At 71.7% G+C, this 56,255-nt stretch carries 53 protein-coding genes, 1 tRNA gene and 2 pseudogenes (1 of these 56 running past the window's edge); 22 read left to right on the top strand and 34 right to left on the bottom strand.

The genetic code is table 11. The features are described from left to right. On the bottom strand, nt 1-189 hold the beginning of the coding sequence (locus tag ABZ934_RS26645; protein WP_361317893.1) for an ATP-binding protein. Its footprint begins 252 nt before the window's first position; 189 of the gene's 441 nt are visible here — the first part of the coding sequence; the start codon lies at nt 187-189; its stop codon lies beyond the left edge, outside the window. Nucleotides 190-361: 172 nt separating this feature from the next. Further along, complete coding sequence (gene bldG / locus ABZ934_RS26640; RefSeq protein ID WP_030028781.1) at nt 362-703, bottom strand: anti-sigma factor antagonist BldG; 342 nt, start codon at nt 701-703, stop codon at nt 362-364. A gap of 81 nt (nt 704-784) precedes the next feature. On the opposite strand from bldG, the pseudogene ABZ934_RS26635 reads away from it, so the two are divergent. After that, a pseudogene (locus ABZ934_RS26635) lies at nt 785-3,306 on the top strand (DEAD/DEAH box helicase). Here the strand turns inward: ABZ934_RS26635 and ABZ934_RS26630 are convergent. From ABZ934_RS26630 to ssd, 7 genes are read right to left on the bottom strand one after another with little or no spacing between them, the layout of a single operon-like run. Then, on the bottom strand, nt 3,203-3,775 hold the full coding sequence (locus ABZ934_RS26630; RefSeq protein ID WP_361317891.1) for an Rv3654c family TadE-like protein: 573 nt from the start codon (nt 3,773-3,775) through the stop codon (nt 3,203-3,205). The pseudogene ABZ934_RS26635 and the gene ABZ934_RS26630 sit on opposite strands and share 104 nt — an antisense overlap. Then, nucleotides 3,772-4,149: a TadE family type IV pilus minor pilin gene (locus tag ABZ934_RS26625; protein ID WP_361317889.1), complete on the bottom strand. Its 378-nt coding sequence runs from the start codon at nt 4,147-4,149 to the stop codon at nt 3,772-3,774. The genes ABZ934_RS26630 and ABZ934_RS26625 overlap by 4 nt, the downstream gene beginning before the upstream one ends. Continuing rightward, nucleotides 4,136-4,333 (bottom strand): DUF4244 domain-containing protein, encoded by a 198-nt coding sequence (locus tag ABZ934_RS26620; RefSeq protein WP_361317887.1) that lies wholly within the window; start codon nt 4,331-4,333, stop codon nt 4,136-4,138. Before ABZ934_RS26620 ends, ABZ934_RS26625 begins: the two co-directional genes overlap by 14 nt. 48 nt (nt 4,334-4,381) lie before the next feature. Continuing rightward, a complete protein-coding gene (locus ABZ934_RS26615; RefSeq protein ID WP_361317885.1) occupies nt 4,382-5,125 on the bottom strand; it encodes a type II secretion system F family protein in 744 nt (247 codons plus the stop codon). A 29-nt stretch (nt 5,126-5,154) separates the two neighbouring features. Continuing rightward, the gene (locus ABZ934_RS26610) at nt 5,155-6,033 is read right to left on the bottom strand and encodes a type II secretion system F family protein (RefSeq protein ID WP_361317883.1); all 879 of its coding nucleotides are present in this window, start codon (nt 6,031-6,033) and stop codon (nt 5,155-5,157) included. Between the two features lie 20 nt (nt 6,034-6,053). Next, entirely contained in the window at nt 6,054-7,202 is a 1,149-nt protein-coding gene (locus ABZ934_RS26605; RefSeq protein ID WP_361317881.1) for a TadA family conjugal transfer-associated ATPase, read from the bottom strand. Beyond that, nucleotides 7,199-8,446: a septum site-determining protein Ssd gene (gene ssd, locus ABZ934_RS26600; RefSeq protein ID WP_361317879.1), complete on the bottom strand. Its 1,248-nt coding sequence runs from the start codon at nt 8,444-8,446 to the stop codon at nt 7,199-7,201. Before ssd ends, ABZ934_RS26605 begins: the two co-directional genes overlap by 4 nt. Before the next feature lie 509 nt (nt 8,447-8,955). Here ssd and ABZ934_RS26595 point away from each other — a divergent pair. Then, nucleotides 8,956-9,816: an HAD-IB family hydrolase gene (locus ABZ934_RS26595; protein ID WP_361317877.1), complete on the top strand. Its 861-nt coding sequence runs from the start codon at nt 8,956-8,958 to the stop codon at nt 9,814-9,816. Between the two features lie 518 nt (nt 9,817-10,334). On the opposite strand, the gene ABZ934_RS26590 is transcribed toward ABZ934_RS26595, so the two are convergent. Next, complete coding sequence (locus ABZ934_RS26590) at nt 10,335-11,213, bottom strand: oxidoreductase (protein WP_361317876.1); 879 nt, start codon at nt 11,211-11,213, stop codon at nt 10,335-10,337. Between the two features lie 109 nt (nt 11,214-11,322). Here ABZ934_RS26590 and ABZ934_RS26585 point away from each other — a divergent pair, with 109 nt between their 5' ends. Continuing rightward, the gene (locus tag ABZ934_RS26585; RefSeq protein ID WP_361317875.1) at nt 11,323-12,360 is read left to right on the top strand and encodes an ATP-binding protein; all 1,038 of its coding nucleotides are present in this window, start codon (nt 11,323-11,325) and stop codon (nt 12,358-12,360) included. Here the strand turns inward: ABZ934_RS26585 and ABZ934_RS26580 are convergent. Beyond that, nucleotides 12,314-13,624, bottom strand: a complete 1,311-nt coding sequence (locus ABZ934_RS26580) for a hypothetical protein (protein ID WP_361317874.1) — start codon at nt 13,622-13,624, stop codon at nt 12,314-12,316. The genes ABZ934_RS26585 and ABZ934_RS26580 overlap by 47 nt on opposite strands. A 230-nt stretch (nt 13,625-13,854) precedes the next feature. Here ABZ934_RS26580 and ABZ934_RS26575 point away from each other — a divergent pair, with 230 nt between their 5' ends. The 6 genes from ABZ934_RS26575 (at nt 13,855) to ABZ934_RS26550 (ending at nt 21,930) form a co-directional block, all read left to right on the top strand. Beyond that, nucleotides 13,855-16,266 carry a SulP family inorganic anion transporter gene (locus ABZ934_RS26575; protein WP_361317872.1) on the top strand — a complete coding sequence of 804 codons (2,412 nt, stop codon included), beginning with the start codon at nt 13,855-13,857 and terminating at the stop codon, nt 16,264-16,266. Nucleotides 16,267-16,465: 199 nt separating this feature from the next. Then, nucleotides 16,466-18,463, top strand: coding sequence for an acetate--CoA ligase (acs, locus tag ABZ934_RS26570; RefSeq protein WP_361317870.1), 1,998 nt, complete (start codon nt 16,466-16,468; stop codon nt 18,461-18,463). Nucleotides 18,464-18,688: 225 nt separating this feature from the next. Next, nucleotides 18,689-20,125, top strand: a complete 1,437-nt coding sequence (nhaA, locus tag ABZ934_RS26565) for a Na+/H+ antiporter NhaA (protein WP_361317868.1) — start codon at nt 18,689-18,691, stop codon at nt 20,123-20,125. 51 nt (nt 20,126-20,176) lie between these two features. Continuing rightward, nucleotides 20,177-20,635, top strand: a complete 459-nt coding sequence (locus tag ABZ934_RS26560) for a phage holin family protein (protein WP_361317866.1) — start codon at nt 20,177-20,179, stop codon at nt 20,633-20,635. After that, nucleotides 20,632-21,591, top strand: a complete 960-nt coding sequence (locus tag ABZ934_RS26555; RefSeq protein ID WP_361317864.1) for an alpha/beta hydrolase — start codon at nt 20,632-20,634, stop codon at nt 21,589-21,591. The genes ABZ934_RS26560 and ABZ934_RS26555 overlap by 4 nt, the downstream gene beginning before the upstream one ends. A gap of 165 nt (nt 21,592-21,756) precedes the next feature. Continuing rightward, on the top strand, nt 21,757-21,930 hold the full coding sequence (locus ABZ934_RS26550; RefSeq protein ID WP_361317862.1) for a hypothetical protein: 174 nt from the start codon (nt 21,757-21,759) through the stop codon (nt 21,928-21,930). 41 nt (nt 21,931-21,971) lie between these two features. Here ABZ934_RS26550 and ABZ934_RS26545 read toward each other — a convergent pair whose 3' ends face one another. From ABZ934_RS26545 to nth, 3 genes are all read right to left on the bottom strand, one after another. After that, entirely contained in the window at nt 21,972-23,174 is a 1,203-nt protein-coding gene (locus tag ABZ934_RS26545) for a MarP family serine protease (RefSeq protein WP_361317860.1), read from the bottom strand. A gap of 13 nt (nt 23,175-23,187) precedes the next feature. Then, nucleotides 23,188-23,850: a CoA pyrophosphatase gene (locus ABZ934_RS26540; RefSeq protein ID WP_361317951.1), complete on the bottom strand. Its 663-nt coding sequence runs from the start codon at nt 23,848-23,850 to the stop codon at nt 23,188-23,190. 221 nt (nt 23,851-24,071) lie between these two features. Then, on the bottom strand, nt 24,072-25,058 hold the full coding sequence (gene nth / locus ABZ934_RS26535; protein WP_361317949.1) for an endonuclease III: 987 nt from the start codon (nt 25,056-25,058) through the stop codon (nt 24,072-24,074). A 210-nt stretch (nt 25,059-25,268) separates the two neighbouring features. On the opposite strand from nth, the gene ABZ934_RS26530 reads away from it, so the two are divergent. After that, entirely contained in the window at nt 25,269-25,943 is a 675-nt protein-coding gene (locus tag ABZ934_RS26530; protein WP_003981529.1) for a Crp/Fnr family transcriptional regulator, read from the top strand. Between the two features lie 224 nt (nt 25,944-26,167). Here ABZ934_RS26530 and ABZ934_RS26525 read toward each other — a convergent pair whose 3' ends face one another. The 5 genes from ABZ934_RS26525 to ABZ934_RS26505 form a co-directional block, all read right to left on the bottom strand. Continuing rightward, a complete protein-coding gene (locus ABZ934_RS26525) occupies nt 26,168-26,467 on the bottom strand; it encodes a hypothetical protein (protein ID WP_361317858.1) in 300 nt (99 codons plus the stop codon). After that, nucleotides 26,464-27,309: an MBL fold metallo-hydrolase gene (locus ABZ934_RS26520; protein WP_361317856.1), complete on the bottom strand. Its 846-nt coding sequence runs from the start codon at nt 27,307-27,309 to the stop codon at nt 26,464-26,466. The genes ABZ934_RS26525 and ABZ934_RS26520 overlap by 4 nt, the downstream gene beginning before the upstream one ends. Then, complete coding sequence (locus tag ABZ934_RS26515) at nt 27,306-28,235, bottom strand: NUDIX hydrolase (RefSeq protein ID WP_361317854.1); 930 nt, start codon at nt 28,233-28,235, stop codon at nt 27,306-27,308. Before ABZ934_RS26515 ends, ABZ934_RS26520 begins: the two co-directional genes overlap by 4 nt. 333 nt (nt 28,236-28,568) lie before the next feature. Then, nucleotides 28,569-29,042 (bottom strand): RidA family protein, encoded by a 474-nt coding sequence (locus tag ABZ934_RS26510; protein ID WP_361317852.1) that lies wholly within the window; start codon nt 29,040-29,042, stop codon nt 28,569-28,571. Then, nucleotides 29,039-29,203, bottom strand: a complete 165-nt coding sequence (locus ABZ934_RS26505) for a DUF4177 domain-containing protein (protein WP_136216794.1) — start codon at nt 29,201-29,203, stop codon at nt 29,039-29,041. Before ABZ934_RS26505 ends, ABZ934_RS26510 begins: the two co-directional genes overlap by 4 nt. Before the next feature lie 98 nt (nt 29,204-29,301). On the opposite strand from ABZ934_RS26505, the gene ABZ934_RS26500 reads away from it, so the two are divergent. Then, nucleotides 29,302-30,288: an ArsA-related P-loop ATPase gene (locus tag ABZ934_RS26500; protein WP_361317850.1), complete on the top strand. Its 987-nt coding sequence runs from the start codon at nt 29,302-29,304 to the stop codon at nt 30,286-30,288. A 101-nt stretch (nt 30,289-30,389) separates the two neighbouring features. Further along, nucleotides 30,390-31,637 (top strand): ArsA family ATPase, encoded by a 1,248-nt coding sequence (locus ABZ934_RS26495; protein WP_361317947.1) that lies wholly within the window; start codon nt 30,390-30,392, stop codon nt 31,635-31,637. Between the two features lie 26 nt (nt 31,638-31,663). Here the strand turns inward: ABZ934_RS26495 and ABZ934_RS26490 are convergent, their stop codons facing one another. Then, nucleotides 31,664-32,014 carry a WhiB family transcriptional regulator gene (locus tag ABZ934_RS26490; protein WP_053676911.1) on the bottom strand — a complete coding sequence of 117 codons (351 nt, stop codon included), beginning with the start codon at nt 32,012-32,014 and terminating at the stop codon, nt 31,664-31,666. Nucleotides 32,015-32,410: 396 nt separating this feature from the next. Here ABZ934_RS26490 and ABZ934_RS26485 point away from each other — a divergent pair, with 396 nt between their 5' ends. After that, nucleotides 32,411-34,705 carry a transglycosylase domain-containing protein gene (locus tag ABZ934_RS26485; RefSeq protein WP_361317848.1) on the top strand — a complete coding sequence of 765 codons (2,295 nt, stop codon included), beginning with the start codon at nt 32,411-32,413 and terminating at the stop codon, nt 34,703-34,705. A 90-nt stretch (nt 34,706-34,795) separates the two neighbouring features. Here ABZ934_RS26485 and ABZ934_RS26480 read toward each other — a convergent pair whose 3' ends face one another. Beyond that, complete coding sequence (locus tag ABZ934_RS26480) at nt 34,796-35,257, bottom strand: GatB/YqeY domain-containing protein (RefSeq protein ID WP_361317846.1); 462 nt, start codon at nt 35,255-35,257, stop codon at nt 34,796-34,798. Nucleotides 35,258-35,336: 79 nt separating this feature from the next. Between ABZ934_RS26480 and ABZ934_RS26475 the strand changes: the two genes are divergently transcribed. The 3 genes from ABZ934_RS26475 (at nt 35,337) to ABZ934_RS26465 (ending at nt 38,692) form a co-directional block, all read left to right on the top strand. After that, nucleotides 35,337-36,281, top strand: a complete 945-nt coding sequence (locus ABZ934_RS26475) for a metallophosphoesterase (RefSeq protein ID WP_361317844.1) — start codon at nt 35,337-35,339, stop codon at nt 36,279-36,281. A 111-nt stretch (nt 36,282-36,392) separates the two neighbouring features. Beyond that, nucleotides 36,393-36,466 (top strand) — tRNA-Pro (locus tag ABZ934_RS26470). Nucleotides 36,467-36,736: 270 nt separating this feature from the next. Continuing rightward, nucleotides 36,737-38,692: a hypothetical protein gene (locus tag ABZ934_RS26465; protein ID WP_361317842.1), complete on the top strand. Its 1,956-nt coding sequence runs from the start codon at nt 36,737-36,739 to the stop codon at nt 38,690-38,692. A gap of 61 nt (nt 38,693-38,753) precedes the next feature. Here ABZ934_RS26465 and ABZ934_RS26460 read toward each other — a convergent pair whose 3' ends face one another. After that, nucleotides 38,754-39,278, bottom strand: a complete 525-nt coding sequence (locus ABZ934_RS26460) for a DUF5956 family protein (protein WP_361317840.1) — start codon at nt 39,276-39,278, stop codon at nt 38,754-38,756. A gap of 252 nt (nt 39,279-39,530) precedes the next feature. Here ABZ934_RS26460 and ABZ934_RS26455 point away from each other — a divergent pair. Further along, nucleotides 39,531-40,043 (top strand): annotated as a pseudogene (locus ABZ934_RS26455) (TetR-like C-terminal domain-containing protein); the annotation flags it as partial. 78 nt (nt 40,044-40,121) lie between these two features. Here ABZ934_RS26455 and ABZ934_RS26450 read toward each other — a convergent pair. Next, the gene (locus tag ABZ934_RS26450; RefSeq protein ID WP_361317838.1) at nt 40,122-40,712 is read right to left on the bottom strand and encodes an HD domain-containing protein; all 591 of its coding nucleotides are present in this window, start codon (nt 40,710-40,712) and stop codon (nt 40,122-40,124) included. A gap of 37 nt (nt 40,713-40,749) precedes the next feature. Continuing rightward, nucleotides 40,750-42,051: a cytosine deaminase gene (gene codA / locus ABZ934_RS26445; RefSeq protein ID WP_361317836.1), complete on the bottom strand. Its 1,302-nt coding sequence runs from the start codon at nt 42,049-42,051 to the stop codon at nt 40,750-40,752. Nucleotides 42,052-42,144: 93 nt separating this feature from the next. On the opposite strand from codA, the gene ABZ934_RS26440 reads away from it, so the two are divergent. Both ABZ934_RS26440 and ABZ934_RS26435 read left to right on the top strand, forming a co-directional pair. Then, nucleotides 42,145-43,962, top strand: a complete 1,818-nt coding sequence (locus ABZ934_RS26440; protein ID WP_361317834.1) for a prolyl oligopeptidase family serine peptidase — start codon at nt 42,145-42,147, stop codon at nt 43,960-43,962. Nucleotides 43,963-44,004: 42 nt separating this feature from the next. Further along, nucleotides 44,005-44,805, top strand: coding sequence for an SURF1 family protein (locus ABZ934_RS26435; protein WP_361317832.1), 801 nt, complete (start codon nt 44,005-44,007; stop codon nt 44,803-44,805). On the opposite strand, the gene ABZ934_RS26430 is transcribed toward ABZ934_RS26435, so the two are convergent. From ABZ934_RS26430 to ABZ934_RS26400, 7 genes are all read right to left on the bottom strand, one after another. Continuing rightward, nucleotides 44,774-45,877, bottom strand: a complete 1,104-nt coding sequence (locus ABZ934_RS26430) for a hypothetical protein (protein ID WP_361317830.1) — start codon at nt 45,875-45,877, stop codon at nt 44,774-44,776. The two genes, ABZ934_RS26435 and ABZ934_RS26430, sit on opposite strands and share 32 nt — an antisense overlap. After that, nucleotides 45,874-46,617, bottom strand: a complete 744-nt coding sequence (locus ABZ934_RS26425) for a SigE family RNA polymerase sigma factor (protein WP_361317828.1) — start codon at nt 46,615-46,617, stop codon at nt 45,874-45,876. Before ABZ934_RS26425 ends, ABZ934_RS26430 begins: the two co-directional genes overlap by 4 nt. A gap of 173 nt (nt 46,618-46,790) precedes the next feature. Next, nucleotides 46,791-47,867 (bottom strand): aspartate-semialdehyde dehydrogenase, encoded by a 1,077-nt coding sequence (locus ABZ934_RS26420; protein WP_361317826.1) that lies wholly within the window; start codon nt 47,865-47,867, stop codon nt 46,791-46,793. After that, nucleotides 47,864-49,138, bottom strand: a complete 1,275-nt coding sequence (locus tag ABZ934_RS26415; protein WP_361317824.1) for an aspartate kinase — start codon at nt 49,136-49,138, stop codon at nt 47,864-47,866. Before ABZ934_RS26415 ends, ABZ934_RS26420 begins: the two co-directional genes overlap by 4 nt. A gap of 150 nt (nt 49,139-49,288) precedes the next feature. Then, the gene (locus ABZ934_RS26410; RefSeq protein WP_361317822.1) at nt 49,289-49,936 is read right to left on the bottom strand and encodes a DUF5063 domain-containing protein; all 648 of its coding nucleotides are present in this window, start codon (nt 49,934-49,936) and stop codon (nt 49,289-49,291) included. Then, nucleotides 49,929-50,528 carry a recombination mediator RecR gene (recR, locus tag ABZ934_RS26405; protein WP_361317820.1) on the bottom strand — a complete coding sequence of 200 codons (600 nt, stop codon included), beginning with the start codon at nt 50,526-50,528 and terminating at the stop codon, nt 49,929-49,931. The genes ABZ934_RS26410 and recR overlap by 8 nt, the downstream gene beginning before the upstream one ends. A gap of 46 nt (nt 50,529-50,574) precedes the next feature. After that, the gene (locus ABZ934_RS26400; protein WP_361317818.1) at nt 50,575-50,916 is read right to left on the bottom strand and encodes a YbaB/EbfC family nucleoid-associated protein; all 342 of its coding nucleotides are present in this window, start codon (nt 50,914-50,916) and stop codon (nt 50,575-50,577) included. Between the two features lie 263 nt (nt 50,917-51,179). Here ABZ934_RS26400 and ABZ934_RS26395 point away from each other — a divergent pair, with 263 nt between their 5' ends. Beyond that, nucleotides 51,180-51,905: an SLATT domain-containing protein gene (locus tag ABZ934_RS26395; protein WP_361317816.1), complete on the top strand. Its 726-nt coding sequence runs from the start codon at nt 51,180-51,182 to the stop codon at nt 51,903-51,905. Between the two features lie 29 nt (nt 51,906-51,934). Here the strand turns inward: ABZ934_RS26395 and ABZ934_RS26390 are convergent, their stop codons facing one another. From ABZ934_RS26390 to ABZ934_RS26380, 3 genes are all read right to left on the bottom strand, one after another. Next, nucleotides 51,935-52,585 carry a hypothetical protein gene (locus ABZ934_RS26390; protein WP_361317814.1) on the bottom strand — a complete coding sequence of 217 codons (651 nt, stop codon included), beginning with the start codon at nt 52,583-52,585 and terminating at the stop codon, nt 51,935-51,937. Nucleotides 52,586-52,737: 152 nt separating this feature from the next. Continuing rightward, complete coding sequence (locus ABZ934_RS26385) at nt 52,738-53,409, bottom strand: GntR family transcriptional regulator (RefSeq protein WP_361317812.1); 672 nt, start codon at nt 53,407-53,409, stop codon at nt 52,738-52,740. 218 nt (nt 53,410-53,627) lie between these two features. Beyond that, nucleotides 53,628-54,980: an aspartate aminotransferase family protein gene (locus ABZ934_RS26380; protein WP_361317810.1), complete on the bottom strand. Its 1,353-nt coding sequence runs from the start codon at nt 54,978-54,980 to the stop codon at nt 53,628-53,630. A gap of 253 nt (nt 54,981-55,233) precedes the next feature. Here ABZ934_RS26380 and ABZ934_RS26375 point away from each other — a divergent pair, with 253 nt between their 5' ends. Then, on the top strand, nt 55,234-55,899 hold the full coding sequence (locus ABZ934_RS26375) for a DJ-1/PfpI family protein (RefSeq protein ID WP_361317808.1): 666 nt from the start codon (nt 55,234-55,236) through the stop codon (nt 55,897-55,899). Next, on the top strand, nt 55,892-56,255 hold a 364-nt coding region (locus tag ABZ934_RS26370), incomplete at its 3' end, for a MarR family transcriptional regulator (RefSeq protein WP_361317805.1). The genes ABZ934_RS26375 and ABZ934_RS26370, both read left to right, overlap by 8 nt.

Genomic DNA, 56,255 nt, shown 5'->3' with positions numbered 1-56,255 from the left:
GACGGGCGCGGTGAGCCCGTTGCTGCGGTGCAGCCCGACGGCACGCGAGCACGCCTCCCCGACGGCGAGGCGAACCTCGTCGAGGACCGCCTCCTCCACACCGGCCCGGCGCGCCACGGCGGCGGCGACCAAGCGGGCCGTCCGGACGTGTTCGGGCTGGGCGCTGAAGCGGAGTTCAACGGTGGCCATGCGCGTCCCCCTCGGACTACGGGCGCCTAGGAACTACGGCGCCACGAACTACGGGCGCGGGCTCGGACGCCAAGCAGGCGCCCGGGCGTGCCTTACAGGGGCCCGGACCGCCCATGGCCCGGTACCCCCGCCCGTCGTCGGCTCCTTGACGGCCGGTCGCCGTCAGGGAGCGTCAGTCGGTGGCGTTGACGGCGTCGTCCACAGTGGTGTGGATCGGGAACACCTTCGTCAGACCGGTGATACGGAAGATCTTGAGGATGCGCTCCTGGTTGCAGACCAGACGCAGCGAGCCCTCGTGCGCGCGAACGCGCTTGAGACCTCCCACGAGCACACCGAGGCCGGTGGAGTCGAGGAAGTCCACTCGCTCCATATCGACAACCAAGTGGTAGCTGCCGTCGTTCACCAACTCCACCAACTGCTCGCGCAGCTTGGGCGCGGTATACACATCAATCTCGCCACCGACCTCTACGACCGTGCGGTCGCCGACAGTGCGAGTCGACAGGGACAGGTCCACGGATCCTCCAGCACCTTGCTATCGAGCGGCGCCCCCCAGGGGCCTCCTTACCCGAAGGTAGAGGAGGGATTGGCTGCCGCGATGGCATTCAATCACTTACCGGCAGGCGCGCACGACGCCTTGGGACCATTGTCCCGCACGCCAGTGACACACTCGTTCCAATGGCCAATACTCACGGTCCCGGTCGGCCCACGGCTCAAGCGGACACACGACCCACCCCCGGCACGGTCCTGGACCGGCTGGCAGCGGGGCCTTCCCGGGCTGCGCGCATCACCCATACGGAGCACTTGCCCCCTCGGGCGGGTCGTCATGCGGTCTGGCCGGACCGTATTCGATCAGATGTCGTAGCGGCCATCACGGCCGCCGGGATCGACCATCCGTGGGTTCACCAGGCAGAAGCGGCCGAGCACGCCCTCGACGGCACCTCCGTGGTCGTGGCCACCGGCACGGCCTCCGGCAAGTCACTGGCGTACCTGGCCCCGGTCCTGTCCACGCTGGCGGACGGCGCGCAGGCGCCCAACGGTCGCGGGGCGACGGCCCTGTACCTGGCCCCGACCAAGGCCCTGGCGGCCGACCAGCGCCGGGCGGTCCGGGAGCTGGCCGCGCCGCTGGGCAACGCGATCCGCCCCGCCGTCTACGACGGGGACACGCCGGTCGAGGAACGCGAATGGGTCCGCCAGTACGCGAACTACGTCCTCACCAACCCCGACATGCTGCACCGGGGCATCCTCCCCGCCCATCCGCGCTGGTCGTCGTTTCTCAAGGCGCTGCGCTACGTCGTGATCGACGAGTGCCACACCTACCGGGGAGTATTCGGATCACACGTGGCGCAGGTGCTGCGCCGGCTGCGCCGACTGTGCGCGCGCTACGGCTCCGAGCCGGTCTTCCTGCTGGCTTCCGCCACGGCCGGCGACCCGGCGGCCGCGGCGTCCAAACTGACCGGGGTCGCGGTCACCGAGGTCGCCGACGACGCCTCGCCGCGCGGCGAGGTGGTCTTCGCCCTGTGGGAGCCGCCGCTGACCGACCTCAAGGGCGAGCGGGGAGCACCCGTCCGCCGCACCGCCACGGCCGAGACCGCCGACCTGCTGACCGATCTGGTGGTCCAGGGGGTCCGTACGGTCGCCTTCGTGCGATCCCGGCGCGGCGCCGAGCTGATCGCGGTGATCGCCCAGGAGCGGCTCGCGGCTGTGGACCGTTCGCTGCCCGAGCGGGTCGCCGCGTACCGGGGCGGGTATCTGCCCGAGGAGCGACGCGCCCTGGAGCGGGCCCTGCACTCCGGGCAGCTGCTGGGCCTGGCCGCGACGACCGCGCTGGAGCTGGGCGTGGACGTGTCGGGGCTCGACGCCGTCCTGATCACCGGCTACCCCGGCACCCGCGCCTCCCTGTGGCAGCAGGCGGGGCGCGCCGGCCGTTCGGGGCAGGGGGCGCTGGCGGTCCTGGTGGCCCGGGACGACCCTCTGGACACCTACCTGGTCCACCACCCCGAGGCACTGTTCCGCCGTCCGGTGGAGGCCACCGTGCTGGACCCTGACAACCCGTACGTCTTGGCCCCGCACCTGTGCGCGGCCGCGGCGGAGCTTCCGCTGACGGAGGCCGACCTGACCCTGTTCGGCCCCTCCGCCGGCGAGCTGCTTCCCCAGCTGGAGGCGGCGAAGCTGCTCCGGCGCCGGGCGACGGCCTGGCACTGGACCCGGCGGGAGCGCGCAGCGGACCTGACCGACATCCGGGGCGGCGGTGGGCGCCCGGTGCAGATCGTGGAGGCCGCCACGGGTCGGTTGCTCGGCACGGTCGACGAGTCCGCCTCCCACACCGCCGTCCACGACGGCGCCGTCCACCTCCACCAGGGCCGCACCTATCTGGTGAAGCACCTGGACCTGGAAGACTCCGTGGCACTGGTCGAGGAGGCCAGCCCGCCGTTCTCGACGACCGCCCGGGACACGACCTCCATCACGGTGTTGGAGACCGAGCACGAGGTCCCTTGGGGGCGAGGACGGCTGTGCTTCGGCTCCGTCGAGGTCACCAACCAGGTCGTGTCCTACCTGCGGCGCAAGCTGCTCTCCGGCGAGGTGCTCGGGGAGGCCAAGCTGGACCTGCCACCGCGCACCCTGCGCACCCGGGCCGTGTGGTGGACGGTCACCGAGGACCAGCTCGACGAGGCCCGGATCACCCCGGAGATCCTCGGCGGCGCCCTGCATGCCGCCGAGCACGCCTCCATCGGGCTGCTCCCGCTGTTCGCCACCTGCGACCGCTGGGACATCGGCGGTGTCTCCGTCCCGTTGCATCCGGACACGCTGCTACCGACCGTGTTCGTCTACGACGGCCACCCCGGCGGCGCCGGCTTCGCGGAACGGGCCTTCCACACCGCCCACGCCTGGCTGACGGCGACCCGCGACGCCATCGCCGCCTGCGAATGCTCGGCCGGCTGCCCCTCCTGCATCCAGTCACCCAAGTGCGGCAACGGCAACGACCCCCTCCACAAGCGTGGCGCGATCCGTCTCCTCACCCGCCTCCTGACGGAAGCCCCCCGACCGGCTGACCCCCTCCCGCCCGGCGAGCCGCAGGAGCCGGGCCGGCCGCGGGAGCCAGGCGAGCCGGGCCCTTAGGGAGGCTCGGCCACCGGAACCCGCCCGGGAACCCCATCTCCCCGGGCGTCGGCGGGATCACCCCGAGCCGTGCCGACACCGCACCCGGGCGGCCCGCAAGGACCTGCGGCGTCAGAGGCGACCCCGCGCGGCCGGTGACGGGCCGGGGCGGCCCCGCGCGGGCGGTGGCCGAGGGAGCGAAGGGCCCCATCGGAACGCGGGCTTCGACGTCCACCACCTCCCCCAGCAGGTGGCACCCCGCCAACGTCGCCCCCTGGGCCCGGGCCACCCGGACCGCCGCGCCGCACGCGACCTCCGGGCCGTGCGCCCAAGCCGTCGCCGCCGCGAGGGACGCCAGATCCGCCGCGGCCGCCGCACGGTGGCGGGCCACGACCGCCTGCCCCAGCATCAGCACACCCCCGAACACCGCCCCCAGCACGGTGGTCACCAGCGCGGCCCACACGGTGGCCGAGCCCCGGTCCCGGCTCACGGCGGCGGCCCCACGCTGTCCTCCGCCAAGGCCACCGCCCGCGCCCCCAAGCGGACCGGCAGCCCGCCCGGCCCCGGAGCGGGCGCCGACACGCGGACCCGCCAGAGGTCGCCCTCCCGCTCCAGCCCCACCTCCGCCCCCGGCGGGGCGGCCGCCCTGACCGCCGCCACCGCCACGTCCGCCGGTTCCGACCGGGCGGCGGCCCTGGCGCCGGCCCGCGCCGCGTCCACGCACCGGATCTGCGCGGCCGCCGCCATCAGCGCCCACACCAGCAACGCCGCGAACAACACCAACGCCGGGATCACCAGGGCCGCCTCCGCCGTCACATATCCGCGGTCTCCGAATCGCCGCGGATTTTCCTCAGAAGGGCACATCGAGGGCCTTCCCGATGGTCGACTGGAGCGCCGTCGAAACCACCTCGCTCGTCACCACCTTGTACAGAACGGCGGCGAACGCACAGGCCGCGATCGTGCCCATGGCGTATTCGGAAGTCGACATCCCCGCATCACGGTGACGACCGCTCAGCGCCGCCCGTAGCCGAATCCACATGATCTTCATGACATCCTCCTGTTGATTACGTTCTTGATCTGTTTTCAGTCGGTGATCTCAACTGCCCGAAAGAAGACCGGAAGCCATACCGATCACCACGGGCGCCACTCCCAGGGCGAGAAACGCGGGGAGGAAACACAGCCCTACCGGTGCGGTGATGAGCACCGCCGCCCGCTGCGCCCTGGCACCGGCCTGCCGGGCCCGGTCCGCCCTCAGAGCCGCCGCCAGGCGGGAGACCGGCTCCGCGGCCGGCGCCCCCGTACGGGCGGCCCGTTCCAGACACTCCGCCAGGGCGCGAGCACCCGGTATCTGCGCCAACCTCCCCCACGCCGACCCCGGTTCGCCGCCGAGCCGCAGCTCCGCCCCGGCCAAGGCCAGCCGCTCGCCGACCGGTCCGCCCAGCGACTCCCCCACCACCTCGGCCGCTTCCACGGGGGCGGCCCCGGCCGCCAGGCACGCGGCCAGCAGGTCGGCCGCGAACGGCAACTGCCGTTCCGCCTCCGCCGGATCCACCCCGGCCTTCGGGCGGCGCCGCAGCGCCCGTCGCACACCGAACCCGGCCCCACAGCCGAGCAACACCCCCGCCACCCCGCCGATCAGCACCCAGCACGCCACCACCGCTCCGGCAGGCCCGGCCCACTCCGCGGCCACGGCACGTATCCGCGCGCCCCTCGCGGGCCCCGGCCGGGGCGCCGCCACCGCCAGCAGCGCCACGATCCGACGGCGGGCCGCCCGCTCCCGCATCCGCGCCGCCACCACCGACCCCAGGTACAACACGGCCACCGCAAGGCAGACCGCCATCCCCATCCGGTGAACCACCGACCCGCCCATCACCGCTCCCCCATCCGTACGATCCGCCGGCACCACAGCAGTCCCAGCGCCTCCAACACCCCGCCGACCAGCAGGCACCCCCACCCCATCGACGTGTGCAGCAGGACCTTCAGCGGATCGGCGCCGAGCGCCGTGCCCATCAGCAGTCCCACCAGCGGCAACAGCGCCAGCACCACCGCGGTCGACCTGGCTCCCGCCAGCTGGGCCCGCAGCGACTCCTGCCGGTCCCGCTCGGCCCGCAACGCCCCTTCCAGTCGCTCCAGTCCGGCGGCCAGTCCCGCGCCGCCGTCCACCGACACCCGCCAGCAGGCCGCCATCCCGGCCAGCCCCTCCGCACCGGGCTCCCGCGCCGCCTCCCTCAGTGCCGCCGTCACATCGCCGCCGAACGCCGCGGCGGCCAGCACCCCGGGTTCCGCCGCGCCGATCCGGCCTTCCGCCGGCGCCGTCCGCCGGATCGCCGCGGTCAGGGCCTGCCCCGGCTGTGCGCCCGCCCGCAGCTCCCCCACGACAGCCCCGCACAGCGCCACCACATCGGCGGCCCGCCCGGCCCGGGCGCGTTCCCGCTCCCGGATCCGCAGCCATCGCCGCACCACCGGCACCGAGGCCGCACCCAGCACCAGAGGGATCACCGAACCGCCGAGCAACGCGACCAGCACTCCCACCCCCAGACCGGCCCACTCCCGCCAACGGGCGGCCCTCACCCGCACCGCGATCACCAGCCGCTCCCAGCGCACCGGGCCGCCCGGCACGACCGGGCCGACTCCCCCCAGTACCAACCGGGCCCGCCGCGACACCTGGTCACCTCCGGCCAACAGCCAGGCCGCGGCCCCGGCACACAACAGCCCGGCGAACACCGGCACCGAGGCCACAGAGCCCACGGCTCCCTCCGCCCCGGCGCTCACGGGGCACCGCCCAGCAAGGCGCCGAGCCGGTCCCAGCCGTGCTCTCGCACGAAACCCCGCTCGCCCCAGCGCAGCGCGGGCACCGTGACCACCAGACCGGCCGGATCCCGCTCCAGCACATGCACCTCGGCAACCCGGCGCCGACCCGACCGATCCCGGACCAGGTGCACCACGAGAGCCAACGCGGCCGCCAACTGGCTGTGTAGAGCGGCCCTGTCGAGCCCCGCCGCCGTCCCCAGCGCCTCGAGCCGGGCCGGTACATGCGCCGCGGCGTTGGCGTGGACCGTGCCACAGCCACCTTCGTGGCCCGTGTTCAAGGCGGCCAGAAGGTCCGCCACCTCGGCGCCCCGGACCTCACCGACCACCAACCGGTCGGGTCGCATCCGCAGCGCCTGCCGGACCAGGTCCGCCAGGGTGACCAGCCCCGCCCCCTCCTGATTGGCGGGCCGGCTCTCCAGCCGCACCACATGCGGATGGTCGGGACGCAGTTCGGCCGAGTCTTCGGCGAGGACGATCCGCTCACCCGGGCCGACCAGCCCCAGCAAGGCACTGAGAAGGGTGGTCTTGCCCGTCCCGGTCCCTCCGGAGACGAGGAACGACAGGCGCGCCTCCACCATCGCCGCCAACAGCGTCTGCCCGCCCGGCGGCAGGGTGCCGGCAGCCACCAGCTCGTCCAGCGTGAACGCCTTGTGCCGCACCACCCGCAGGGACAGGCACGCCGATCCGACCGCCACCGGGGGCAGCACGGCATGCAACCGGGTGCCGTCCGGCAACCGGGCGTCCACCCACGGCCGGGCATCGTCCAGGCGCCGTCCCGCGACCGCCGCCAGCCGCTGGGCGAGGCGGCGCACCGCCTCCGCGTCGGCGAAGGTCACCCCGGTCAGTTCCAGCCCTCCGCCGCGGTCCACCCACACCCGGTCCGGGGCCGCCACCAGCACGTCGGTGACCTCCGGGTCGGCGAGCAGTGCCTCCAGCGGGCCCGCGCCGACCAATTCCGACCGTAACTCCGCGGCCCCGCCGAGGACCTCCGCGTCCCCGAGCAGGCGCCCCTGTGCCCGAAGCGCCGCCGCCACCCTGGCCGGGGTCGGCTCCGCACCGCTCTCCGCCAGCCGCCGGCGCACCGCGTCCAGCAACACCGCGCTCATGCCGGCACCCCCTGCGCGGAGCCGAGCGCCCGCTGCCAGAAGCCGTCGCAGAACCGGGCGAGCGCGCTACGCCCCCGCGCCCCCGGCGGTTCGCCTTCGGCCACCCGACCCGGAAGCCCCACCTCGACGGGCACCACCCCCGCCAACGGCGCCCCCAGCAGCTGCGCCACCACTTCGGCGTCGAGCCCGTCAGGGCAGCGGCCCCGTACGACGACGCGGACGTCCCTGGCCACCATCCGCACCCCGGCGGCCACCCGCCGCGCGGCTGCCACGGCCCGCAGCTCTCCCGGCACCACCATCAGCACCAGGTCCAACTGGGCCAACACCTCGGCGACGGCTTCGTCCACCCTCCGGGGCAGGTCGACCACGACCACCCCGCCGCGACGCCGGGCAGCGGCCACCACCGACCGCATGGCGGCGGGCGGCACCACGACCCGGTCCCCACGGTCCCAGCTCAGCACCCTGAGGGCGTGCAGCTCGGGCAGGGACTCCTCCAGCGCGCCCGCGCCCACCCGGCCCCGCGAACCGGCGAAGTCCGGCCAGCGCAAGCCCTCGGCGCCCTCGCCGCCCAACAGCACGTCCATCCCCCCGCCGAGCGGGTCACCGTCGATGAGGATGGTCCGCTCACCGGCCCGGGCGGCCCTGACGGCCAGGGCGCAGGCCAGGGTGGACGCCCCGGCCCCGCCGCTGCCGCCGATCACTCCCACGGCGAGGGCGGGCCTGCCCGCCCCTTCCACCACATCGGCGATCCGGTCGACGAGCCTGCTCTCGGCATCGGGCAGCCGCAGCACTTCCTCGGCGCCGATCTCCACCGCCCGCTGCCATACTCCGGGATCGTCCAGATCCCGGCCGACGAGGAACACTCCGTCCCGCCGCGGCGCCCCACGCACCCGTCGGGCGGCGTCGTCGCCGACCAGGACGAGGGGGGCCGATTCCCACCCGGTGTCGCCGGTGGAACGGCCCACCTCCTCACCGCCGACATCGGCGGTGTTGACGACGTTCGAGCCCTCGTTACTCCCACCACTTGTGCCACTTGTGCCACTTGCACCACTCACGACCCACCCGGCTCGCCGGACGCTCGCGTCACCGAGCGTTCCGCTTTGCTCGGGCACCGTGTGGTGCACATGCGGTTCGGCGCCCGCCGCGGCGCACAACCGCAGCAGGTCATCGAGCAGCAGAGGATCCTCGGTGATGATCAGGGGCCGCCCACCACCGGGCAAGGGGTCGCCCGTCCGGCTCGGCACCCTCGCCCCATCCGCCACCGTGAACTCCGGAACTTCACACGACTTCGATCCAGCCACGATCTCCGCCCCCTTCTCACTGCAAATCCGTGAACCGCGGACTTCGCGGCCGGAATCACAGTGCGGCGATCGGGGAAAAGAAGTGGATCTTGCTCGATATCTGTGGACAGGAACGCGCTTGTGGATATCTCCGCCACCCCATCGGGTGAGTTCAAAGCGCTCCGGAACTAATACACAGAGTGACGAGTTCGGAGAGGTAAGGGCCTTCTTGAGGCGGGCCCACCGAACGGGAGGGGCCGGGAAGATGTCGATCCAAGACCGGAGGCAAGGGGCGCGAACCGCGTCCGGACATGCGACGACCCCCGCCGGGGGGGAGAGCGGGGGTCGTCCCCACGGTCCGACTCGGGGGGGGAGGAGCCAGACCGGGTTAGCACGGTCGCGAACGATCCGTGACTTCCATGGTGTACCCGAAAGCCTTCTCAGGCAAACCCACGCGCCACACCTTACGCCGAATGGTGGGCGCATATGCTCGGGGCGTGGAAAATCAGCCCTTGCCGCACTCCTCGCCTCGGACCGCTGCCTTCTTCGACCTCGACAAGACCGTCATTGCGAAGTCAAGCGCCTTGACGTTCAGCAAGTCGTTCTACCGGGGTGGCCTGATCAACCGGCGGGCCGTCCTGCGCACGGCGTACACCCAGTTCATCTTCCTGGCCGGCGGCGCCGACCACGACCAGATGGAACGGATGCGGGAGTACCTGTCCGCCCTGTGCAAGGGGTGGAACGTCCAGCAGGTGCGCGAGATCGTCGCCGAAGCCCTGCACGACCTCATCGACCCGATCATCTACGACGAGGCCGCGTCGCTGATCGAAGCCCACCACACCGCCGGGCGTGACGTGGTGATCGTGTCCTCCTCGGGTGCCGAAGTGGTCGAGCCCATCGGCGAGATGCTAGGTGCCGACCGCGTCGTGGCCACCCGCATGGTCGTCGGCGAGGACGGTTGCTTCACCGGAGAGATCGACTACTACGCCTACGGGCCGACGAAGGCCGAGGCCGTGCGCGAGCTCGCGGAATCCGAGGGATACGACCTCGCCCGGTGCTACGCGTACAGCGACTCGATCACCGACGTTCCGATGCTGGAGGCGGTGGGACACCCGCACGCCGTGAACCCCGACCGGGCCCTGCGGCGCGAGGCGGTGGCGCGGGAGTGGCCGGTGCTGGCGTTCAACCGGCCGGTGCGGCTCAAGCAGCGGGTGCCCGGGCTGTCGATGGCCGCGCGACCGGCATGGGTGGCCGCAGCGGCCGTCGGAGCTGCGGCGGCCACCGCCGGCCTGGTTTGGTACGCCAGCCGCCGACGGGCCACCGCCGCCGCCTGAGCCGGTCGCGCCGCGCCGGCCGCGCCCCGAGCCGACATCACCCGGGCGCCGGCTCGGCCCCGGCACCACCCCTCGGTGGCGCCACGCAATACCCGCCCTGTCCCGATATCGGATGTCCGGATCATCCGTAAATGCGGGGAAAGGTAAAGAAGTGAGGCCAGGGGTTTCGCTCCTCTCGGAAGCGGAGTACAAAGGAGTCAACGGCCCGCGAGACCAAAGAACATCCGAGAGGATCATCTTTAAAACGCAGTAAGGCCCACGGACCGAAGCAGGAACGCCGAGCACCCACGCGACGTCGACCCGTCGATTACGGGCCAGCCGCACCAGGCCACGGGCGAAGTTCCCGGCCTGATGGGCAACATCGAGGACGCTTGGTAACCCGGCGGGAATGCCAGCGGCGACACCAAAGCAAGACGGTGTCGCCGCAACCCTGACCGGCCTGCGCCGCGTTGGGCCGCCCCGTCGCCGCGTCTACGCATGCCGCAGCCACCGCCGGGCGGGTCAGGTCCCCGGGCAGGTCACGCCGCGCCGCGCTGGAGCGCCTCGCAGACCGCCGTCGACTCGCGCACCCCCAACTCGATCGCCCGCCCGCAATGGGCGATCCAGGCCGCCATGCCCTCCGGGGTGCCGGACAGGTAGCCCTCGAAGGCCGCCAGATACGCCTCCCGACCCTGCTCGGCGTGACCGACCTCCGCCGGACAGATCGCCTTCGGATCGAGCCCGCTGTTGATCAGCACGATGCGCTCGGCCGCCCGCGCGACCAGGCCGTTGTACGTGCCGAACGGACGGAGGGCCAGGAGCTCGCCGTGCACCACCGCCGCCGTGATCAGCGCCGGGGCCGAGCCTCCCGCGATGACCAGGCGGGACAGGCCGTCCAGTCTTCCCGCGACCTCCTCGGCGTCGGGCAGCGGGGCGTCGACCAGCGGCTCGTCCACGGGCTCGCCCGCCAGCCGGGGCCGCCCCACCGTGTCTCCGTCGCGCCCACCGGCCGCCGCACCACCCCCCGCACCGGCTCCCGCGTCGGACCCCGCCGCCAGGCTGGAACCCGAGGCGACCAGATGCAGGCGCGCGAGGACCCGTAGCGGCGACTGACGCCAGATGCTCAGCAGTTGCCCGGCCTCGGCCGTCAGACGCAGAGCCGCACCCACGGTGCGCGCCTGCTCCTCCGCGCCGAAGTCGGTCCGGCGGCGCACCTCCTCCAACGCCCAATCGGCTCCGGACAGCGCCGCGCTCCCCCTGGCCCCGCGCAGGGCGGCCTCCGAGGTGATCTCCGCGGCGCGCCGACGCATCACCCGGTGTCCGTAGACCCGGTCCACGGCCTTGCGTACGGAATCCACGGAATCGGCGACACCCGGCAGCCCGGCCAGTGGGGCCAGCGGGTCAGCAGCGCTACTCATAAGTAAGGAGCCTACGCACTGCGGCCCCATAGCACCGACCCCTCCTTGGAGTGGTCTTGTTCACTCACCCAGGGCACGCAAAGCAATCGATCCACTACGCTTGGTGAACATGAAGATCGCTTTCGTGGGAAAGGGCGGCAGCGGGAAGACCACGCTGTCCTCCCTCTTCATCCGCCACCTCGCCGCCAATGAAGCCCCCGTCGTCGCGGTGGACGCCGACATCAACCAGCACCTCGGCGTCGCCCTCGGACTCGACGAGGACGAGGCCGCGGCGCTGCCCGCCATGGGCGCCCACCTGCCGCTGATCAAGGACTACCTGCGCGGCTCGAACCCGCGCATCGCGTCCGCCGACACCATGATCAAGACGACTCCGCCCGGCACCGGCTCACGGCTGCTGCGGGTCACCGAGGACAACCCCGTGTACGCCGCGTGCGCGCGCACGGTACTGCTCGACGGGGAGCCCGTACGACTCATGGCCACGGGTCCGTTCACCGAGGCCGATCTGGGCGTGGCGTGCTACCACTCCAAGGTCGGTGCGGTCGAACTGTGCCTGAACCACCTCGTGGACGGCCCCGAGGAGTACGTCGTCGTCGACATGACCGCCGGCTCGGACTCCTTCGCCTCGGGCATGTTCACCCGTTTCGACATGACCTTCCTGGTGGCCGAGCCGACCCGCAAGGGCGTCTCCGTCTACCGCCAGTACAAGGAGTACGCCCGCGACTACGGGATCGCCCTGAAGGTGATCGGCAACAAGGTGCAGGGCCCCGAGGACATCGAGTTCCTCCAGGACGAGGTGGGCGAGGACCTGCTGGTCACCGTCGGACACTCCGACTGGGTCCGGGCGATGGAGCGGGGCCGTCCGGCCGCGTTCGAGCTGCTGGAGGCGACCAACCGGCTCGCGCTCCAGGTGCTCCAGGACGCCGCCGAGGACTCGTACGCGGACCGCGACTGGGTCCGGTACACCCGACAGATGGTCCACTTCCACGTGAAGAACGCGGAGAGCTGGGGCAATGCCAAGACCGGGGCCGACCTCACCCAACAGGTCGACCCCGGCTTCGTCCTCGACGAGGCAGGCCCCGCCGGATCACGGGAGCAGCCGGTCAGCCCTCGTCCGAACCGGACTCGGCCGGCTCCGCAGCCGGCTTGACCTCGGCCGGGGCGGCCGGCTTGGCCGGCGGCCCCGCCGTCAGGAACTTCGTCCAGCCGTCCTTGGGCGCTTCCCCCACGTCGAGGGTGCGCATCCACTCCAGGACCTTGGGGTCCTGGGCGTCCAGCCAGTCGGCCAGCTCGCGGAACGGGACGCAGCGGACCTCCTTCTGCGTGCACATCGACTTGACGGAGTCCTCGACGGCCTTCATGTAGGTGCCGCCGTTCCAGGACTCGAAGTGGTTGCCGATGATCAGCGGCGCCCGGTTGCCCTGGTAGACGCGGTCGAACGCCTTCTGCAGGCCGTCGCGCATCTGCTCGCCCCAGTACGCGTGCTGCGAGGGGTCGCCCTGCGTGGTCGTCCCGGACTGGTTGACCATGTAGTTGTAGTCCATGCTCAGGGTCTCGAAGGCCCGGCCCGGCATGGGCACCAGCTGGAGCGGGATGTCCCAGAGGCCGTCCGTCTTCTTCGGCCAGATCTGCTTGCTGATGCCGCTGGAGTCGTACCGGAAGCCCATGTCCTTGGCCGCCAGCATGAAGTTCTTCTGGCCTTCGAGGCAGGGGGTGCGGGCCCCGATGAGCTCCTTGTCGTAGTCGAAGGGCAGCGCCTCCATGCCCTTGAGTTCGGGCGAGTTGGTCTTCCAGCTCTTGACGAAGGACTTCGCCTGGTTGATCTCGCTCTTCCACTCCTCGACGGACCAGGTGCCCACGCCGCCGTCCGGTCCGCAGAAGTGACCGTTGAAGTGGGTGCCGATCTCGTTGCCCTCCAGCCACGCCGCGCGGACCTGGGCGGCGGTGTCCTTGATGCCCTGCGGGTCGCCGAAGCCGATGTCCGAGCGGCCCGGGGCATGCTGCGGGGCGGTATAGAGGGAACGTTTCTCCTCAGGCAGCAGGTACAGGCCACTGAGGAAGTAGGTCATCCGCGCGTTGTATTCCTTGCCGACTTCGCGGAAATGGGAGAACAGCTTCTGGCTGTCCTCGCCCGCGCCGTCCCAGGAGAAGACGACGAACTGCGGCGGCTTCTCACCCGGCTTCAGCTTCTGGGGTGGCTGTACGTTCGGCTGCCGGCCGGTGTACGCGGTCGACCCGTCGCCGATCAGCCGGTTGACGCTGCCGGGAGCGGCCTCCGGCACCGCGCCCTTCTTGGCGTTCGGGCCCCCGAGCGCGGGGGGTTTGGCGTGTTCCGGGCTTCCGCACCCGGCGGCGCCCATGACCAGGACCGTGGCGGCCAGGCCGCCGGCGATCTTCTTCGTAGCGGCGATCATCCGCACACCTCTCCCTCGCAGTTCCCACGTGGCACTTCCGGGCGCACCGTCCCACGCGGTCTGCTTTGAAGAAGATGTGACAAGCCGTACAAAATGCTTAATCACCCTTGAGTGGTAATTCCTAGGCCGTTTGCCCTCATCCCCTCCCCTCACTCTTTACTATCCATTACCATCCATTTACCGAGTGTTGACTCCCGCCGCTTCATCCCTCCTCAGAGGAGACGGGAACCATGACAGCCACCCCCGCCACCCCTTCATCCGCCGCCCACCTCCCCGCCACCAGCCCTTCCAGCCGCTCGGACGGCCATCGGGACGGCCGCCCGGACCGACGGCCGGACAGACGCCTGCCTGAGGGCCTTCCCGCCGATCTCTCCGCCTCCGTCGCCGTCTTCCTGATCGCCCTGCCCCTGTCACTCGGCATCGCGCTGGCCACCGGGGCGCCGCTACAGGCCGGCCTGGTGGCGGCGGTGGCCGGCGGAATCGTGGCCGGGCGGCTCGGTGGCGCACCGCTCCTGGTGAGCGGGGCGGCCACCGGCCTCACGGTGGTCACCGCCGAATTGATCCAGCGCTACGGGTGGCGCACCACCTGCGCCATCACCGTGCTCGCCGGCTGCTGCCAGCTCGGGCTCGCGTTCTTGCGTACCGCCCGGTCGGCCCTCATGGTGAGCCCGGCCGTCGTGCACGGCATGCTCGCGGGCATCGGCGTGACCATCGCACTGGCCCAACTGCACATCGTGCTCGGCGGCACCCCGCAGAGCTCCGCCCTGGCCAATGTGCGCGGTCTGCCGGCCCAGTTTGCCGACCTGCATCCGGCGGCGCTCGGCGTCAGCGTCCTGACGCTGGTCGTGCTGCTCGGCTGGCCCCGACTGCCCGGGCGGACCGGCCGGGCCCTGCGCAGGGTGCCCGCCGCGCTCGCCGCCGTCGCCGCGGCCACCGCGGTCGCGGCCCTGGCGGGGCTCAGCCTGCCCCGGGTGGACCTGCCGTCCTGGCACAGTCACGCGTTGCCCGAGCTGCCCGAGGGGCCGGTGCTCGGCATCGTCGCCGCCGTTCTGACGGTCACCCTGGTCGGCAGTGTGGAGTCACTGCTGTCCGCCGTCGCCACGGACAAGCTGATCGCCACCGGACGGGGCAGGGACAACCGCCCGCCGCGCGCCGATCTCGACCGGGAGCTGCGGGGGCAGGGCGCGGCGAACATCGTCTCCGGTGCACTGGGCGGTCTGCCCGTCGCGGGCGGGGCGGTGCGCAGCGGGGCGAACGTCCGGGCCGGGGCCGTCAGCCACCGGGCGGCCATACTGCACGGCCTGTGGATCATGCTCGCGGCCGGCCTGCTGGTCCCCGTACTCGACCTGATCCCGCTCGCCTCGCTCGCCGCGCTGGTGATGGTGGTCGGGGTGCAGATGGTCAGCGCGACGCACGTGCGCACCGTCACCCGGCACCGCGAGATCCTGGTCTACCTGACGACGATCGCGTCCGTGGTCCTCGGCGGGGTCCTGGAAGGGGTCGCCATCGGCATCGCGGTGGCCGTGGCCGTCGCGTTGCACCGGCTCGCCCGCACCAGGATCACGCTGGAAGAGCTGAACGGCGTCCACCGCGTCTGGGCGCGGGGCCAGTTGACCTTTCTCGCCGTCCCGCGGTTGAGCCGGGTACTGAACCAGATCCCGTACGACGCGCAGGCGGTGATCGAGCTGGACGGCTCGTTCATGGACCACGCCGCCTTCGAGACGCTCCAGGACTGGCGGGACTCCCATGTCGCGCACGGCGGTTCGGTCGAGGTGACGGGCCGCGCCGGGAGCCGGACGCCGGAGAGCGGCCGGGCCGACGGCGGGGGGCCGGCCCAGCGCGGGGCGCACCACTGCTGCCGCCCCTGGACGCCCTGGAAGAACCACTGCGACCACCGCGCCACCGGGCGCGAGGAGGACCGTACGCCGCCCGGCCCGCCAACCGCTGTCACCGCGGCCGAGCCCCGGCGGCGTGGAGCCGGGCAACTGGCCAGCGGGATCATCGCCTTCCAGCGGGACACCGCACCGCACGTGCGCGACGAGCTGGCCCGACTCGCCCGCGAGGGGCAGCGGCCCTCCCAGCTGTTCCTCACCTGCGCCGATTCCCGGCTCGTGACCAGCATGATCACGGCCAGCGGTCCGGGCGACCTGTTCACCGTCCGCAACGTCGGCAACCTGGTCCCGCCGCCGGGAGCCGAGGCCACGGACGATTCGGTCGCGGCGGCGATCGAGTACGCCGTGGACGTGCTTCAGGTGGACAGCATCACCGTGTGCGGCCACTCCGGATGTGGCGCGATGCAGGCGTTGCTGAACTCGCACCCGGAGGCACCGATGACCCCCCTGCGACGCTGGTTGCGGCACGGGCTGCCCAGCCTGGAGCGGATGCACAGCCGGCACCACCCGTGGGCCCGGATCGCGGGCCGACTGCCGGCGGACGCCGTGGAGCAGTTGTGCCTGACCAATGTCGTCCAGCAGTTGGAGCACCTGCGGGCGCACGAATCGGTGGCGCGCCGACTGGCCGAGGGGACTCTGGAGCTGCACGGGATGTACTTCCACGTGGGCGAGGCCCAGGCGTACCTGCTCTCCGAGGGCGACGACTTCTTCGACTGCCGCATCTTCGACAGCGTCGGAGGCCACGCCTGACCCCGGGCGGCGGCGTAGGGAACCGGCCACGCCGGGACCGATGGTGCGCGTGAACCGATAACCTCCCGTATCCGTGCCACCCAGTGGCCCCTTTCCGCGCCCGCAGCGGGGAGGGGTCATTGGCATGGACCCAGCCGTGCTATAGGTCTAAACCAATTTACGGCTACCCCTTGTCACCTGGGCCGCTGACTGATGAGCTATGCCCGGGGACACAACGGACACCCTGGGAAAGGGAGATGTCGTGAGCAACGAAAGCCTGGCCAATCTGCTCAAGGAGGAGCGGCGGTTCGCACCGCCCGCCGATCTGGCCGCCGCCGCCAATGTGACTCAGGCTGCGTACACACAGGCCGATGCGGACCGGCTGGGCTTCTGGGCCGAGCAGGCCCGGCGGCTGACCTGGGTCACCGAGCCGACCGAGACGCTCGACTGGAGCAACCCGCCCTTCGCGAAGTGGTTCGCGGACGGCAAGCTGAACGTCGCGTACAACTGCGTCGACCGGCACGTGGAGGCCGGCAACGGCGACCGCGTCGCCCTCCACTTCGAGGGCGAGCCCGGCGACAGCCGCGCGATCACCTACGCCGAGCTCAAGGACGAGGTCTCCAAGGCCGCCAACGCCCTGACCGAGCTGGGCGTGCGCGCGGGCGACCGGGTCGCGGTGTACCTGCCGATGATCCCCGAGGCCGTCGTCGCGATGCTCGCCTGCGCCCGCGTCGGCGCCGCGCACTCGGTGGTCTTCGGCGGTTTCTCCGCCGACGCCGTCGCCTCCCGCATCCAGGACGCCGACGCCAAGCTGGTCATCACCGCCGACGGCGGCTACCGCCGCGGCAAGGCCGGCGCGCTCAAGCCCGCCATCGACGAGGCCGTCGCCAAGTGCCCGCAGGTCGAGCACGTCCTCGTCGTGCGCCGCACCGGTCAGGACACCGCCTTCACCGAGGGCCGCGACGTCTGGTGGCACGACATCGTCGGCCGCCAGTCCGCGGAGCACACCCCGGCGGCCTTCGACGCCGAGCACCCGCTGTTCATCCTGTACACCTCGGGTACCACGGGTAAGCCCAAGGGCATCCTGCACACCTCCGGCGGCTACCTGACGCAGGCCGCCTACACCCACCAGGCGGTGTTCGACCTCAAGCCGGAGACGGACGTCTACTGGTGCACCGCCGACATCGGCTGGGTGACCGGGCACTCCTACATCGTCTACGGCCCGCTCGCCAACGGCGCCACCCAGGTGATGTACGAGGGCACCCCGGACACCCCGCACCAGGGCCGCTTCTGGGAGGTCGTGCAGAAGTACGGTGTCACCATCCTCTACACCGCCCCGACCGCGATCCGGACGTTCATGAAGTGGGGCGACGACATCCCCGCGAAGTTCGACCTGTCGAGCCTGCGGATCCTCGGCTCGGTCGGCGAGCCGATCAACCCCGAGGCTTGGATCTGGTACCGCAAGCACATCGGCGGCGACCGCTGCCCGATCGTGGACACCTGGTGGCAGACCGAGACCGGCGCCATGATGATCTCCCCGCTGCCGGGCGTCACCGAGACGAAGCCGGGTTCGGCGCAGCGCGCGCTGCCCGGGATCAGTGCCACGGTCGTCGACGACGAGGGCCGCGAGGTCCCGAACGGCGGGGGCGGCTACCTGGTGCTCACCGAACCATGGCCGTCGATGCTGCGCACCATCTGGGGTGACGACCAGCGGTTCATCGACACCTACTGGTCGCGCTTCGAGGGCAGGTACTTCGCGGGCGACGGCGCGAAGAAGGACGAGGACGGCGACATCTGGCTGCTCGGCCGGGTCGACGACGTGATGCTGGTGTCCGGCCACAACATCTCGACCACCGAGGTCGAATCCGCGCTCGTCTCCCACCCCTCGGTCGCCGAGGCGGCGGTGGTCGGCGCGAACGACGAGACGACCGGGCAGGCCATCGTCGCCTTCGTCATCCTGCGCGGCAGCGCGTCCGAGACGCAGACGCTGGTCGCCGAACTGCGCGACCACGTCGGTGCCACGCTCGGCCCGATCGCCAAGCCGAAACGCATCCTGCCGGTGCAGGAGCTGCCGAAGACCCGCTCCGGCAAGATCATGCGCCGCCTGCTGCGCGACGTGGCGGAGAACCGGGCGGTCGGAGACGTCACCACGCTCGCGGACTCCTCCGTCATGGACCTGATCCAGAGCAAGCTGCCGGCCGCCGGCAGCGAGGACTGAGCAAGGCTGCCCGAGGGCAGGGCGCAGCCGGTCCGAACGGGACCGAGGGGCCATCCGGCGCGACGCGCCGGATGGCCCCTTCGCGCATAAAGTGAAGATCGCCGGATACGCCCTTGCGCACCGCCTGTAAAGTATTGAGAACGTAAAGAAGTAGCCAGGGTGCGCCGGGAAGTCTGGTCGGCAAAGAGCTTCGCCATGCCGTCCAACCGACCCGGAGGTCCCCCCGTGGCCGCGCCCAGCCCCACCGACCACCAGAGCCGCAAGCTGCTCGGCCGGCTCTCGCTGCCCGAGCGCCGCTACGTCGCCGACGCCCTGCGGACCGAAACCGTCGGTGGCGTGCTCCTCCTGGTGGCCGCGATCGCCGCACTCGTCTGGGCCAACGTCCCCCCTCTCGCGAGCAGCTACGACAGCGTCCGGTCCTTCCATCTCGGCCCCGCCGCGCTCGGCCTCGACCTCTCCCTCCAGCACTGGGCGGCGGACGGCCTGCTCGCCGTCTTCTTCTTCGTTGCCGGCATCGAGCTCAAGCGCGAACTCGTCGCGGGCGACCTGCGCGACCCCAAGGCGGCCGCCCTCCCGGTGATCGCCGCGGTCTGCGGCATGGCGATGCCCGCGCTGGTCTACGTACTGGTCAACCTGCTCGGGGAGGGCTCGACGGACGGCTGGGCGGTACCGACCGCCACCGACATCGCCTTCGCGCTCGCGGTCCTCGCCGTCATCGGCACCTCCCTCCCCTCGGCCCTGCGGGCCTTCCTGCTGACCCTCGCGGTCGTCGACGACCTGTTCGCCATCCTGATCATCGCGGTGTTCTTCACCAGCGACATCGACTTCGTGGCGCTCGGCGGCGCCGTGGTGGGGCTGGTGCTCTTCTGGTTCCTGCTCCGCATCGGCGTCCGCGGCTGGTACGTCTACGTCCCGCTCGCCCTGGTGATCTGGGGCCTGATGTACAACAGCGGAGTCCACGCCACCATCGCCGGTGTCGCGATGGGCCTGATGCTGCGCTGCACCCGCAAGGAGGGCGAGAACACCTCTCCGGGGGAGCACGTCGAACACCTCGTACGCCCTCTCTCCGCCGCCCTCGCCGTCCCCCTCTTCGCCCTGCTCTCCGCCGGCGTGTCGCTATCCGACGAGGCCATCACCCAGGTCTTCACCCGGCCGGAGACCCTCGGCGTGGTGCTCGGCCTGGTCGTCGGCAAGACGATCGGCATCTTCGGCGGGACCTGGCTGGCCGCCCGCTTCACCAAGGCCGAACTGAACGAGGACCTCGCCTGGCCGGACGTCCTCGCGGTCGCCTCGCTCGCCGGCATCGGCTTCACGGTGTCCCTGCTCATCGGCGAACTCGCCTTCGCGGGCGACGAAACCCTCACCGACGAGGTCAAGGCGGCCGTCCTGATCGGCTCGCTCATCGCCGCGATCGTCGCGGGCGTGCTGCTCAAGCTCCGCGACCGCAAATACAGGGCGCTGACGGAGGCCGAGGACCGCGACGAGGACCGCGACGGCATCCCGGACATCTACGAACTGGACAACCCCGAGTACCACCTGCGCATGGCACGGATCCACGAGGAGAAGGCGGCCGAACACCGCCGCCTCGCGGCAGCGGCCGCGACGCTCGTGAACGACGAAGCCGCGGCCGGGTCCAGCGCAGAGCGCGACCGTCCGGCATGATCTGACTGACGGAGGACAGCCGTCGACGACGGACGACGTAGGGAGAGAGCGATGAGCGCGTTGGACCAAGGGGTGCAAGGAGCCGAGCGCACACTCGGCCGGCTGGTCGCCTCGGCGACCGCAGAGATGTCCGCCCTGGTGCACGACGAGATCGCCCTCGCCAAGGCGGAGCTGCGCCAGGACGTCAAGCGCGCGGGCATCGGCGGCGCCGCGATTTCCGTCGCGGGAGTGTTCGCACTCTTCTCCCTGCCGGTGCTGAGCTTCGCCGCGGCATACGGGATCCACAACCTCGGGCTGGGACTCGCCTGGTCCTTCCTCATCGTCGGCGCGGCGTTCCTGCTGCTCGCCGGCGTGCTCGCGCTGCTGGCCGTCTCGAAGTTCAAGAAGGTCAAGCCGCCGGAGAGGTCCATCGCCTCCGTGAAGCAGACCGCTGCGGTCATCGGCACCGTCAAGCCGCATCCCCGGCCGGTCAGTGACAAGGCTGTGGGTGTGGCACGCTCGTCCTCATGACAGCGCCCTCGCCGGCTTCCGGCACCCCGCCCACGGCCGCCTCGGCGGTACGGCTCGACATCCCCGGCGGGAGAGAGGTGACGCATCGGGACGTCGCCGCCAACGGCGCGCGGTTCCACGTCGCCGAGCTGGGTGACGGGCCGTTGGTGCTCCTTTTGCACGGCTTCCCGCAGTTTTGGTGGACCTGGCGGCACCAGCTGACCGCACTCGCCGACGCCGGTTACCGCGCCGTCGCGATGGACCTGCGCGGGGTCGGCGGCAGCGACCGCACACCGCGCGGCTACGACCCGGCGAACCTGGCGCTGGACATCACCGGTGTCATCCGGTCCCTCGGCGAGCCGGACGCCGCGCTCGTCGGGCACGACCTGGGCGGCTACCTCGCCTGGACGGCCGCCGTGATGCGGCCGAAGCTGGTCCGCCGGCTGGCGGTCTCCTCGATGCCGCACCCGCGCCGCTGGCGCGCGGCGATGCTCGCGGACTTCGCGCAGACCCGGGCGAGTTCGCACATCTGGGGCTTCCAGCGGCCGTTCGTCCCCGAAAGGCAGCTCGTCGCCGACGACGGGGCGCTCGTGGGCCGGCTGATCCGGGACTGGTCCGGTCCGGTGCCGCCCGACGACGCCGATGTCGAGGTGTACCGGCGCGCGATGTGCATCCCGTCCACCGCGCACTGCTCGATCGAGCCGTACCGCTGGATGATGCGCTCGATGGCCCGGCCCGACGGGCTCCAGTTCAACCGGCGCATGAAGCGGCCGGTCCGGGTGCCGACGCTGCACCTGCACGGCTCGCTCGATCCGGTGATGCGTACGCGGAGCGCGGCGGGCAGCGGGCAGTACGTCGAAGCTCCTTACCGTTGGCGGCTGTTCGACGGGCTGGGGCACTTCCCGCACGAGGAGGACCCGGCGGCCTTCTCGACGGAACTGGTGAACTGGCTCAAGGACCCCGAACCGGACCGCTGAGCGCGCCGTTGCCCGGGCCGTTGCCCGGGCCGTTGCGCGAGCCGGCCTGACAATCGGTCGATCATTCATACGACCGTGTGATGGTTGTTCAATTGCCCGGCGCATAGGCCAATTGGCCGCCGAGTACGGGATTACCGACCTTGGGGCCCGGGCACAGCTCGGAGTATGGGCTGGACGCACGACTACCGTGACACCGCATACGAACGCCGCTCGGCCACCGCGCCGGGCACCCACGAGGGGGAAGGCCGCGACGGCCACGACCCTCGACTCGGGATTCCGCGCATCCTGCGCCGCCGGGCCCGCTGGGTATCGGCCCGGCTGCGCCATCCGCGGATGTAGAACCCCTCAGGGCCCCGCGGTCCCGCGAGGACGGACACCCCTTACAGGGCGCAGCCCTGGCTGTCGACGCGCCGTTCGGCCGTCTTCCCACTCCTGATGTCGTCGCGGATCTCGTTCGCCGTCAGGGCGTAACCGGTGTTCGGGTCGTCCAGCGACTTGGCGAAGACGACCCCGTACACCTTGCCTTCGGGCGTCAGCAGCGGGCCGCCGGAGTTGCCCTGGCGGACCGTCGCGAACAGGGAGTACACGTCGCGTCGGACCGTGCCGCGGTGGTAGATGTCCGGGCCGTTGGCGTTGATCCGGCCGCGGACGCGCGCCGAACGGATGTCGTACGCGCCGTTCTCCGGGAAGCCGGCGACGATCGCGTCGCTGCCGCTCGCCGCGTCCTTCTCGGTGAACTCCAGCGCGGGCGCCTTCAACTTGGGCACGTCCAGGACGGCGATGTCCCGCTCCCAGTCGTAGAGCACCACCTTGCCGTCGTAGAGCTTGCCTTCGCCGCCCACCTGCACGGTCGGCTCGGCGACCCCGCCGACGACGTGCGCGTTGGTCATCACCTTGCCGGGAGCGAACACGAAGCCCGTGCCCTCCAGCACCTTGCTGCAACTCGGGGCGGTGCCCACGACCTTCACGATCGAGCGCTTGGCCAGGTCGGCGACACCGCTGCGGGCGAGCGCCGGGTCGGGCGCCTTCACATCGGTGATCGGCTCGTTGGAGAACGGGGTGAAGACCTGCGGGAAACCGTTCCGCGTCAGGGTCGAACTGAAATCCGAGAACCAGGTGTTCGCCTGCGCCGGCATCACCCGCGACACGCCGAGCAGCACCTTGGAGTTGCGGACCTCCTTGCCCAGGGTGGGCAGCGAGGTCCCGGCGAGCGCGGAACCGATCAGCCAGGCCACCAGCAGCATCGCGACGACGTTCACCAACGCCCCGCCCGTCGCGTCGATCGCGCGGGCCGGGGACCAGGTGATGTGCCGTCTGAGTCGGCTGCCCAGATGGGTGGTGAGGGCCTGGCCGATCGAGGCACAGATGATGATCACGACGACGGCGATGACCACGACGGTGGTGGACACCTGGGTGCCCTTGTCCGTGACCCGGTCCCAGATCAGAGGCAGCAGGGACACGGCGATGAGACCACCGCCCAGGAAGCCGATCACCGACAGGATGCCGACGACGAAGCCTTGGCGGTAGCCGACGATCGCGAACCACACGGCGGCGACCAGCAACAGGATGTCCAGCACGTTCACGTGGGCCACCGTCTCATGCGCGCCAGTCGATCGTGACCTCACGTGATCGGTCCCACTCGCGCTCCCACCCCGCGAAGTGCAGCAACCGGTCGATCACCCCGGCGGTGAAACCCCAGACCAGAGCCGATTCGACCGTGAAAGCGGGGCCCAGATGACCGCTCGGATGTACGGCTGTCACGCGGTGCGCCGGATCCGCGAGATCCGCGACCGGCACCGTGAAGACCCGGGCCGTCTCCGCCGGGTCCACGGCGCCGACCGGGGTCGGAACCCGCCACCAGCCGAGCACCGGCGTCACGACGAACTCGCTGACCGGGATGTAGAGGCGGGGCAGCGCCCCGAAGAGCTGGACCCCGGCGGGGTCGAGGCCTGTCTCCTCCTCGGCCTCCCGCAGGGCGGCGCGCAGCGGGCCCGTGGTCTGCGGATCGCCGTCCTCGGGGTCGAGCGCGCCGCCCGGGAAGGACGGCTGGCCCGCGTGCGAGCGCAGGCTCCCCGCGCGTTCCTGGAGCAGCAGCTCCGGGCCCCGGGGGCCCTCGCCGAAGAGGATCAGCACCGCGGACTGGCGGCCCCGCCCGTCCTCGGGGGGCAGGAACCGGCTCAGCTGGTGGGGCCGTACCGTACGCACGGCCTCGACCACCGGATCCAACCAGCCGGGAAGCCCCCGGGTGCTCAGGGTCACGCCGTCGCGGGGGCCGACGTACGACTCATCGCCCCGGACCCCCGACGCGCCCACCGGCGCCGTCATGCTCTCGTCCCTCGTACCCCGCGTCATAGGCACCCCTGCTCCCCGCATCCGCATCCGCATCCGTGCTCCACCTCGGCGACGGTGACACCCGCTCAACGCGGGCCGGCGCCGGTTTCGTTCCTCCGCGAGCCACCCCGCGGCGCCCGCGACCGTACTCAGGGCGCCGGGGCGCCCAGCGGTGGCGCGGGCAGGCCCGGGTAGTCCGCCGGCGGGCTCAGCCGCTGGCCCGGTTGGCCGCCCTTCTCGTACTTGAGCAGCTTCCGCGCCTTGTCCGGGTCGGTCTCGCCCTCCCCGTACGACGGGCAGAGCGGGGCGATCGGGCAGGCACCGCAGGCGGGCTTGCGGGCGTGGCAGATCCGGCGGCCGTGGAAGACGACGCGGTGCGAGAGCATCGTCCACTCGCTCTTCGGGAAGATCGCGCAGATCTCCTCCTCGACCTTCTCCGGGTCCTCCTGCTCGGTCCACTTGAAGCGGCGCACCAGCCGGCCGAAGTGGGTGTCGACCGTGATCCCCGGGACGCCGAAGGCGTTGCCGAGCACCACGTTGGCCGTCTTGCGGCCCACACCGGGCAGGGTCACCAGGTCCTCGATCCGGCCCGGCACCTCGCCGCCGAAGTTCTCGCACAGGGCCTGCGAAAGGCCGAGGAGGGACCGCGACTTCGCCCGGAAGAAACCGGTCGGCCGGATCAGCTCCTCCAGATGCTCCGGCGCGGCCGCCGCCATGGCCTCGGGCGTCGGGTAGGCGGCGAAGAGGGCGGGCGTCGTCTGGTTCACGCGCAGGTCGGTGGTCTGCGCGGAGAGGACGGTGGCCACCAGGAGCTCGAACGGGTTGCGGAAGTCCAGTTCCGGGTGGGCGTACGGGTACACCTCCGCCAGTTCCCGGTTGATCCGGCGGGCCCTGCGGATCATCGCGAGGCGGGATTCCGGCTTCGGGGTCCTGGCGGGCTTCGGGGACGCGGCCTTGGCCGTCTTCGCCGCCTTCGCCGCCGTGGCCGGTGTGCCCGGCTTCGCGGGCCGCCCGAGCGCTTGTTTCTTGGTCGAAGCTTTGCCCTCAGGGCTCGGAGGAACCTCCGAGGGCGACGTTCCGGGGCCTTGTTCGCCCACGGCTGAATTGTGGGCCGCCGTCACTCCTGCGGACCCCATGGCCTGTGCTCTCACCGGCTTATTGGACACCCGGCCAGCCTAAGGCCGGCCGCCGACAGCCGCCCGGACCTCTGGTAACACCACCCCGATGGGGCTCTCGCCACACAGCACACCCGTACGTCCGGCATCCTTGTGATTGATCGCACTGTTTCAGCCGTCCGGCAAAATGGGGAGCGGTCCCCTGAGCCGGTCGACATAGGAGAGAGACTCGTGGACGACGTTCTGCGGCGCGCCCCGCTCTTCGCGGCGCTCGATGACGAGCAGGCCGCGGAGCTCCGCGCCTCCATGGGCGAGGTGACCCTCGCACGCGGTGACGCCCTGTTCCACGAGGGCGACCCCGGTGACCGGCTGTACGTCGTCACCGAGGGCAAGGTGAAGCTGCACCGCACATCCCCCGACGGCCGCGAGAACATGCTGGCCGTCCTCGGTCCCGGCGAGCTGATCGGCGAGCTGTCGCTGTTCGACCCGGGCCCGCGCACCGCCACCGCGACCGCGCTGACCGAGGTCAAGCTGCTGGGTCTGGGCCACGGCGACCTCCAGCCGTGGCTGAACGCCCGGCCCGAGGTCGCGACGGCGCTGCTGCGCGCCGTGGCGCGGCGCCTGCGCAAGACCAACGACCAGATGTCCGACCTGGTCTTCTCCGACGTTCCGGGTCGCGTGGCCCGGGCCCTCCTGGACCTGTCGCGCCGCTTCGGCGTTCAGTCGGAAGAGGGCATCCACGTCGTGCACGACCTCACGCAGGAGGAGCTGGCCCAGCTCGTCGGCGCCTCCCGCGAGACCGTGAACAAGGCGCTGGCCGACTTCGCCGGCCGCGGTTGGCTGCGGCTGGAGGCTCGTGCGGTGATCCTGCTGGACGTGGAGCGGCTGGCGAAGCGCTCGCGCTGACGCCACCTCGCCACAGCCGATGCGGAAGGGTCCTGCCCCCAGGGGGTGGGGCCCTTCCGTCGTTCGCCCGCGCGACCGGGCGGGGCCGTGGGCGATTTCCGGCCCGGCCGCGTCCCTGCCCACGGCCCGGGGCCTGGGCCAGGACCGGGCCGGGGCCTGGACCGGGCCGTGGGCAGGACCTCGGGTCCCGCCGCGTCCTGACCGGCCCGGGGCAAGGAGCGTCGCTAGGACGCGGGCCGGTCCGTGAGGGCCTCGACCGCCTGCTTGGCCTCCGAGAGGCCGGAGCCGGTGGCGCGGCGGTGGGCGCGGATGGCCTCGATGGTGCGGCCGTCGCGGGCCAACGCCCGCACCTCGTCCATCCCGGCCGGCTCGGGCACCTCGATGCCGAAGTGGTCCAGCATCAGCCCCAGACGGTGCTCCAGGCGGTCCGCCCGGCGTTCGAGGGCCTTCATCCGCAGGGTCACCGTCGAGGTGATCCACGAGGCCGTGGCAATCAGTGCGAGCAGCAGGAACAGCGTGGTCACTCAGGTCCCCCCGGGATCAGTCCGTGATCTTGAAGGTACTCGAGTTGGGCCCGGACGGACCATTCCGCTATCGGCCAGAGCGAGCGGTCCACATCGGCGTAGACGTACGCCACCACCGCCTCGGGGGTGAGGAAACCGTTCTCCACGGCGGTCTCGACCTGGGCCAGCCGATGGGCGCGGTGGGCCAGGTAGAACTCGACGGCCCCCTGCGCGTCGTCCAGGACCGGACCGTGGCCCGGGAGCACCGTGTGGACCCCGTCGTCGACCGTGAGGGAACGCAGCCGGCGCAGGGAGTCCAGGTAGTCGCCGAGCCGGCCGTCGGGGTGCGCGACGACCGTCGTACCGCGCCCGAGGACGGTGTCCCCGGTCAGGACGGCCCGGTCTGCGGGGAGGTGGAAGGAGAGCGAGTCGGAGGTGTGGCCGGGCGTCGCGACCACGCGCAGCTCCAGGCCGCCGACCCGGATGCCCTGGCCCGCCGACAGGCCCTCGTCGCCCAGCCGCAGCGCCGGGTCCAGGGCGCGGACCTTGGTGCCGGTGAGCTCGGCAAAGCGGCCGGCGCCCTCGGCGTGGTCGGGGTGGCCGTGGGTGAGCAGGGTCAGGGCGACGCGCTTGCCGGCCTCCTCCGCGGTACGGATGACGGCCCGTAGGTGCCCCTCGTCCAGCGGACCCGGGTCGATGACGACGGCCAGGTCGGAGTCGGGCTCGGAGACGAGCCAGGTGTTGGTCCCGTCCAGGGTCATCGCGGAGGCGTTGGGGGCCAGGACGTTGACCGCGCGGGCGGTGGCGGGCCCGGAGGAGACCACTCCTCGGGGCAGGCCGGGCAGGGCTGCGGCGTCGGTCATGCGGTGGCACCTCCGGGGCGTCCGAGGCGGACGCGCTTGGTGAACTCATCGTGCCCCGGCCAGCTGAGCACCACATCCCCGCCCTCCAGGGCGGCCTGCGCGAGGACCGGGGTCAGATCCTGGTCCACTGCCCCGGCCAAGGCGTGGGCGGCGCTCTCGTACGGCTCCAGGGAGCGCAGCGTGGAGATGGTGGGCGGCATCATCAGCAGCTCGCCCTTGTCGTAGCCGGCGGCCGCCTCCTCGGGGCGGATCCACACCGTCCGGTCGGCCTCGGTGGAGGCGTTGCGGGTGCGCTGCCCCTCCGGGAGGGCGGCGACGAAGAACCAGGTGTCGTACCGGCGGGGCTCGAACGCGGGGGTGATCCAGCGGGCCCAGGCACCGAGCAGGTCCGAACGCAGCAGGAGGCCGCGGCGGTCGAGGAACTCGGCGAACGACAGCTCCCGGGCGACGAGGGCCAGCCGGTCGGCCTCCCAGTCGTCACCGGTGGTGTCGCCGACGACGGTGTCCGGGGCTTCGCCGGCGAGCAGGACGCCGGCTTCCTCGAAGGTCTCGCGGACGGCTCCGCAGATGATGGCTTGGGCGGTACGGGGGTCCGTGCGGAGCCGGTCCGACCAGTCCCCGAGGCTCGGTCCGGCCCAGCCGATGCGGTGGTCCTCGTCGCGGGGGTCGACCCCGCCGCCGGGGTAGGCGTAGGCGCCCCCGGCGAAGGCCATGGAGGTGCGGCGGCGCAACATGTGCACGGCGGGACCGACGTCGGTGTCCCGCAGCAGCATCACGGTGGCCGCGCGTCTGGGTTCGACGGGGGTGAGGGAGCCGTCCGCGAGCGCGCGGATGCGGTCGGGCCACTCCGGGGGGTACCACTGGCCCCCGGCAGGGGTGGCCTCCTGCGGGTGCGACTGCTGTTGTCCCTGCTCACCGTTGGGCATGGCCGGATGCTACGGCCATACGTGGCGATGTTCGAGGGGCACCAGCCCCGGAACGCCCGGCGCGGCCGCCCCGGGCGACGCGCGGGGTCGCTCCCCGCGGGAGCGGGCGCTACCGAGTGCCCCCGCGTCCGGAACCCGAAGCGGGGGCTGCCGAGTGGCGCGCGGCGCGGGCTGCGCCCGGCCCCCCGAACTCCGCCGGGAACCCGCGTCTCAGACGCCGGCGAGGCCGGGATCCCGGGTGCGCGGAATCCGTGGCCGGGGCCGCCGGGCGTTCGGAAGACCGAGGCCGGCAGCCCCACGGGGTCGGAAGACCGGCCCGGGGCGCGGCGGGGATCAGGCTCCGGGGACCAGTTCGACCTGGATCTCGACCTCGACCGGGGCGTCCAGCGGCAGCACCGCCACGCCGACCGCGCTGCGGGCGTGCACGCCGCGCTCACCGAGCACCTCGCCCAGCAGCTCGCTCGCACCGTTCAGCACGCCCGGCTGCCCGGTGAAGTCGGGGGCGGAGGCCACGAAGCCGACGACCTTCACGACCCGCGCGATCTTGTCCAGATCGCCGATGACCGACTTGACGGCCGCCAGCGCGTTCAGCGCGCAGGTCGCGGCCAGTTCCTTGGCCTGCACCGCCGAGACCTCGGCGCCGACCTTGCCGGTGACCGGCAGGCTGCCCTTGACCATCGGGAGCTGACCGGCGGTGTACACGTACGCGCCCGACCGCACGGCCGGCTGGTACGCGGCCAGCGGCGGCACCACGTCCGGCAGGGTCAGGCCGAGTTCGGCCAGCTTCGCCTCGACCGTCCCGCTCATGCGGCCTTCTCCCGCTTCATGTAGGCCACGAGCTGCTCGGGGTTGTTCGGCCCGGGCACGACCTGGACGAGCTCCCAGCCGTCCTCGCCCCAGGTGTCCAGGATCTGCTTGGTGGCGTGGACCAGCAGCGGGACCGTCGCGTATTCGAACTTCTTGGTCATGGGAGCGAGGGTAGTGCCTGTCGCGGGGGCCTCTCGCGCGGCCTCGTTCCCCGGCCCGGAACACGAACCGTCCGGCCGACTCGTTAGGCTCGGACGCTGTGAGCAGGCTCCAGGTGGTCAGCGGCAAGGGCGGCACCGGCAAGACCACGGTCGCCGCCGCACTCGCGCTCGCCCTCGCGCGCGAGGGCAGACGGACTCTGTTGGTGGAGGTCGAGGGCAGGCAGGGCATCGCACAACTCTTCGGGGCGGAACCGCTCCCGTACGAGGAGCGGAAGATCGCCGTCGCGCCCGGCGGTGGCGGTGAGGTGTACGGGCTCGCCATCGACGCCGAACGCGCGCTGCTGGACTACCTCCAGATGTTCTACAAGCTCGGCTCGGCCGGCCGCGCCCTCAAGAAGCTCGGCGCGATCGACTTCGCGACGACCATCGCGCCCGGCCTGCGCGACGTCCTGCTGACCGGCAAGGCGTGCGAGGCGGTACGGCGCAAGGACAAGGCCGGGCGGTACGTCTACGACCACGTGGTCATGGACGCCCCGCCGACCGGGCGGATCACCCGATTCCTGAACGTCAACGACGAGGTGGCCGGGCTGGCCCGGTTCGGGCCGATCCACAACCAGGCGCAGGCCGTCATGAAGGTCCTCAAGTCGCCGGAGACGGCCGTCCACCTGGTCACCCTGCTGGAGGAGATGCCGGTCCAGGAGACGGCGGACGGGATCGCCGAACTGGAGGCGGCCGGGCTCCCCGTGGGCCGGGTCGTCGTCAACATGGTCCGTCCGCACCACCTGGACGAGGCAGCCCTGGGCGCGGCGGCCGGCGAGCGCCGCGCCGATGTGGCGAAGGCCCTGTCCCGCGCGGGCCTGGGCGGGGCGCGCCGGGGCGGTCTGGCCGAGCGGCTGGTGGACCCGCTGCTCGCGCAGGCCGCCGAGCACACGAGCCGGGTACGGCTGGAGCGCGAGCAACGGACGGTACTGGAGGGGCTGGACGTGCCGACGTACGAACTACCCGTGCTCGGTGGCTCGGGCATGGACCTGGCAGGGCTGTACGAGCTGGCGACGGAACTGCGCAAGCAGGCGGTCGACGCATGACCGGGCGCGACACGGCGGCGGACAAGCGGACGACCGAATTCCACCCAACCGAGTCCCCCTGGACCGAATCGCCCACGACCGAGAAGCTGGTGGCTGACGAGATGGGCCTGGACACTCCGCCCGCGCTGGCGGTCGACACCCTGCTGGACGACCCGAACACCCGGATCATCGTGTGTTGCGGCTCCGGCGGCGTCGGCAAGACGACCACCGCGGCGGCGCTCGGCGTACGGGCGGCGGAGCGCGGCCGGAAGGTGGTCGTGCTGACCATCGACCCGGCGCGCCGGCTGGCCCAGTCGATGGGGATCGCCTCGCTGGACAACACGCCGCGCAAGGTCGCGGGCGTTTCGGGCGACGGCGGTGAACTGCACGCCATGATGCTCGACATGAAGCGCACCTTCGACGAGATCGTCGAGGCGCACGCGGAGGGCGAGCGGGCCCGGGCCATCCTGGCGAACCCCTTCTACCAGTCGCTCTCGGCCGGTTTCGCGGGCACGCAGGAGTACATGGCGATGGAGAAGTTGGGCCAGCTGCGGGCACGGGACGACTGGGACCTGATCGTGGTCGACACCCCGCCGAGCCGGTCCGCGCTGGACTTCCTCGACGCGCCGAAGCGGCTGGGGTCGTTCCTGGACGGGAAGTTCATCCGGGTGCTGATGGCCCCGGCGAAGGTCGGCGGCCGGGCCGGCATGAAGTTCCTCAACGTCGGCATGTCGTTGATGACCGGCACGCTGAGCAAGCTGATGGGCGCTTCGCTGCTGAAGGACGTACAGACCTTCGTGGCGGCGATGGACACGATGTTCGGCGGCTTCCGCACCCGCGCGGACGCGACCTTCCGGCTGCTCCAGGCCCCCGGCACGGCCTTCCTCGTGGTCGCCGCGCCCGAGCCGGACGCCCTGCGCGAGGCGGCGTACTTCGTCGAGCGGTTGGCGGCGGAACGGATGCCGCTGGCCGGCCTGGTACTGAACCGGGTCCATGGCAGTGAGGCCGAACAGCTCTCCGCGGAGCGGGCGTTGGCCGCCGCAGAGAATCTTGAGGACGCCGGCATTGTGGATCAGGAGTCCGGGAAAGCTGGACTTCGTGACTCGGACGCGGACACCGACACTCCCGAGACGTGCTCCCCCGGCGCCGTCGACGCCGACGTGGACGAGATCACCGCGGGACTGCTGCGTCTGCACGCCGAGCGGATGCAGGTGATCGCGCGCGAACAGCGCACGCGTGACCGCTTCACCTCACTGCACCCCGAGGTGGCGGTGGCCGAGGTGGCCGCCCTGCCCGGCGATGTGCACGACCTCGCCGGGCTACGGGCCATCGGAGAGCGACTCGCGACCGGGGTTCCGGCCGGAGCGTAGGCGTTCGTACGTGCGGCTGGGGCGGTTTACCCGGCTGCCGCGTACGTCTCGTACGGAACGTCGATCTCCGCGTCGACATCCATGGTGAGGATGCCCGTACTGCGCTCGTACTCCGTGCGGGCGGTTTCGAGCAGCCGTCGCCACGAGGTGACGGTGGGACGCCGGCGCAGCAACGCGCGACGCTCCCGCTCGGTCATTCCGCCCCATACTCCGAACTCGACACGGTTGTCGAGCGCGTCGGCCAGGCACTCGGTCCGCACCGGACATCCGGTGCACACCGCCTTGGCCCTGTTCTGTGCCGCTCCTTGAACGAACAGTTCATCCGGATCGGTAGTGCGGCAGGCTGCCTGCGCACTCCAGTCGGTAACCCAGCCCATCCCGGCGCCGTCCTCTCCCGAATCGAGGCTCCCCCACGGCGGTAGCGGCATATTCACCGCTGCCAGTTGAGGACGTTACGGAAGGCGAGCACAGCGCAACACCCCCGACGGGTCCAATCTTGAATGGTCCGAACGGACTATGGGTAAGCGGCAGATCACCCGACGGAGTGATCGGACGACATGCCCGACCATTCCGGCGATTCGGGTGAAATCGGGGAATCACCGCCGGGCGCCGTCCGAGTGAACGGCGGGATTCGGACATCAGTCCACCGCATTCGGCAAGGGTGAGAATCAAGCCGAGGGGTTGATGTCGCGCCGCACTGCTGTGACAGTTGGCGCCAGCTTAGGCCAAGGCATTCGCCCGTGTCCGGTGAATGAGAACGTAGGCTGCCCTCCATGGGAAAGAAGCGCTCGGGCGGCGGGCTCACGGGGCCGCAACAGGCCGCCAAGTTCCTCGGGGTGTCGGTCCTCTCCGGAGTCGTACTGGCCGGCATCGCGATCCCGGGCGCCGGCGCCCTGGGCCTCGCCGCCAAGGGGACGGTCGAGGGATTCGACGAGATCCCGGCCAATCTCAAGACACCTCCGTTGAGCCAGCGCACCACGATTCTGGACGCCGAGGGTGGCCTGATCGCCACGGTCTATTCGCGCGACCGCCAGGTCGTCCCGCTGACGGCCATCTCCCCGTACATGCAGAAGGCGATCGTCGCCATCGAGGACTCGCGTTTCTACGAGCACGGCGCGGTCGACCTCAAGGGCATCCTGCGCGCGGTCAACCGCAACGCACAGGAGGGCGGCGCCGCCCAGGGCGCGTCCACGCTGACGCAGCAGTACGTGAAGAACGTCTTCGTCGAGGAAGCCGGTGACGACGAGTCGAAGGTGCGCGAGGCGCAGGAGAAGAGCCTCGGGCGAAAGATCCGCGAGCTGAAGTACTCGATCCAGGTCGAGGAGGAACTCGGGAAGAAGAAGATCCTCGAGAACTACCTCAACATCACCTACTTCGGCCAGCAGGCGTACGGAATCGAATCCGCCTCCCAGCGCTACTTCAGCAAACCCGCCAAGGACCTGACCCTGGAAGAGTCCGCGCTGCTGGCCGGCGTGGTGCAGTCGCCGACCCGCTTCGACCCGGTCAACGACTCGCAGGAGGCGATGAAGCGCCGCAACATCGTCCTCCAGCGGATGGCCGACATGAAGGACATCTCGCAGGCGGAGGCCGACGAGGCGAAGCAGAAGCCGGTCACGCTCAAGGTGACCCGGCCCAAGAACGGCTGCATCACCGCCGTGAAGGGCGCCGGCTTCTTCTGTGACTACGTGCGCAACACCTTCCTGACCGACCCCGTGTTCGGCAAGACCCGCGAGGAGCGCGCGAAGCTCTGGAACCGCGGCGGCCTGACGGTCCGTACGACGCTCGACCCGCAGTCGCAGGACTCGGTCAACGAGTCCATCAAGGAACACGTCCACCAGGACGACAAGGTCGCGACGGCCGTCACGCTCGTCCAGCCCGGCACCGGCCGGGTGCTCGGGATGGGCCAGTCCAAGCCGTACGGCTTCGGCAAGGACGAGACGCAGATCAACTACTCCGTCGACAAGCGGATGGGCGGCTCGAACTTCGGCTTCCCGACCGGCTCCACCTTCAAGCCGTTCGTCGCGGCAGCGGCCATCGAGCAGGGCATGCCGCCGACCAAGATGTACGCCTCCCCGCACGACATGGAATACCCGAGCGGCGTGCAGACCTGCGGCGACAAGCCCTGGGTCAACGACAGCAAGCCCAAGGACCGGGTGGAGAACGAGTCGGAGTCCGAGGTAGGCCCGTACGGGATGAGGGAGGCGATGGCCAAGTCGGTCAACACCTACTTCGTCGAGATGATCAGTGACATCGGGCTCTGCCCGGTCACCGAGATGACCACCAAGCTCGGCGTCGTCCCGGCCGACGGCGCCAAGCTGCCGGAGGTCCCCGCCATCGCGCTCGGCACCCAGGGCATGTCCCCGCTGACCATGGCCAACGCCTACGCGACCTTCGCCAACCGGGGCGTTCGCTGCACCCCGATCGCCATCGAGTCGATCACCGACGCGCACGGCAAGGCGCTCTCCGTCCCCAAGTCGCAGTGCGAGCGGGTGATGTCGGAGAAGACCGCCGACACCATCAACACGCTGCTGCTCGGCGTGGTCGACTCCGGTACCGGCGCCCAGGCGGGTCTCACCGACCGGCAGAGCGCGGGCAAGACGGGTACGACCGAGAACCGCTACAACGCCTGGTTCGTCGGGTACACCCCGAACATGTCCGGCGCGACGTGGGTCGGCTCGGCGGGCCTCAAGCAGGTGTCGATGGAGAACATCACCATCGGCGGCGAGTTCTACGACAAGGTCTACGGTGGCGGGCTGCCCGGCCCGATCTGGAAGCAGGCGGTGACCGGCGCGCTGGCGGGCCGGGAGAACCAGAGCTTCCAGACGGTGTTCGTCGGGGACACCGCCTCCCCGTCCGGGGGCGCCCGCGGCAACCGGCCGACGCAGCCGAGCAACCCCGCCCCGGTCAAGCCGGGAAAGCCGGGCAAGCCCGGCCGTGACGGCAAGCCGGGCGACGGCGACCCCGGGGCGACGGTCGCCGGAGCCACCGGGGGCGGCCTTCCCACCGACCCCTTCCCCGGCGTCCCCATCCCGCCGGGCGTGATCGGCGGCGGCGGCGACGTCCAGTAGCCCGCGTAGCGAAGGAGAGGCCCCCGCCGGATTCCGGCGGGGGCCTCTTTCCGTATCCCGGACCCCTGGAGCGGGACCAGGGGCGTCGACCTAGGCGAGCCGCTGCTTGACGGCGGCGGCGACGCGGCCGCCGTCCGCCAGGCCGGCGACCTTCGGGTTCACGATCTTCATGACGGCGCCCATCGCCCGCGGCCCCTCGGCCCCGGCCGCCTTCGCCTCGGCGACGGCCTGCGCGACGATCTCGCCGAGCTCCTCGTCCGTGAGCTGCTTGGGCAGGTACCGGTCGAGGAACTCGCCCTCCGCGAGCTCCCGCGCGGCCGACTCGGCGCGACCACCCTGGCTGAACGCCTCCGCGGCCTCGCGGCGCTTCTTCGCCTCCTTGGCGATCACCTTGAGGACTTCGTCGTCGGACAGCACCCGTGCTTCCTTGCCCGCGACCTCCTCCTTGGTGATGGCGGCGAGGGTCAGTCGCAGCGTGGACGAGCTGAGCTCGTCGCGCGCCTTGATGGCAGCGGTGAGGTCTTCCTGGAGCTTGGCCTTGAGCGTGGTCATGCACCGAGTCTGCCAGGTGCGGCGGCGTCGGCGCCCGCCGGTTTTCCTCCTGGGGGACGCGGGGTGCGACGATGGGGTCATGCGTGCGCGTTACGGAGTACCCCTGAAGGTCGGTGCCGGGATCGCGGCGGTGGGGGCCGCTGGTGTGGCCTATGCGGCCGGATTCGAGGCACGGTCATTCCGGCTGCGCCGGGTGACGGTTCCCGTCCTCCCCGCCGGCATGCGACCCCTGCGGATACTGCAGGTGTCGGACATCCACATGGTGAGCGGGCAGCGCAAGAAGCGCGCCTGGCTCCAGTCGCTCGCCGGGCTGCGCCCGGACTTCGTGGTGAACACGGGCGACAACCTCTCCGACACCGAGGGCGTGCCGGAGGTGCTGGACGCCCTCGGGCCGCTGATGTCCTTCCCCGGCGTGTACGTCTTCGGCTCGAACGACTACTACGGGCCGCGGCTGCGCAATCCCGGTCGCTACCTGATCGAGAAGGCCCAGGGCCGGCACGGGTTGAACGGCAACAAGCCGGTCGTCGGCGCCGTCCACAACCCGTGGGAGGAGCTGCGCGACGCCTTCGACGCGGCGGGCTGGTCGAACCTGACCAACAGGCGGGCCCGGATGAAGCTGGACGGGCTGGAGATCGCCTTCACCGGTTTGGACGACCCGCACATCAAGCGGGACCGCTACGAGACGGTCGCGGGCGGCCCGGACGCGGACGCGGACTTCTCGATGGCGGTGGTCCACGCCCCGTACCTGCGCGTCCTCGAAGCGTTCACCGCCGACCGCTACCCGCTGATCCTGGCCGGCCACACGCACGGCGGGCAGTTGTGCATCCCGTTCTACGGGGCGCTGGTGACCAACTGCGACCTCGACACCGACCGGGTCAAGGGCCTGTCCACGCACACGGCGAACGGCAACCGCGCCTACCTCCACGTCTCGGCCGGCTGCGGCACCAACCGCTTCACCCCGGTCCGCTTCGCCTGCCCGCCAGAGGCCACCCTGCTGACGCTGACCGCGCGGCAACCCGGGTGACCATCGCGCGGCGCCGCGCGGGCGCGCGCGAAAACCGGATTTCGTCTCCGGCCGACGGTCCGCTAAAGTAATCGATGTCGCCAGGACAGCACACGCTGCACAGGCGGCGATCGGGGTGTAGCGCAGCTTGGCAGCGCGCTTCGTTCGGGACGAAGAGGTCGTGGGTTCAAATCCCGCCACCCCGACTTCGTAAGACCAGGTCAGGGGCCTGATCCACTCAGTGGATCAGGCCCCTGAGTGGTTTCTGGGGCTGCTGGGAGAAATCCTCGGACAAGATCTCGTCCGGGCCCTGACCGACCGGAGATCGTCGAGAGACGATCAGTCGTTCCAGCGCCCAGCCCCCATCTCCGCAAAGCGGTCACCTCCTCCTAGACGGAGAAGTACGGTGCATCCGACAAGGGCCACCGCTCTTGTCGGAACTTCTAGGGCTGTGGCTCTAGGAGAAGGGGGTAAACATGCCGATGTACGTTCATGTTCCGGCGGAGGCCACGCCTCACCTCATCCGACAGGCGTACGAAGCGGGTGGGCCCTATCAGTGGGCCCGTGAGGCATGGAAGAACTCCGAGGAAAGCGGAGCCTCGATCATCCACTTCGGGATCGAGGAACAGGCCGCAGAACGACAGGGCGTACTGCGGCGCACGATCATGGATGATGGCGCCGGGATGCGGCCGGACGACTTGAAGGTCTTCCTCACGACGTTCGGCGGCGGGGGCAAGCCCATCGGGGTTGATGGCAACTTCGGGCAGGGGTTCAAGTCCTCCGTCTTGCCGTGGAACCCCTACGGCGTAGTCGTCATCAGCTATACGACCGAAGCTCCCGACGGCGCAATGCTTTGGATCTATCGCGACGGCGATGGCAACTACGCCCTCAAGGAATGGTCTGCCGAGGACGAGAACGGCGACTTCGTCAGCGTTACGCCCGTGGTCCAGCCGTTCCTGGACGATGAGCACGGCTGCGACTGGAGCAGCATCCGTCCCCCGTGGATGCGCACAGGGACGATCATGGTGCTACTGGGGTCGGCCCGGGACAGCGACACATGGATGGGCGACCAGGACCCCTCCCGCAAGGAGACGGTCGACGACCTCATTCGGTACCTCAACAGTCGGCTGATCGACGTGCCCAAGCGGGATGGCGAGCCCATCGAAACCACGGTCGTCGACCTGTACGCCAAGAAGGCCGGCGAGCGCCGGAGCACCCGCGACAAGACGGTAAGCCTGCCCGACGGCAAGGCCATGGTATGGCGCCCGCGGCGCGTCCACGGCCTGCGGCACTTCATCCCTGACATCGCTGTAAGTGGCAGCGTCGCCGTCGATGAGCACGGGACCCAAGTGGACTGGTTCTACGTTCCGGAGCCGGAAGCGCCGGTAGGCGGTACGTCCGACTACATCGCCCAACGCCCCGTTGCGGTTGTGGACTACCAGGGAGAGGCATACCACGCGGACCGGGGCAAGAGCCGGTACCGCCTGTTCGGTGTCACGGACGAAATCATGGGACGTACCTGGCTGATCGTGCGCCCCCCGGTGTACAGCGACAGTCAGCCCACCCGATGGGGCGTGATCACGCAGGCTTCCCGCCACATGCTCTTCGGCAAGGGCGGCTCCGAGTTGCCTTGGGAGGAGTGGGGGGACCGCTTCTTCGACAACTTCCCCGAGGAATTGTCCAAGGCACAAGAGCTGGCCCGCGCTCAGGGCACCACCCAGACCGATCCGTCCATGGCCAAGAACCTTGCGCGCATCCTGGACCGGCTGAACCCTCGATTCAAGGCTTCCAGACTTCTCAGCTCAGCGATGGGCAAGGTGCTCGGGAACCCAAGCGGATCGTTCGCCGGTACTCCGGGAAGTGGCAGCCCACGGACCGCTGGGGGCTCCGGGCAGCGCGGAGGAGCTGGTGGAACGTCGGGGCCCCGACACGTCCTGGTGCCTGCGCCGGCCGGCTCGATGCAGGGATCGCCCTCACGGGTTCGAGGCGGCTATCCGGCGTTCGACTGGAAGTCCTTCGACCCTGACGAGTGCAAGTACCTGGCGCAGTACGTGCACAACGCCACCCGCGTGATCAACGAGATCGAGCACCGAGGCGTCGTGTACCTCAACTCCGCCCATCCCGTGTTCGTGCAGGAGTTCTCTCACTGGGCCAACCAGATCTGGCCCAAGGCGGACGCGGGGAAGGTGCAGGAGTTGGTGCAGCGCGTCTACGGCGAAGAGGCGGTCGCCCACGTAGTCCATGCTCAACGGCTGAACGGAACCCTCGTCGGCAAGACCGAGGAAGGTGACCCGATTCTCATGGGCGAGGAAGACGTACGGCAACTGCTGGAGCCTGCCGCCCTGTCCGCAGCGCTCTTGGGCCTCGTCAACGTCGAACAGCGCATCCTGACCCAAGGTGGCGGTCAGTTCGGGCGTCGTGCCGGCTCTTAGAAGTATGGGTGGAGCCACCCGCGAGCAGCTCGCGCTACGTCCCCGGGTGTCGCCGGGCGGCTCAGGCGGTTTCGGTCGTCGGGTCGGCGAGGGCGGCGAGTTCCGCGCGGGTCAGGGCGAGCAGGTCGGGCGAGGGGTGGTGGGGCTCCACACCGCGGGCGCGGGCGACTTCGGCGAGGTGGGCGAGGACCGCTTCGACCGAGGGGAAGGAGCCGGGCGGGCGCAGGAGCCAGACGCGGCCGCGTGGGCGGGGTGGGAGACCCAGGGCGGCGATGACCTCGGCGGCCTCGGCTTCGAGGAGGTCGAGGTCCGGTCTGGCGAGCGGGGCGCACTCCACTTCCACGACGTGGCCGTGCCCGTCCAGGCGGGTTTCGACCGCCCAGCGGGTGCCGCGATCCGGGACCCAGGTGCGGGCGGCCGGGGGCCATACGTACGGGAGGAAGATCCAGGCGTGCGTCTCGGGCGCGGCCTCCCAACCGAGGGCCTCCAGCTCCCGCACCTCGGGCAGCCGGTCGGGTTCCTGCTCGCTGCGGCCCGAGCGGCGTTCCGCGAAGGGGTGCGGCGGGCCGCTCTCGTCCCAGGACATGCGGGCACGCTATCCGACGCGACAGGGGATCCGGGTGACCTCCGGGAGGCGTCGCACGGACGGCATGTGGACGACGTCCACATGCCTTTGTGGGCTGCTCGCAAGTAGACGCTGTCCACATCACCGTCCACGCCAGGGAGGAGACGCCTCACATGTCAGCACCGGACACCGGACCACCCCCAGCCGGGAGCACCGCGCAAACGCAGCACCTACCGGCACGGCAACCTCCGCAACGCCCTCCTCGACGCGGCCCTGGAACTCGCGCGCGAGGGCGGCCGCGACGCCGTGTCGCTCCGCGAGGTGACCCGGCGCGCCGGGGTCTCGCCCAACGCCGCCCACCGGCACTTCGCCGACCGAGGGGGCCCTGGTCCTGGTCCACGCGCTGTCGCGGGCGGCCATGGCGCGGGTGGCCCTCGCGATGGAGGCCGAGCTCGACGGCCTGCCGGCCGCCGAGGACCCCGTCGCCCGCGCCCGGGCCCGCTTCCGCGCAGTGGGCAGGGGTCGTCCGCTTCGCCGTCGCGGAGCCGGGTTGGTTCCGTACGGCCTTCCGCGTCCCCGCCGACATGTCCTACGCCACCGACGCCACGGCCGCCGGGGCGGGCGGGGCGGGCGGGCTCACCCCGTTCGAGCTGTTCGGAGCCACGCTGGACGCCCTCGTGGAGACGGGCGCCCTGCCGGCCGAACGCCGACCCGGAGCGGAGTTCCTCGCCTGGTCGGCGGTCCACGGGCCGGCGGTCCTGGTCATCGACGGACCGCTGCGCGGTGTGACGCCGGAGCAGGCGCACGACGCCGGCCAGGACGTGATCGCCATGATCGAACGGGGGATCTGAGTCCCGTCCGGGCTCAGGCGCGGTGGTCCAGCGGGTTCGCCGCGATCCGCGCCGCCGCGCCGCCCGCGACGTAGGCCGCCGCCGCGCAGTCGGGCTTGCGCACCGCCTGGTCCTCGACGAGCGTCAGGAACGCCTTGCCGAAGCCGAGCCGCGGGTACTCCGCGAGGAGGTCGGCGAGGAACGACTCGGGGAATTCGGCCACCCGCAGCCCCGAGACGTCCGCGCTCGTCCCGACCTGGAGGAGGTGGCTCTCCACGTCCCGGGCGGCCGTGACGTCGTCCCGCATGTGCAGGACGATCACTTCCTCCGCCCGCGCCCGCCGGGCGGCGGGCCAGCCCAACCCCGCCGTCAGGACGCGCGCGACATGGCCGCCCGCCTCCTCGAACGGCAGCGTGTGGCTGTCGAACGGGGCGGTCAGACCCAGGTCGTGCAGCAGCGCGCCGACGTAGAAGAGCTCGGCGTCGTAGGTCAGGTCGTGCTGCCGCGCGTACCACGCCCCGAAGGCGTACGAGCGGATCGAATGGTTCAGCAGGGTCGCGTCCGCGTACTCGGACGCGACCTCCAGCGCGGCGCGCCCGGCATCGGTGTCAAAGGTCCATGTCATGAGGCGCAGCGTAGGGCCTCGGCATCGAACTCTCGTACTACTTCCGGGTGAAGTCCACTACCGCCGGCCCCTCCTCCCCCGGCCAGGACAGCAGCCGCGTCACCGCGGGCGGGCTCTCGGCGAGGACGCCGCCGCGCGCGACGACGTACCGGGGGCGGACCTGGCGGCGGATCGCCTCCTGCGGTGACTCGGCCGGGAGCAGCAGGAACGAGGCCGGTGCGCCCGGCGCGATGCCGTACTCCGTCCCGGACAGGCCGAGCACCCGCGCCGCGCGGTCCGTCACCATCGAGAACGCCACCGGGATCTCGTCGGCGCCCGTCAACTGGGCCGCGTACAGGCCCACCAGGGCGGTCTGAAGCGGGTTGGCGGTCCCGAGGGCGTTCCACGGGTCCATCACGTCGTCGTGGCCGAAGGCCACGTTCACGCCCGCCGCGAGCATCTCCTTGACCTGGGTGAGGCCGCGCCGCTTGGGGTAGCCGTCGAAGCGGCCCTGGAGGTTGAGGTTGGCGAACGGGTTCGCGACGAGGTTGATCCCGGAACGCGACAGCAGCCGTTGCAGTTTGAAGCTGTACCCGCCGCCGTAGGAACCCATCGCCGTCGTGTGGGAGGCCGTCGCGCGCTCCCGCAGCCCCGAGCGCAGCGCGAGCGTGGCCAGTACCTCCACGAAGCGGGACTGCTCGTCGTCGATCTCGTCGCAGTGCGCGTCGACGCGCAGCCCGTGCTCCTCGGCCAGTGCGAAGGCGGTCGCCAGCGAGGCGATCCCGTCCTCACGGGTGTCCTCGAAGTGCGGGATCGCGCCGACCACGTCCGCGCCGCGCCGGACCGCCTCGCGCAGCAGCGCCTCGCCGTCCGGGAACGAGACGATGCCCTCCTGCGGGAAAGCCACGATCTGGAGCGTCATCACGTCCCGCACCCGGTCACGGACCTCCAGCAGCGCGTCCAGCGCGGTCAGCGTCGGATCGGTGACGTCGCAGTGGGTGCGCACGTGCAGCACCCCCTGCGCCACCTGCCAGCGCAGCACCTCCGTGGCGCGGGCGATCACGTCCTCGCGGGTCAGGGTCTTCTTGCGCTCGCTCCAACAGGCGATGCCCTCCCAGAGGGTGCCGGACGCGTTGGGACGCGGCTCACCGGCGGTCAGGGCGGTGTCCAGGTGGATGTGCGGCTCGACGAAGGGGGGCGTGAGCAGCGCGCCGTGCGCCTCGATCAGCACACCGGTCGCCGGTGGTTCCTTCTGATCGTCGTACGGGAGGACCCGTGCGATCCGTCCGTCCTCGGACACCTCCACGTCGGACAGGCCGTGTGCGTTCAGCAGCCGGGCGCCCCGGACGATCATCCGCATGAGGCCAGCGTAGGGGCGGTCCGCGTACGCCGGCCACGATGCGCCCGTTCGGCGTACTCGGCGTCCCGGCGCCCGGTACGGCAAGGTGGGGCCATGACCAGCGACACCGATGTGACCTGCGCACCGTCCCCCGAGATGCCCGATTGGGAGAAGCGTTTCCGGGCCCCGCGCGTCGGGCTCCCCGAATGGGCCGAGGACGCCCCGGACCGCTCGCTCTTCGTCTCCAACGCGACGGGGACCTACGAGCTGTACGCGTGGGATCGCGCCACCGGCGCCCGGCGACAGGCCACGGACCGCCCCAACGGCACCACCGACGGCACCCTCTCCCCCGACGGCGAGTGGATCTGGTGGTTCTCCGACACCGACGGCGACGAGTTCGGCACCTGGGTGCGCCAGCCCTTCGCCGGCGGGCCCGACGAACCGGCCACCCCCGGGCTCAAGCCCTCGTACCCGGCCGGACTGGCCATCGGCCGGGACGGCACGGCCGTCGTGGGCCGCTCCACCGACGAGGAGGGCACCACGCTCCACGTCGTGCGGCCCGGCGGGGGCGAGCCGACCCTGATCTACCGGCACCGCGAGTCGGCGGGCGTCGGCGACCTGTCCCGGGACGGCACCCTGATCGCGATCGAGCACACCGAGCACGGCGACGCGATGCACTCGTCGGTGCGGGTGGTCACCCTCGACGGCGCCACCGTCGCCGAGCTGGACGACTCCCAGGGCGGCAGCAAGGAGCTGGGCCTCGGCGTGCTCGGCTTCGCACCGGTCGCGGGCGACAACCGGCTGCTCGTCGCGCACCAGCGGCGCGGCCGCTGGGAGCCGATGGTGTGGGACGTGGCGACCGGCACCGAGGAGGAGTTGGCGATCGACCTGCCGGGCGACGTGGGCGCCGAGTGGTACCCGGACGGGTCCGCGCTGCTGATCCACCACGGGTTCGAGGCACGCAGCGAGCTGTGGCGCTACGACCTGGCGGCACGGGAACTCGTCCGCGTGGACACCCCGCCGGGATCGGTCTCGGGGGCGACGGCCCGGCCGGACGGGACGGTGGAGTACCAGTGGTCCTCGGCCGCCGAGCCGTCGACGATCCGGTCCACCGCGGGCGGGATCGTGCTCGACCCGCCCGGTTTCCGGCCGCCGGGCTCGGTCCCGGTGGAGGACGTGTGGGTGGAGGGCCCGGGCGGGCGCGTCCACGCGCTGGCGCAGCGGCCCGTCGGCCACGGCGACGGGCCCTTCCCGACGGTCTTCGAGATCCACGGCGGCCCCACCTGGCACGACAGCGACGCCTTCGCCGCCACCCCGGCGGCCTGGCTCGACCACGGCTTCGCGGTCGTCCGCGTCAACTACCGCGGCTCGACGGGGTACGGGCGGGAGTGGACCGACGCGCTCAAGCACCGCGTCGGGCTGATCGAGCTGGAGGACATCGCGGCGGTCCGCGAGTGGGCCGTCGCCTCCGGCCTCGCCGACCCGGCTCGGCTCGTGCTGTCGGGCGGCTCGTGGGGCGGGTACCTGACGCTGCTGGGCCTGGGCACGCAGCCGGACGCCTGGGCGGTGGGCCTGGCCGCCGTACCGGTGGCGGACTACGTGACGGCCTACCACGACGAGATGGAGGCCCTGAAGTCCCTGGACCGCACCCTCTTCGGCGGCACGCCCGAGGAGGTCCCCGAGCGGTTCGAGGCGTCCTCGCCGCTGACCTACGTGGACGCGGTGAAGGCGCCCGTCCACATCGCGGCGGGCGTGAACGACCCGCGCTGCCCGATCCGGCAGATCGACAACTACGTGGAGCGGCTCGCGGCGCGCGGGGCGGTGCACGAGGTGTACCGGTACGACGCCGGGCACGGCTCGCTCGTGGTGGAGGAGCGGATCAAGCAGGTCCGGATGGATCTGGAGTTCGCCCTCAAGCACCTTCCCGCCTGACCCGACACCGGTGATCCGGTGCACCCCCCGTACGGTGGTGGGGTGCACCGGTTTCTCCTGACCCCGCGTTGGTGGGGGATCAACGTCTTCGTCGCGCTCGCCATCCCCTTCTGCCTGTTCATGGGCACCTGGCAGCTCGGGCGCTTCGAGGACCGCGTCGGCGACCACCGGGAGGCCACCGACCGGCGGCCCGACGAGCAGGCCGCCGCGCCGCTGGACTCGCTGCTCCCGGTGGACAAGAAGACCTCCGGACGGCTGGCTTCCGCGGCCGGGGTGTACGGGGAACAGCTGCTGGTCCCCGAGCGCGATCTCGAGGGCAGGAACGGCTTCTACGTCCTGAACCTCCTCAAGACCGACTCCGGCAAAGCCCTCCCGGTGGTCCGGGGCTGGCTGCCGGGCGACGCGGACGCGGCGAAGGCGCCGGCCGCGCCGGGCGGTCGGGTGGAGGTCACCGGGGCGCTCCAGGCGTCCGAGAACTCGGGGACGAAGGGCGTCCACGCGCAGGGCGGCCTGCCGGCCGGGCAGCTCGGGGTGATCGGCGCGGCGACGCTGGTGAACCTGGTGCCGGAGCCGCTGTACGACGCCTGGCTGACCGTGCGGACCCCGTCGGACGGGATGCTCGCGGTGCCCGCGAAGGCACCGGACAACACCGGGCTCGACCTGAAGGCGTTCCAGAACCTCGGCTACACCGGCGAGTGGTTCGTCTTCGCCGCCTTCGTGCTGTTCATGTGGTTCCGCTTCTACCGGCGCGAGGTGGAGACCCTGCGGGACGCGCAGGCCGGCCTGGTTCCGGAGCGGCCCCGGCCGGCAGCTACGGCTTCGACGGCGTCGTCAGGGGAATGACGCCCGTCCGGTAGACAGTTCCGCCGCAGGCCGCCGGGATCGTGGCCTCCGTCGTGGGGGCGCCAGCCGCCGGGGTGTGGGACACCTCCACCCCCGTCGGTGCCGGATCGGGGCCCGCGCCCAGCGGGTCGGAGGCCGGGGCGCCCGCGCCCGCGGTACCGGCCGCGGCGCCGTCGTTCCCGGAGGGCTTCGCCGACGGGTCGGCGGTCCCCGCCGGGCAGGAACGTTCCGAGGGCACCCAGGCGAACCGGACCTCGTACGCCGCGTTCGGCTGGAGCACGACCACCGGGGACTCCGCGGACGGGTCGGGCAGCAGCGCGCTCGCCGGGTCGCCCGCGGTGTGGCCGACCACGGCCACCGCCGGGCTCCGCCCGGGCGGCCGGGGGGTGGTCGCGGGGGCGGCGGTCACCGTGTCCGGGCCGGAGGCCAGACAGCCCCGGTCCGAGACGTTGGTGACCTTGAAGCTGCCGTACACCGTGCCATCGGCCTCGGGCGCGCGGGCACCGCCCCGCACGCCGAGCTGCGCGGCGGTGCACTCGGGAACGCCCGGCACCGCGCCGATCGGGGGCAACTGGGAGCTGCGGTTCTCGTGGCCGGTGGTACCGGAGGAGGCGCCGGCGGTCGGGCCCGCGCCCGCGCCGTCCGTGGGGGAGCCGCTCCGGTGCGGGGCGGGACTGCCGTCGGTGTCGCCCGCCCCCGGACCGCCGGTGGGGGCCTTGGAGAAGGCGTGCGTCCCCGAGCCGTTCTGGTGCGGGTCCGAGGAGCCGCCCGTCTTGCCGCCCTGCGCCTGCCCGTGCCCGGCCATGGCCGGGTGTCCGGCGGCGCCGCTGCCCGCGGCACCGGTCATGCGCAGGGCCGTCGGGATGGCGGCCCCGGCCAGCAGGACGGCCGCGGCCGCGCCGACGAGGGCGCGACGCTTGCGGGCGCGGCGGGCGGGGACCGCGTGGCGCAGCCGCTCCAGCGCGTGCTCGGAGGGCTCCAGGTCCCCTACGGCGCCGCTCAGCAGGGCGCGCAGCTGCCGCTCCGCCACGGCGTCGGGGCCGGCCGGGCGGGTGGTGTGGTCGTCGGTCATGACTGCGCAGCCTCCATCGCCACCCGCAGCGCGGCAATGCCCCGCGAACCGTACGCCTTCACCGAGCCGAGCGATACGCCGAGCGTCTCGGCGACCTGGGCCTCGGTCATGTCCGCGAAGTACCGCAGTACCAGTACCTCGCGCTGCCGTCGCTGGAGTCCCCGCATCGCCTTGATCAGGTCGTCGCGCTCCAACCGGTCGTACGCGCCCTCCTCCGCGCTCGCCATGTCCGGCATGGGCTTGGAGAGCAGTTTCAGGCCGAGGATGCGGCGGCGCAGCGCGGAGCGCGACAGGTTGACGACGGTCTGGCGGAGGTACGCCAGCGTCTTGTCGCGGTCCCGGACCCGGTTGCGGGCCGAGTGGACGCGTATGAACGCCTCCTGGACCACGTCCTCGCAGGAGGCGGTGTCGTCGAGGAGCAGCGCGGCCAGCCCGAGGAGGGAGCGGTAGTGGGCCTGGTAGGTCTCGGTGAGGTGGTCGACCGTGGTGCCCGCGACGACGGCCTTCTCGGCGGACGACTCGGCGGTCCCTCCCGCGGGCCGCACGGTCGCGCTCCCGGCGGATTCCGCGCTCTCGCGGGGCGCGGGCACCCGACCGCCCCGGCTAGGCAGCGCCGCCGCCGGTACGCCGGTCGGCGACACGGGAAGGATCATCGGGAACCCGCCGGGCGCGGGGGAACGCCGTCGCGCGGGAGCGGTGCGCGCCGGAGCGACGGTGAAGTCGAGCAATGCCTCTGCCACGCCCGTTGGACACGCGTGACCCCCCAGGGGTTGTACGCGCGGGGCGCGGTGGTCGGCCAATTCCCCGTTGCCCTCATGCGCACCCGATCTTCCCGTTCGCCCCGTTTGTCCAGGCGGCAGTCGGGCCGGCCATCACCTTGATCAAGGGATCGTCACCGATCCTACAAAGCGATTTACGCGAATTCACCCGCGATCAGTTCCGAGATCTGCGTCGCGTTCAACGCCGCGCCCTTGCGCAGGTTGTCGGCGCAGACGAAGAACTCCAGGGAACGGTTGTCGTCGAGCGACGCCCGCACCCGGCCCACCCAGGCCGGATCGGTCCCGGCCGCGTCCACCGGCGTCGGGAACTCCCCCGCCGCCGGGTCGTCCACGAGGACCACCCCGGGCGCCGTCTCCAGCGTCTTGCGGGCCTGCCCGGCGTCCACTTCCCGCTCGAACCGGGCCCGTACGGTCAGCGAATGACCCTCCAGCACGGGAACCTGTACGCAGGTCACCGCGATCGGCAGCTCCGGCAGGTCCAGGATGCGCCGGGTCTGCGACCGCACGGCCAGCTCGTGCGAGGACCAGCCGCCCTCGCACAACTCACCCGACCAGGGCACCACGTTCAGCGCGAGCGGCGCCGCGAAGGGCCCGGTGTCGTCACCCACGACCCGCCGCACGTCCCCGGGTTGCTCCCCCAGCGAGGTCCCGGCGACCAGCGAGAGCTGGCGGCGCAGGGCCTCCGTACCGGCCCGGCCGGCGGCGCTCGCGGCCTGGTACGAGGAGACGGCCAGGTCGACCAGCCCGTAGTCGGCGTGCAGCGCGCCCACCGCGGCGATCATGGTGGCGGTCACACAGTCGGGCCCCGCGACGATGCCGCGCGGCCTGACCCGTACGGCGTGCCCGTTCACCTCGGGCACCACCACCGGCACCTCGGGGTCGTCGCGGAAGGCCGCCGACTGGTCCACGGCTACGGCTCCGCGCGCCGTCACGGCGGGAGCCCACTGCGCGGACACCTCGGCAGGCGTCAGGAACAGCACGACATCGCCCGTCCCGATGCCGTCGAAGGCGTCCTCGTTGAGGGCGAGCACCTCGGTCTCCCGCCCGCGCACGGCCAGCACACGGCCGGCGGAGCGCGGCGAGGCGATCAGGCGGATTTCGCCCCAGACGTCGGCGCGCTGGGACAGTATCCGCAGGACGACGGAGCCGACCGCTCCGGTCGCCCCGACCACGGCGAGTGCCGGGGCCTGGGCCGACCGGGTGCCGGTCATCGTCCGGTGCCTCCGTAGACGACGGCCTCGTCGCTGTCTGAGTCGAGGCCGAAGGCCGTGTGCACGGCGCGGACGGCCTCGTTGACGTCGTCCTGGCGGGTCACGACCGAGATGCGGATCTCGGAGGTCGAGATCAGCTCGATGTTGACGCCCGCGTCGGACAGCGCCTGGAAGAACGAGGCGGTGACGCCGGGGTTCGTCTTCATGCCCGCGCCGACCAGGGAGATCTTGCCGATCTGGTCGTCGTAGCGCAGGGAGTCGAAGCCGATCGCGCCCTTCGCCTTCTCCAGGGCGTCGATGGCCTTGTGGCCCTCGGTCTTGGGGAGGGTGAAGGAGATGTCGGTGAGCCCGGTCGAGGCGGCCGACACGTTCTGCACGATCATGTCGATGTTGATCTCGGCGTCCGCGATCGCGCGGAAGATCGCCGCGGCCTCGCCCGGCTTGTCCGGGACGCCCACGACCGTGATCTTGGCTTCGGAGACGTCGTGCGCGACTCCGGAGATGATGGCGTGCTCCACCGGCTCGTCCCCTTGCGGATTCTCGTTGCTGACCCAGGTGCCCGGCAGTCCCGAGAAGGACGAGCGGACGTGGATCGGGATGTTGTAGCGGCGCGCGTACTCGACGCAGCGGTGCAGCAGCACCTTGGAGCCGGAGGCCGCCAGCTCCAGCATGTCCTCGGAGGAGATCCAGTCGATCTTCCGGGCCTTCTTCACGACACGGGGGTCCGCGGTGAAGACGCCGTCGACATCGGTGTAGATCTCGCAGACCTCGGCGTCCAGCGCCGCGGCCAGCGCGACGGCGGTGGTGTCCGAACCGCCGCGGCCCAGCGTGGTGATGTCCTTGCTGTCGGCCGACACACCCTGGAAGCCGGCGACGATGGCGATGTTGCCCTCGTCCAGCGCGGTGCGGATACGGCCCGGCGTGACATCGATGATGCGCGCTTTGTTGTGGACCGAGTCGGTGATGACACCTGCCTGGCTGCCGGTGAACGACTGGGCCTCGTGGCCCAGGTTTTTGATCGCCATGGCCAGCAGGGCCATGGAGATCCGCTCTCCCGCCGTCAGCAGCATGTCGAACTCACGACCGGCAGGCATCGGGGATACCTGCTCGGCGAGATCGATCAGCTCATCCGTCGTGTCGCCCATCGCGGATACCACGACGACCACCTGGTGGCCGTTCTTCTTGGCATCCACGATCCGCTTGGCGACACGCTTGATGCCCTCGGCATCGGCTACGGAGGAGCCTCCGTACTTCTGCACGACAAGGCCCACGTGCGCTCCTCGCTCAATCCATTACTGCGGTCAGTCACGCAGTCTAACGAGCGACCGGAATCCGACCGCCACGTACCACATCATGAGACTCGCCCGGAAGCGGCCGGCCCGGTGGCCAGGGGCTGTCCGACCGTGATCCGTCGGGCACCCCTAAGCGCGCCCGATGCCGCCCAGTTCCTGCGCCATGACCTCGCCGGCCTGCTCCGCGAGGTCCTCCTCGGCGAGGTCCTCGTCCGTGTCCAGGCCGTCGAGGGCGTCCAGCGGCTGGTCGAGGCGCACGTGGGCGACGAGCGACTGGAGCGCGCGCAGGGTGGCCGAGGCCGTCGAGCCCCAGTTGGAGAAGTAGGAGAACTGCCACCACCACAGCGCCTCGGCGGTCCGGCCGGCACGGTAGTGCGCGAGCCCGTGCCGCAGGTCGGCCACGACGTCGGCGAGGTCGTCGGAGATCCGGTGCGCGACCGGCGTCTTGCGCGGCTCGTAGGGGTCGAAGACCTCCGAGTACACGTCGACCGGGTCGAGCATGTACGCGAACCGCTCGCGCAACTCGTCCACGTCCGGCTCGGGGCCCAGGTCGGGCTCGTACCGCTCGTCCGGCAGGACGTCCTGGTACGCGCCCAGCCGGCCGCCCGCCAGCAGCAGCTGCGAGACCTCCAGCAGGAGGAAGGGCACCGCGCTGTCCGGGTCCTCGCCCTTGGCCACCTCGGTGACCGCGACGATGAAGGAGTCGATCTGGTCCGCGATCTGGACGGCGAAGTCGTCCGGATCCTGGCCCAGAGCGTGCAGCGTTGCGTCAGACATCGAGAAGTCGCCTTCCTTCAAAGGCCCGCCCGAGCGTGACCTCGTCCGCGTACTCCAGATCTCCCCCGACGGGGAGTCCGCTGGCCAGGCGGGTGACCTTCAGGCCCATCGGCTTGATCATGCGGGCGAGGTAGGTGGCGGTCGCCTCGCCCTCCAGGTTCGGGTCGGTGGCGAGGATCAGCTCGGTGACCGTGCCGTCCGCGAGGCGCGCCAGCAGCTCGCGGATGCGCAGGTCGTCCGGGCCGACGCCCTCGATCGGGCTGATCGCGCCGCCGAGGACGTGGTACTTCCCCCGGAACTCGCGCGTCCGCTCGATCGCGACCACGTCCTTGGGCTCCTCCACGACGCAGATGACCGACGGGTCGCGGCGCGGATCACGGCAGATCGCGCACCGCTCCTCCTGCGCCACGTTCCCGCACACCGCGCAGAACCGGACCTTGTCCTTCACTTCGAGCAGCGCGTGCGCCAGGCGGCGGACGTCGGTGGGCTCGGCCTGGAGGATGTGGAAGGCGATCCGCTGCGCGCTCTTGGGACCGACGCCGGGCAGCCTGCCCAGTTCGTCGATGAGGTCCTGGACCACGCCTTCGTACAACGGACTGCCTTCTTTCGATGTCTGCGTTTACAGGGGCTGGGGGGCGTCAGAACGGAAGGCCGGGGATGCCACCGCCGCCGAACCCCTGGGCCAAGGGGCCCAGCTTCTCCTGCTGGAGCGCCTGCGCGTTCTCGTTGGCCGCCTGGACCGCGGCCACCACCAGGTCCGCGAGGGTCTCGGTGTCCTCGGGGTCCACCGCCTTCGGGTCGATGACGAGGGCGCGCAGCTCACCGGACCCGGTGACCGTCGCCCTCACCAGGCCGCCGCCTGCCTGGCCCTCCACCTCGGCCTGCGCCAGTGCCTCCTGGGCCGCGGCGAGATCCTGCTGCATCTTCTGGGCCTGCTGGAGCAGCTTCTGCATGTCGGGCTGGCCACCACCGGGAATCACAGGGCACTCACTCCATAGCTACGGATGCTTCTCAACGCTCGGTCAATCCGAGCCTACGTGCTCCCCGCGCGCAGCGCCCTACGCCGTGAGGACCAACTCTTTCGAGTGAGAGAGCCGGGGTGCGCGCACCTGCTGGAGCCCTCCTTGCGAGCGGAAATCGCGGGATTCGTTGTCCATCGCGCGTCATTCGAAGGTAGGAAGTGCATGCGCACCATTGCGCACACGCGCACCACCACACGTCAGCGCAGGCAGAGGGAGTGCCGGTGAGTCAGCCGGAGATGCAGCCCGAGGGCCCACCCCGGGATCCCGCAGAGGACGGCGACCTGACCGGCCGGCCGTTTCCTCTCGGGGACTGGGGCGAGCCCGCCGAGCGGCTCGACGAGCTCTACCGGCGGGTCGAGGCCGACGCCCTGCGCACCGCCGAGTGGTACCTGGCCGATCGGACCTGGAAGCGGCGCGGCGCGCGCACCCTGCGGGTGGGCGCGGCCCTGGGCGCCGTCGCGGGCGCCTCCATGCCGCTGCTGGAGCTGACGGGCTCCGCGCCGGGGGCGGCCTCGTACGGCTACCTGTGCCTGCTGCTCGGCGCGGCCTGCCTGGCCTGCGACCGGTTCTTCGGCCTGACCTCCGGCTGGATGCGGGACGTGGCCACGGCGCAGGCCGTACAGCGCCGGCTCCAGACCCTCCAGTTCGACTGGGCCTCGGAGAACGTACGGGAGGTCCTGGGCCCGACCGAGGGCACGGCGAGCGAGGCGGCCGAGCGCTGCCTGACCGTCCTGCGCCGCTTCTCGGAGGACATCACGGAGCTCGTGCGCTCCGAGACCGCGGACTGGATGGTCGAGTTCCGGGCCGGACCGGCCCCGCTGGTCATGCAGTCCCTGGGCGCGGCGGCCGGCCGGCCGGAGCCGGGCATCCCACCGGCGCGTTTCGCCCTCCCGCCGGGAACCCGCCCGAACATGCCGCGCCAACGCCCCCCGGAACAGCCCCGCTGAGGCCGGGCCGGGGGGCGCGACCGGCGCGCTCAGCTGAAGATGATCATCGAGCCCTGGCCGAGGCTCCGGGTCGCCGCCGCGTGCAGTCCGAGCCACACGTGCCGTTCCCGGGCGAAGGGACTCTCGTCGTACGGCATCGGTCCCGCGGGCTCCTCCAGGGAGGTCGGCCGGCCCGGCGGCGCGGGCGCGGCCGGCGGATTGCCCGGGTCTATCCCGATGGCGGGCGCCACGAACGCCAGCTCCCGCAGCAGCCCCTGGGCGGAGCCCAGCGGTCCGCCCCCGGCCAGCAGCTCCTCGTCGGCCAGCGGAGCGGGGAAGTCCACGGGCACGTAGGCCCCCGCGTGGTCGTAGTGCCACACGAGGTGCGACTGCTGGGCCGTCGGCTCGAACATCTCCAGCAGTTGCTCGTAGTCACCGCCCAGCTCGTCCACCGGCGTCACCGGAAGTCCGCAGATCTGGAGCAGGTACGCCCGACGCAGGAAGTGCAGGGCGTCGTAGTCGAAACCGGCCACCGGAGCGACGTCGCCGCTGAGGCCCGGCATGTAGGCGAACACCGGGACGGACGGCAGGCCCGCCGCGCCCAGCGCCTTGTCGTACGAGGCGATCTCTTCCGCGAAGGGGTTGTCGGGGCTGTGGCACAGCACGTCGACAAGGGGGACCAGCCACAGGTCACAGGCCACGCGGGCTCCGATCAGTCGTTGCCGCCGATCGGGCCAGCGTAGTGCGCCGAACACGCTCCGCGAAGGGGTCGGCGGACACCGGCCCGCGGCGGGCCGGCGGGGTGGGGTGGGCGGGGTGGGGTGTGCGTGGGGCGTCGGCGGGGTGGGCGTCGCTACAACCCGGCGGCCCAGTCCAGCCCGTGCTGGTTGTAGGCGTGCACGATGCGGCGTACCTCCCGGGCGTCCGACCGCGTCACCGCGTCCACCAGCTCGCCGTGGCCGTCCCACAGGGCCCGCCGCATCTCCGCCGCCGTCGCCTTCTGCAGGTGGGGCACGGAGAAGACCCAGCACTGGACGCGGATGCGGTGCAGGAACTCGGTGATGTAGGTGTTGCCGACCAGCCCGCTCAGCTCCCGCCAGAAACGCAGGTCGTAGCCGATCAGGATGTCGAGTGAACCGCTCCGCGCGGCCCGCCGGGCCTCCTCGGCGCGGCGGCGCACGGAGACCAGCGGCTCGGCGGAGCCGACCGCGGCGCCGCGTTCGACGAGCCGGCGGAAGATCCCGTCGACGACCAGGACCCGGGCCTCGACCATGCCCCGGAAGTCCTCGACGCTGTAGGTACGCACCCGGAACCCTCGGTGCTGCACCGACTCCAGCAGGCCCTGGGCCGAGAGGTCCACCAGCGCCTCGCGCACGGGGGTGGCGGAGACCTCGTACTTCTCGGCGATCTGCTTGACCGTGAACTCGGTGCCGGGAGGCAGGCGCGCCGCGAGCACCTCGTCGCGCAGCGCGTCCGCTATCTGCTGACGAAGTGTGTTGCGGGTGACAGCTCCGCTGCCTGGCATAGGGGTCCGTCTCCTCCGTGGGACTTCGGACACCTTAGACCGGCCGGTCCGGCCGAAACCGATCGGTGGGCAGGCAATAAACGGACATAGCGCCCGAACATCGGACGCCATGTCACGCGTATCGCGGGCGCCTGCCTGTGCGTGTGCGTGTGCGTGCGCGTGCGCGTGCGCGCAAGGTTGCGTGCGCCAGGTCGCGTGCGCCAGGTCAGTCCTGTCGCCTAACCGGCCGTCGTGTGGCGGTCGGCGACCTCGAGCGCCGCGTCCAGCAGGGCCAGACCCTCCTTGGCCTCCGTCGCCGTGACGGTGCAGGGCGGGACCACGTGCGTCCGGTTCATGTTGACGAAGGGCCACAGACCGGCGGCCTTGCAGGCGGCCGTGAACTCGGCCATCGGCGCGTTGGCGGCGCCGGCCGCGTTGTACGGGACGAGCGGCTCGCGCGTCTCCTCGTCCCCTACGAGTTCGACGGCCCAGAAGGCGCCGAGGCCCCGGACCTCCCCGACCGACGGGTGCCGCTCGGCGATCGCGGCGAGCCCGGGGCCGATCACGTCCTCCCCGATGCGGGCGGCGTTTTCGACGATGCCCTCCTCCTCCATCGCGTTGATCGTCGCGACGGCGGCGGCGCAGGCCAGGGGGTGGCCGGAGTACGTCAGGCCGCCGGGGTAGGGGCGGGTGGCGAAGGTCTCGGCGATCGCGCCGGAGATGGCCACGCCGCCGAGCGGCACGTACCCGCTGTTGACGCCCTTGGCGAAGGTGATCAGGTCCGGGGTGACGCCCCAGTGCTCGGCCGCGAACCAGGTGCCGGTGCGGCCGAAGCCGGACATGACCTCGTCCAGGACGAAGACGATGCCGTACCGGTCGCAGAGCTCACGCACGCCCGCGAGGTAGCCGGGCGGCGGGGTCATGATCCCGGCCGTGCCCGGCACGGTCTCCAGGATGATCGCCGCGATGGTCTGCGGTCCCTCGAAGGCGATGGTGTCGGCGAGGTGGGCGAGGGCGCGCTCGCACTCCTCGGCCTCGGTCGTCGCGTGGAAGGGCGAGCGGTAGAGGTAGGGGCCCCAGAAGTGCACGACGCCGGCGGCGGCCGTGTCGGAGGGCCAGCGGCGCGGGTCACCCGTGAGGTTGATCGCGGCGGCGGTGGCGCCGTGATAAGAGCGGTAGGTGGAGAGCACCTTCTGCCGGCCGGTGTGCAGCCGGGCCATGCGGACGGCGTTCTCGACGGCCTCGGCACCACCGTTGGTGAAGAAGATCTTGTCGAGGTCGCCGGGGGTGCGCTCGGCGATGAGGCGTGCGGCCTCGGAGCGGACGTCCACGGCGAAGCCCGGGGCGAGGGTGCAGAGCCGGGCGGCCTGCTCCTGGATCGCGGCGACGACCTTGGGGTGCTGGTGGCCGATGTTGGTGTTGACCAGTTGGGAGGCGAAGTCGAGGTAGCGGTTCCCGTCGTAGTCCCAGAAGTACGACCCCTCGGCGCCGGCGACGGCCAGGGGGTCGATCAGGGCCTGGGCGGACCAGGAGTGGAAGACGTGGGCGCGATCGGCGGCCTTGACCGCCGCGCCGGTGACATGAGGGGTCATGCGGTCACGCTAGAAGTGCGCAGGTAGGGCGGTACATCGGCGGACTGTATGGGGGTGGCCGTCCGACCTCGGCAGTCTGTCGGCGTCGGACCGGGGGATGGACAGTTTCCTGCCAAGATGACAGCCTGTTGTCATATCGCCCGGGTCTCCGGTCCCTTCCGGTCCTTGCGAGGATCCGGTCCCTGCGAGCATCCGACCACAGCGCGGAGCGGCCCAGGAGGGTCGGGCCCGCCCTCACCAGGAGGCGAGCACCATGAGCGACACCTCGCGCGGGACCCCGCGCAAGACGGTCCACCTGGCGGTGTACGACACGTACGCCGACTGGGAGAGCGGCCACACCACCGCGCACCTCGCCCGGCGCGGCCACCGGGTCCTGACGGTCGGCCCCGCCGCCGGGCAGCCCGTCACCACCATGGGCGGCCTCCGGATCCAGCCCGACCTGGCCCTCGCGGACCTGCGCCCCGAGGACTCCTCCCTGCTGATCCTCACGGGCGCCGACCTCTGGGACACGGGGGACGACCTCGCGCCGTTCGCCGCGAAGGCGCGCGAGTTCCTGGCGGCGGGAGTACCCGTCGCGGCGATCTGCGGAGCGACGGCCGGCCTCGCCCGCGAGGGCCTGCTGGACGGTCGCCGGCACACGAGCGCGGCAGCCGCGTACCTGGCGGCGCAGCCCGGTTACGCCGGCGGCCCGCGCTACGTCGAGGCCGACGCGGTCACGGACGGCGACCTGATCACGGCGGGGCCGACCGAGCCGGTGGCGTTCGCCCGCGAGGTCTTCGCCCGGCTGGAGGTGTACCCGTCGGAGGCGCTGGACGCCTGGTACCGGCTGTTCCACGACTCGGACGCCAGCGCGTTCCCGGTCCTGATGGCCGCCATGGCCGACATGGCCGCCATGGAAGCGGAATCCGCCGATGCCTGAGCCGGGGCACGTCGCGCTGTCGGCCGCCCCGGAGCTGTCGGTACGGGGCCGCCAGGACCTGCTGAGCCGCGCCGCCCTCGGCGTCTTCCGGCTGAACGGCCAGTTCCTGGCCGTTTCGGAGGATCTCGCGCGCCCGGCCGGTCTGACGGCGGCGCGCTGGCAGGTGCTGGGCGCGGTGCTCCGCGAACCGCTGCCGGTCGCCGGGATCGCACGGGTCATGGGCATCACCCGCCAGAGCGTCCAGCGCGTCGCCGACCTGCTGGCCGCGAACGGGCTCGCCGAGTACGTGCCGAACCCCGCCCACCGGCGCGCGAAGCTCCTGCGGCCCACGGATGAAGGGCGGGCGGCGATCGCCC

The sequence above is a fragment of the Streptomyces sp. NPDC046557 genome (genome assembly GCF_040645975.1).
Classification (GTDB): Bacteria; Actinomycetota; Actinomycetes; order Streptomycetales; family Streptomycetaceae; genus Streptomyces.
This window is presented reverse-complemented; position numbering and strand designations above follow the sequence as displayed.

What these genes read in the sequence shown, in the direction of transcription:
- ABZ934_RS26625 (WP_361317889.1), bottom strand. Translation starts at nt 4,149, where the DNA reads ATGTGCCCTTCTGAGGAAAATCCGCGGCGATTCGGAGACCGCGGATAT.
- ABZ934_RS26620 (WP_361317887.1), bottom strand. Translation starts at nt 4,333, where the DNA reads ATGAAGATCATGTGGATTCGGCTACGGGCGGCGCTGAGCGGTCGTCAC.
- ABZ934_RS26615 (WP_361317885.1), bottom strand. Translation starts at nt 5,125, where the DNA reads ATGGCGGTCTGCCTTGCGGTGGCCGTGTTGTACCTGGGGTCGGTGGTG.
- ABZ934_RS26605 (WP_361317881.1), bottom strand. Translation starts at nt 7,202, where the DNA reads ATGAGCGCGGTGTTGCTGGACGCGGTGCGCCGGCGGCTGGCGGAGAGC.
- ABZ934_RS26595 (WP_361317877.1), top strand. Translation starts at nt 8,956, where the DNA reads ATGGTGGGCGCATATGCTCGGGGCGTGGAAAATCAGCCCTTGCCGCAC.
- ABZ934_RS26590 (WP_361317876.1), bottom strand. Translation starts at nt 11,213, where the DNA reads ATGAGTAGCGCTGCTGACCCGCTGGCCCCACTGGCCGGGCTGCCGGGT.
- ABZ934_RS26585 (WP_361317875.1), top strand. Translation starts at nt 11,323, where the DNA reads ATGAAGATCGCTTTCGTGGGAAAGGGCGGCAGCGGGAAGACCACGCTG.
- ABZ934_RS26580 (WP_361317874.1), bottom strand. Translation starts at nt 13,624, where the DNA reads ATGATCGCCGCTACGAAGAAGATCGCCGGCGGCCTGGCCGCCACGGTC.
- ABZ934_RS26575 (WP_361317872.1), top strand. Translation starts at nt 13,855, where the DNA reads ATGACAGCCACCCCCGCCACCCCTTCATCCGCCGCCCACCTCCCCGCC.
- acs (WP_361317870.1), top strand. Translation starts at nt 16,466, where the DNA reads ATGCCCGGGGACACAACGGACACCCTGGGAAAGGGAGATGTCGTGAGC.
- ABZ934_RS26560 (WP_361317866.1), top strand. Translation starts at nt 20,177, where the DNA reads ATGAGCGCGTTGGACCAAGGGGTGCAAGGAGCCGAGCGCACACTCGGC.
- ABZ934_RS26555 (WP_361317864.1), top strand. Translation starts at nt 20,632, where the DNA reads ATGACAGCGCCCTCGCCGGCTTCCGGCACCCCGCCCACGGCCGCCTCG.
- ABZ934_RS26550 (WP_361317862.1), top strand. Translation starts at nt 21,757, where the DNA reads ATGGGCTGGACGCACGACTACCGTGACACCGCATACGAACGCCGCTCG.
- nth (WP_361317949.1), bottom strand. Translation starts at nt 25,058, where the DNA reads ATGGGGTCCGCAGGAGTGACGGCGGCCCACAATTCAGCCGTGGGCGAA.
- ABZ934_RS26520 (WP_361317856.1), bottom strand. Translation starts at nt 27,309, where the DNA reads ATGACCGACGCCGCAGCCCTGCCCGGCCTGCCCCGAGGAGTGGTCTCC.
- ABZ934_RS26515 (WP_361317854.1), bottom strand. Translation starts at nt 28,235, where the DNA reads ATGCCCAACGGTGAGCAGGGACAACAGCAGTCGCACCCGCAGGAGGCC.
- ABZ934_RS26510 (WP_361317852.1), bottom strand. Translation starts at nt 29,042, where the DNA reads ATGAGCGGGACGGTCGAGGCGAAGCTGGCCGAACTCGGCCTGACCCTG.
- ABZ934_RS26505 (WP_136216794.1), bottom strand. Translation starts at nt 29,203, where the DNA reads ATGACCAAGAAGTTCGAATACGCGACGGTCCCGCTGCTGGTCCACGCC.
- ABZ934_RS26495 (WP_361317947.1), top strand. Translation starts at nt 30,390, where the DNA reads ATGGGCCTGGACACTCCGCCCGCGCTGGCGGTCGACACCCTGCTGGAC.
- ABZ934_RS26490 (WP_053676911.1), bottom strand. Translation starts at nt 32,014, where the DNA reads ATGGGCTGGGTTACCGACTGGAGTGCGCAGGCAGCCTGCCGCACTACC.
- ABZ934_RS26485 (WP_361317848.1), top strand. Translation starts at nt 32,411, where the DNA reads ATGGGAAAGAAGCGCTCGGGCGGCGGGCTCACGGGGCCGCAACAGGCC.
- ABZ934_RS26480 (WP_361317846.1), bottom strand. Translation starts at nt 35,257, where the DNA reads ATGACCACGCTCAAGGCCAAGCTCCAGGAAGACCTCACCGCTGCCATC.
- ABZ934_RS26475 (WP_361317844.1), top strand. Translation starts at nt 35,337, where the DNA reads ATGCGTGCGCGTTACGGAGTACCCCTGAAGGTCGGTGCCGGGATCGCG.
- ABZ934_RS26465 (WP_361317842.1), top strand. Translation starts at nt 36,737, where the DNA reads ATGCCGATGTACGTTCATGTTCCGGCGGAGGCCACGCCTCACCTCATC.
- ABZ934_RS26460 (WP_361317840.1), bottom strand. Translation starts at nt 39,278, where the DNA reads ATGTCCTGGGACGAGAGCGGCCCGCCGCACCCCTTCGCGGAACGCCGC.
- ABZ934_RS26450 (WP_361317838.1), bottom strand. Translation starts at nt 40,712, where the DNA reads ATGACATGGACCTTTGACACCGATGCCGGGCGCGCCGCGCTGGAGGTC.
- codA (WP_361317836.1), bottom strand. Translation starts at nt 42,051, where the DNA reads ATGCGGATGATCGTCCGGGGCGCCCGGCTGCTGAACGCACACGGCCTG.
- ABZ934_RS26440 (WP_361317834.1), top strand. Translation starts at nt 42,145, where the DNA reads ATGACCAGCGACACCGATGTGACCTGCGCACCGTCCCCCGAGATGCCC.
- ABZ934_RS26430 (WP_361317830.1), bottom strand. Translation starts at nt 45,877, where the DNA reads ATGACCGACGACCACACCACCCGCCCGGCCGGCCCCGACGCCGTGGCG.
- ABZ934_RS26420 (WP_361317826.1), bottom strand. Translation starts at nt 47,867, where the DNA reads ATGACCGGCACCCGGTCGGCCCAGGCCCCGGCACTCGCCGTGGTCGGG.
- ABZ934_RS26410 (WP_361317822.1), bottom strand. Translation starts at nt 49,936, where the DNA reads ATGTCTGACGCAACGCTGCACGCTCTGGGCCAGGATCCGGACGACTTC.
- ABZ934_RS26385 (WP_361317812.1), bottom strand. Translation starts at nt 53,409, where the DNA reads ATGCCAGGCAGCGGAGCTGTCACCCGCAACACACTTCGTCAGCAGATA.
- ABZ934_RS26380 (WP_361317810.1), bottom strand. Translation starts at nt 54,980, where the DNA reads ATGACCCCTCATGTCACCGGCGCGGCGGTCAAGGCCGCCGATCGCGCC.
- ABZ934_RS26375 (WP_361317808.1), top strand. Translation starts at nt 55,234, where the DNA reads ATGAGCGACACCTCGCGCGGGACCCCGCGCAAGACGGTCCACCTGGCG.